38 protein-coding genes and 1 riboswitch (1 of these 39 only partly in view) are annotated in these 48,748 nt (G+C 60.8%); of the genes, 12 read left to right on the top strand and 26 right to left on the bottom strand.

Annotation, left to right across the window (positions count from 1 at the left end; all coding sequences use genetic code 11):
• Positions 1-137 precede the first annotated feature (137 nt).
• The 3 genes from cpdA to ACWNZ1_RS18800 form a co-directional block, all read right to left on the bottom strand.
• Complete coding sequence (gene cpdA, locus ACWNZ1_RS18810) at positions 138-953, bottom strand: 3',5'-cyclic-AMP phosphodiesterase (protein ID WP_135843399.1); 816 nt, start codon at positions 951-953, stop codon at positions 138-140.
• 123 nt (positions 954-1,076) lie between these two features.
• A complete protein-coding gene (locus ACWNZ1_RS18805) occupies positions 1,077-1,529 on the bottom strand; it encodes a DUF1249 domain-containing protein (protein ID WP_003186471.1) in 453 nt (150 codons plus the stop codon).
• Positions 1,520-2,137 carry an NUDIX domain-containing protein gene (locus ACWNZ1_RS18800; RefSeq protein WP_134922612.1) on the bottom strand — a complete coding sequence of 206 codons (618 nt, stop codon included), beginning with the start codon at positions 2,135-2,137 and terminating at the stop codon, positions 1,520-1,522. The genes ACWNZ1_RS18805 and ACWNZ1_RS18800 overlap by 10 nt, the downstream gene beginning before the upstream one ends.
• Before the next feature lie 215 nt (positions 2,138-2,352).
• Between ACWNZ1_RS18800 and ACWNZ1_RS18795 the strand changes: the two genes are divergently transcribed.
• A complete protein-coding gene (locus tag ACWNZ1_RS18795; RefSeq protein ID WP_135843398.1) occupies positions 2,353-3,099 on the top strand; it encodes a DUF3298 domain-containing protein in 747 nt (248 codons plus the stop codon).
• On the opposite strand, the gene cytX is transcribed toward ACWNZ1_RS18795, so the two are convergent.
• Positions 3,068-4,360: a putative hydroxymethylpyrimidine transporter CytX gene (gene cytX, locus ACWNZ1_RS18790; RefSeq protein ID WP_256454143.1), complete on the bottom strand. Its 1,293-nt coding sequence runs from the start codon at positions 4,358-4,360 to the stop codon at positions 3,068-3,070. The genes ACWNZ1_RS18795 and cytX overlap by 32 nt on opposite strands.
• A 171-nt stretch (positions 4,361-4,531) precedes the next feature.
• Positions 4,532-6,421 (bottom strand): phosphomethylpyrimidine synthase ThiC, encoded by a 1,890-nt coding sequence (gene thiC, locus ACWNZ1_RS18785; RefSeq protein ID WP_456027801.1) that lies wholly within the window; start codon positions 6,419-6,421, stop codon positions 4,532-4,534.
• Positions 6,422-6,596: 175 nt separating this feature from the next.
• Positions 6,597-6,702, bottom strand: a riboswitch (TPP riboswitch).
• Between the two features lie 154 nt (positions 6,703-6,856).
• On the opposite strand from thiC, the gene ACWNZ1_RS18780 reads away from it, so the two are divergent.
• A complete protein-coding gene (locus ACWNZ1_RS18780) occupies positions 6,857-8,296 on the top strand; it encodes a TolC family outer membrane protein (RefSeq protein WP_135843395.1) in 1,440 nt (479 codons plus the stop codon).
• A gap of 132 nt (positions 8,297-8,428) precedes the next feature.
• On the opposite strand, the gene waaA is transcribed toward ACWNZ1_RS18780, so the two are convergent.
• Together waaA and ACWNZ1_RS18770 are read right to left on the bottom strand one after the other, a co-directional pair.
• Positions 8,429-9,703: a lipid IV(A) 3-deoxy-D-manno-octulosonic acid transferase gene (gene waaA, locus ACWNZ1_RS18775; RefSeq protein WP_135843394.1), complete on the bottom strand. Its 1,275-nt coding sequence runs from the start codon at positions 9,701-9,703 to the stop codon at positions 8,429-8,431.
• A gap of 22 nt (positions 9,704-9,725) precedes the next feature.
• On the bottom strand, positions 9,726-10,616 hold the full coding sequence (locus ACWNZ1_RS18770; RefSeq protein ID WP_135843393.1) for a LysR family transcriptional regulator: 891 nt from the start codon (positions 10,614-10,616) through the stop codon (positions 9,726-9,728).
• A gap of 103 nt (positions 10,617-10,719) precedes the next feature.
• On the opposite strand from ACWNZ1_RS18770, the gene ACWNZ1_RS18765 reads away from it, so the two are divergent.
• From ACWNZ1_RS18765 to ACWNZ1_RS18750, 4 genes are all read left to right on the top strand, one after another.
• Positions 10,720-11,052: a DMT family transporter gene (locus ACWNZ1_RS18765; protein ID WP_046065574.1), complete on the top strand. Its 333-nt coding sequence runs from the start codon at positions 10,720-10,722 to the stop codon at positions 11,050-11,052.
• Between the two features lie 179 nt (positions 11,053-11,231).
• The gene (locus tag ACWNZ1_RS18760) at positions 11,232-12,407 is read left to right on the top strand and encodes an NAD(P)/FAD-dependent oxidoreductase (protein WP_135843392.1); all 1,176 of its coding nucleotides are present in this window, start codon (positions 11,232-11,234) and stop codon (positions 12,405-12,407) included.
• Entirely contained in the window at positions 12,404-13,216 is an 813-nt protein-coding gene (locus ACWNZ1_RS18755; protein WP_135843391.1) for an aldo/keto reductase, read from the top strand. Before ACWNZ1_RS18760 ends, ACWNZ1_RS18755 begins: the two co-directional genes overlap by 4 nt.
• Positions 13,217-13,249: 33 nt before the next feature.
• On the top strand, positions 13,250-14,215 hold the full coding sequence (locus ACWNZ1_RS18750) for a metal ABC transporter ATPase (protein ID WP_135843390.1): 966 nt from the start codon (positions 13,250-13,252) through the stop codon (positions 14,213-14,215).
• A gap of 87 nt (positions 14,216-14,302) precedes the next feature.
• On the opposite strand, the gene hldE is transcribed toward ACWNZ1_RS18750, so the two are convergent.
• From hldE to ACWNZ1_RS18715, 7 genes are all read right to left on the bottom strand, one after another.
• Positions 14,303-15,724, bottom strand: a complete 1,422-nt coding sequence (gene hldE / locus ACWNZ1_RS18745; protein ID WP_135843389.1) for a bifunctional D-glycero-beta-D-manno-heptose-7-phosphate kinase/D-glycero-beta-D-manno-heptose 1-phosphate adenylyltransferase HldE — start codon at positions 15,722-15,724, stop codon at positions 14,303-14,305.
• 99 nt (positions 15,725-15,823) lie between these two features.
• Positions 15,824-16,432 carry an adenylyl-sulfate kinase gene (gene cysC, locus ACWNZ1_RS18740; protein ID WP_135843388.1) on the bottom strand — a complete coding sequence of 203 codons (609 nt, stop codon included), beginning with the start codon at positions 16,430-16,432 and terminating at the stop codon, positions 15,824-15,826.
• A 136-nt stretch (positions 16,433-16,568) separates the two neighbouring features.
• Positions 16,569-17,987 carry a PIG-L deacetylase family protein gene (locus ACWNZ1_RS18735; protein ID WP_135843387.1) on the bottom strand — a complete coding sequence of 473 codons (1,419 nt, stop codon included), beginning with the start codon at positions 17,985-17,987 and terminating at the stop codon, positions 16,569-16,571.
• Positions 17,988-18,003: 16 nt separating this feature from the next.
• Positions 18,004-18,900: a GNAT family N-acetyltransferase gene (locus tag ACWNZ1_RS18730; RefSeq protein WP_135847937.1), complete on the bottom strand. Its 897-nt coding sequence runs from the start codon at positions 18,898-18,900 to the stop codon at positions 18,004-18,006.
• Positions 18,900-20,690, bottom strand: a complete 1,791-nt coding sequence (gene msbA, locus ACWNZ1_RS18725; RefSeq protein ID WP_135843386.1) for a lipid A export permease/ATP-binding protein MsbA — start codon at positions 20,688-20,690, stop codon at positions 18,900-18,902. The genes ACWNZ1_RS18730 and msbA overlap by 1 nt, the downstream gene beginning before the upstream one ends.
• Positions 20,691-20,823: 133 nt before the next feature.
• Positions 20,824-22,020 carry an O-antigen ligase family protein gene (locus ACWNZ1_RS18720; RefSeq protein WP_135843385.1) on the bottom strand — a complete coding sequence of 399 codons (1,197 nt, stop codon included), beginning with the start codon at positions 22,018-22,020 and terminating at the stop codon, positions 20,824-20,826.
• On the bottom strand, positions 22,014-23,126 hold the full coding sequence (locus tag ACWNZ1_RS18715) for a capsular polysaccharide export protein, LipB/KpsS family (RefSeq protein WP_135843384.1): 1,113 nt from the start codon (positions 23,124-23,126) through the stop codon (positions 22,014-22,016). The genes ACWNZ1_RS18720 and ACWNZ1_RS18715 overlap by 7 nt, the downstream gene beginning before the upstream one ends.
• 221 nt (positions 23,127-23,347) lie before the next feature.
• Between ACWNZ1_RS18715 and ACWNZ1_RS18710 the strand changes: the two genes are divergently transcribed.
• Entirely contained in the window at positions 23,348-23,980 is a 633-nt protein-coding gene (locus ACWNZ1_RS18710; protein WP_256454139.1) for a BUD32 family EKC/KEOPS complex subunit, read from the top strand.
• Between the two features lie 7 nt (positions 23,981-23,987).
• On the opposite strand, the gene ACWNZ1_RS18705 is transcribed toward ACWNZ1_RS18710, so the two are convergent.
• The 11 genes from ACWNZ1_RS18705 to glnE form a co-directional block, all read right to left on the bottom strand.
• On the bottom strand, positions 23,988-25,205 hold the full coding sequence (locus ACWNZ1_RS18705) for a glycosyltransferase family protein (protein WP_256454138.1): 1,218 nt from the start codon (positions 25,203-25,205) through the stop codon (positions 23,988-23,990).
• Between the two features lie 65 nt (positions 25,206-25,270).
• The gene (locus ACWNZ1_RS18700) at positions 25,271-26,173 is read right to left on the bottom strand and encodes a glycosyltransferase family 2 protein (protein WP_256454137.1); all 903 of its coding nucleotides are present in this window, start codon (positions 26,171-26,173) and stop codon (positions 25,271-25,273) included.
• On the bottom strand, positions 26,166-27,914 hold the full coding sequence (locus tag ACWNZ1_RS18695) for a carbamoyltransferase family protein (RefSeq protein ID WP_092222386.1): 1,749 nt from the start codon (positions 27,912-27,914) through the stop codon (positions 26,166-26,168). Before ACWNZ1_RS18695 ends, ACWNZ1_RS18700 begins: the two co-directional genes overlap by 8 nt.
• Before the next feature lie 241 nt (positions 27,915-28,155).
• Positions 28,156-29,613, bottom strand: a complete 1,458-nt coding sequence (locus ACWNZ1_RS18690; RefSeq protein WP_256454136.1) for a lipopolysaccharide kinase InaA family protein — start codon at positions 29,611-29,613, stop codon at positions 28,156-28,158.
• On the bottom strand, positions 29,613-30,365 hold the full coding sequence (locus ACWNZ1_RS18685; RefSeq protein ID WP_135843379.1) for a lipopolysaccharide kinase InaA family protein: 753 nt from the start codon (positions 30,363-30,365) through the stop codon (positions 29,613-29,615). Before ACWNZ1_RS18685 ends, ACWNZ1_RS18690 begins: the two co-directional genes overlap by 1 nt.
• On the bottom strand, positions 30,362-31,096 hold the full coding sequence (locus ACWNZ1_RS18680) for a lipopolysaccharide kinase InaA family protein (RefSeq protein WP_135843378.1): 735 nt from the start codon (positions 31,094-31,096) through the stop codon (positions 30,362-30,364). Before ACWNZ1_RS18680 ends, ACWNZ1_RS18685 begins: the two co-directional genes overlap by 4 nt.
• On the bottom strand, positions 31,096-31,902 hold the full coding sequence (rfaP, locus tag ACWNZ1_RS18675; protein WP_135843377.1) for a lipopolysaccharide core heptose(I) kinase RfaP: 807 nt from the start codon (positions 31,900-31,902) through the stop codon (positions 31,096-31,098). Before rfaP ends, ACWNZ1_RS18680 begins: the two co-directional genes overlap by 1 nt.
• Positions 31,899-33,023: a glycosyltransferase family 4 protein gene (locus ACWNZ1_RS18670; protein ID WP_135843376.1), complete on the bottom strand. Its 1,125-nt coding sequence runs from the start codon at positions 33,021-33,023 to the stop codon at positions 31,899-31,901. The genes rfaP and ACWNZ1_RS18670 overlap by 4 nt, the downstream gene beginning before the upstream one ends.
• Positions 33,023-34,081, bottom strand: coding sequence for a lipopolysaccharide heptosyltransferase I (gene waaC, locus ACWNZ1_RS18665; protein WP_135843375.1), 1,059 nt, complete (start codon positions 34,079-34,081; stop codon positions 33,023-33,025). Before waaC ends, ACWNZ1_RS18670 begins: the two co-directional genes overlap by 1 nt.
• Before the next feature lies 1 nt (position 34,082).
• Positions 34,083-35,117 carry a lipopolysaccharide heptosyltransferase II gene (waaF, locus tag ACWNZ1_RS18660; RefSeq protein WP_265072625.1) on the bottom strand — a complete coding sequence of 345 codons (1,035 nt, stop codon included), beginning with the start codon at positions 35,115-35,117 and terminating at the stop codon, positions 34,083-34,085.
• A gap of 192 nt (positions 35,118-35,309) precedes the next feature.
• A complete protein-coding gene (glnE, locus tag ACWNZ1_RS18655) occupies positions 35,310-38,249 on the bottom strand; it encodes a bifunctional [glutamate--ammonia ligase]-adenylyl-L-tyrosine phosphorylase/[glutamate--ammonia-ligase] adenylyltransferase (RefSeq protein ID WP_135843373.1) in 2,940 nt (979 codons plus the stop codon).
• A 383-nt stretch (positions 38,250-38,632) separates the two neighbouring features.
• Here glnE and aceE point away from each other — a divergent pair, with 383 nt between their 5' ends.
• The 5 genes from aceE to msrA all read left to right on the top strand — a co-directional run bounded on the left by aceE (position 38,633) and on the right by msrA (position 48,370).
• On the top strand, positions 38,633-41,278 hold the full coding sequence (aceE, locus tag ACWNZ1_RS18650) for a pyruvate dehydrogenase (acetyl-transferring), homodimeric type (RefSeq protein ID WP_135843372.1): 2,646 nt from the start codon (positions 38,633-38,635) through the stop codon (positions 41,276-41,278).
• Between the two features lie 11 nt (positions 41,279-41,289).
• Positions 41,290-42,933 (top strand): dihydrolipoyllysine-residue acetyltransferase, encoded by a 1,644-nt coding sequence (gene aceF, locus ACWNZ1_RS18645; RefSeq protein ID WP_135843371.1) that lies wholly within the window; start codon positions 41,290-41,292, stop codon positions 42,931-42,933.
• 426 nt (positions 42,934-43,359) lie between these two features.
• Entirely contained in the window at positions 43,360-44,751 is a 1,392-nt protein-coding gene (locus ACWNZ1_RS18640) for an alkaline phosphatase D family protein (protein ID WP_456027800.1), read from the top strand.
• A gap of 193 nt (positions 44,752-44,944) precedes the next feature.
• Entirely contained in the window at positions 44,945-47,638 is a 2,694-nt protein-coding gene (locus ACWNZ1_RS18635; RefSeq protein WP_135843369.1) for a putative bifunctional diguanylate cyclase/phosphodiesterase, read from the top strand.
• Positions 47,639-47,722: 84 nt separating this feature from the next.
• Positions 47,723-48,370: a peptide-methionine (S)-S-oxide reductase MsrA gene (msrA, locus tag ACWNZ1_RS18630; protein ID WP_135847936.1), complete on the top strand. Its 648-nt coding sequence runs from the start codon at positions 47,723-47,725 to the stop codon at positions 48,368-48,370.
• A 143-nt stretch (positions 48,371-48,513) separates the two neighbouring features.
• On the opposite strand, the gene ACWNZ1_RS18625 is transcribed toward msrA, so the two are convergent.
• Positions 48,514-48,748, bottom strand: the end of a protein-coding gene (locus ACWNZ1_RS18625; RefSeq protein ID WP_456027799.1) for a 23S rRNA (adenine(2030)-N(6))-methyltransferase RlmJ. The gene runs 605 nt beyond the window's last position; 235 of the gene's 840 nt are visible here — the last part of the coding sequence; its start codon lies beyond the right edge, outside the window; the stop codon is at positions 48,514-48,516.

Raw genomic sequence — 48,748 nt, 5'->3', positions numbered from 1 at the left:
CACTGCGGTGCATGCACATGTTTCAACGGACCGGGTAATCAAGGCCGCCAAAACGAAAAGACCTTGAAAGGGATGGCTGTAAGAGCGGAACCATAAGTGGCCGTTACCGCAGCAACGGATATGTACTCAATCAAAACTCAGTAACCGTTGGACTCATAGTCCGGGGTAAACGCAAACCCAACCACCCGCTCAACCCCCGTCTCCAACCGCCCATCCGGCCAAAGCCGCAACCACCGATACCCCGGCGCCTGCGAGCCCACCGCAAAATCCTCACTCCCAGGCTCAAACTGAATACAGGTCGAAGGCGAAGCCAACAAACGAACCCCCTCCCGCACCCGATCAACCTCCTGATGCACATGCCCCCACAGCACAGCACGCACCTGAGGAAACCGATCCAACACCGCAAACAGTGCCTCAGGATTACGCAACCCAATCGGCTCCATCCACGCACACCCAATCGAAACAGGATGATGATGCAGGCACACCAAATGATGCCGCTGCGGCGCCTCACTCAAGGCATTGGCCAACAGAATCAACTGCTCCTCGGCCAAAAAACCCGGCACCGATCCGGGCACGGCGGAGTCGAGCATCGTCACCCGCCAATTGCCAATGTCCACCACCGGATCGAGCAACGTACTCTTGACCGCAGCCTTGAGCATCACCTGCGGCTCGTCATGGTTACCCGGAATCCAGCGCGCCGGAGCATCGATTCGCCCACTCAACTGCCGAAACGCTTCATAGGATTCCAGCGTCCCGTCCTGGGACAAATCCCCAGTGGCAAGCATCAAGTCGATGTTGGGTTGCTGCTTGAGCACCAGGTCAATGACCGCCCCCAGGCTGTCACGGGTGTTCATACCCAACAACGAAGCGTCGGCCTCGGCGAACAGATGACTGTCGGACAGTTGGACCAGCAACGCCGCATCGGCGGTGGTCAAAGTGGATACGCTCGGCAAATCGCTCTCTCCCAGGCGCACTCGCGCCATTGGATGAAGCCGCAATTATGCTGGGGAAGATCGAAAGGGGAAACCCGCGAACCGGAACCGGTTCACAACCAGTGTCCAGTATTTGAAAGACAACTACCGAACGACTTCGAACTCGTGACCCAACGCCAGGCAATGACTCAGCCATTCACCCAAAAACAGATTCAACTGGGCCTTTTCGTCCGGCTGGTGCATTGACGCATTGGGATAAGGATAGATGCCGCGAAAGCGTCGTGCATGTTCGGCGCTCACGACTTCGGCCATGCGCGCATCGTGATAGACCTGGACCTCCAGTTGCGGCACCGGCAGCCAGGGCAGGCTGTGTTCCTGGCGCACTTGCAAGGTGGTGGTGTATGGGCAGGTTTGCAGCACCTCGAGGGCCAGCACGCCAAGCATCTGGTCGCCGTGGGTCACGGCGATGCGCCGTGGCGCCGGATCGTTGCGCATGTCCGGCAACAAGCGCATCAGGCGGGCGTAGTTGGCCTCGCAGGCGGCCTGCAACCCCACCAGATCGACGCGATAGCGATCGCGCAGCTTGTTCAGGACCATAGCCCCCTCACTTCCTCGCGGTTCAAGGCCAGCCATTGCAGGGCGATGATGCTCGGTGCATTGCAGATTTGTCCGTCGCGCACAGCTTGCAGGGCATCCTCGAAGGACCAGACCTTGACGCGGATATCCTCGGCTTCTTCCGCCAGGCCATGCAGCCCGCCCGCCCCCGTGCTGTCGCAACGCCCCAGGTACAAATGGACGAATTCATCACTGCCGCCCGGCGATGGAAAATACTTGGTCATCGGCCAGAGCGCGGCGAAGACAAGCCCAGCTTCCTCCTGCGCTTCGCGATGAGCAACTTCTTCCGGTTGCTCGTCCTTGTCGATCAGGCCGGCCACCAATTCCACCAGCCAAGGGTTGGTCGTCTTGCCTATGGCGCCCACGCGAAACTGCTCGATCAACACCACCTCATCACGCTGCGGGTCGTAGGGCAGCACGCACACCGCGTCATGACGTACGAACAGTTCACGACTGATCTCACGGCTCATGCCACCGGCAAATAATTCGTGGCGCAGGACGAGGCGGTCGAGTTTGTAGAACCCCTGGAAGCAGCTCTCGCGCTTGACGATGTCCACGGTGTTCGGCGTGGCGTTGGTGAAGTCGGTCATGACAATCCTCGTGTGCAGTAGATCAATACGAGGTTCCAACCTCGGCTTCGCGCCATCCTAACGCGCCCGTACCCTTTGATGCAGCCCCTTTCCACTCATCGGGATAGACGGCAGAAGGTGTAAAGAACTCTAATGAGCTTAGTGGCGAACTGATTGCCCTGCTGACAGTCGAAGCGGGTAACTTTTTGCCTTTCCCTGTTTCATGAAGGACGCCCATGTCGCTTTTCAAAACTGCCTCCGTGGCCGCCATTGCCCTGACCCTGGGCGCTTGCCAAAGCCTGTTCCAACCCAACTACCGCGCGCCGCTGGAAACCACCCGCGACGCCTCGGAGCAACTGCAGCCCGGCTGCGCCAGCGCCGACTGCCCATTGGTGAACATTGACACCCTGCGCTTCCCCGCCGAACCGAGCCTGGACGGCATTGTTGAAAAACGCCTGCTGGAGCTGACCCGCTCCACCCCGGGTGCCCCGGTGGCACCGACGCTGGCCGCCTACCGCGAGCAGTTTCTGCGCAGCGCCGCCCCGCGTAACAGCAGTTACTTGCAAGCCAAGGTACGTGAGCAGCATGACGGCTTGGTGATCATCGAGTTGTCCAGCTACCTGGACACCGGCGGTGCCCACGGTACGCCGGGGCGCGGTTTCATCAACTATTCGCGCCCACAACACAAGGTGTTGAGCTTGTCGGACATGCTGCTGCCGGGCCAGGAAGAAGCGTTCTGGAAAGCCGCCCAGGTCGCCCACAACAGCTGGCTGATCAGCACCAAGCTGGATCAGGAACCTGACTTCATGAAGCAGTGGGCGTTCCAGAAAACCCCGAACGTGGCGCTGACCTACGGCGGGGTGATCCTCAAGTACGAAGTGAGCACCATCGCGCCGTACGCCCTGGGCCACATCGAACTGAAGATCGCTTACCCGCGCCTCAATGGCATTCTCAGGCCCGAGCTGTTTCCCGGCCGTAGCTGAAGGCCCGGCCCAGCAACAGTTGCAGCAACCCTGCCAGGATCAACGACGGCAGGGTTGCGCCGATGTCCGGGTAGAAATTGGCCAGCAGATGATAAGTGCTCACCCCACCCAGCCAGGCCAACAGTGCCGGCCAGCGCAACGCGGCTGACAACACCTGGCTGCTGCGTTTGCGCAGGATGAAGTGGTCCACCAGCACCACGCCGAACAGCGGCGCGAACACCGAGCCGATCAGCAACAGGAAGTTCTGGTATTGCGCCAACGGCGCGAAGCAGGCGATCAACGTACAGATGACGCCAATTGCCAAGGCCAGGTGCTCGACTTTCAGCCCCGACAACAGGCCACTGGAGACCGCCGCAGAGTGAATGTCAGCGAAGGCGTTTTCCGACTCGTCCAGCAGAATCAGCAGCAGCGGAATTCCCAAGCCGGCGCCAGCCAGGGCCAGCAGCAGCGCATTGACTTCACCGCTTGGCGCAAACGCCAGGGTGTAGGCAACGCCCAGGCTCATCAACCAGAAATTACCGATGAAGAAGCCCAGCGCAGTACCGCCAAACACATTTTTGGCGCGCTTGCCGAAGCGTGAATAGTCGGCGATCAGCGGCAGCCAGGACAGCGGCATGGCAATGGCGATATCGAAACCCACTGCCAGCGGCATCGAGCCGTCACCCGCCTGGTCCCACAGCGCGGCCAGGTCGGCCTTGGCGAACAGGTTCCAGGTCAGCCAGATGCACGCCGCCAGCAACAGCCAGATGCCCCACTTACGCAGGACCTTGCGCACGAACGTCAGCGGCCCGCTCACTGCGAGCAGGGTCGCCAAGGCGCCGAAGAACAGCGTCCACAGCAGCGGGTTGGAGCCCAGGCTGCCTTCACTGAAGGCTCGGGCGCCGAGCAGGCTGGCGGCATCACGCATGACGATGATTTCGAACGAGCCCCAACCGATCAGTTGCAGCAGGTTCAACACCGCCGGCACGCTCGCGCCCTTGCCGCCGAGACTGAGCTTGAGGGCGGCCATGGCCGACAGGCCGGTGTCGCTGCCGATCACCCCGACGGCCGCCAACAGCAGGACGCCCACCAACGTGCCGAGGAAAATCGCCAGCAGCGAACCACTCAGGCCCAGGCCCGGCGCCAGCAAGGCGCCGACCTGCAAGACCATCAGGCCGATGCCGAGGGAGAACCACAGGGAAAACAGGTCGCGGGCGCCGAAGACGCGTTTGTCCAGGGGGACAGCGGTGTCGGGGGAATAGGTGCTGGGTTGGATGTTCAAGGGTTGTTATCTCAGAGGGATATTTGTTGTTTTTCTGGCCGCTATCGCGAGCAAGCTCGCTCCCACAGGGGACTTGCGGTGAGCACAAGATTTGTGAACGACCGAGATCCACTGTGGGAGCGAGCTTGCTCGCGATGACGGCGGTGAAAACACCGCCGCCTTCAGCTCACATCACACTTTCTTGTAAAGCTGACTACCTTCCTTCTTGAACCGCTCAGCCTGTTCCGCCAAGCCCTGGGCGACATCGACATCCACCGCTTCAATGCGCTGGTTGGCCGCGTACTCGCGCACTTCCTGGGTGATTTTCATCGAGCAGAACTTCGGCCCGCACATCGAGCAGAAATGCGCGACCTTGGCCGAATCCTTCGGCAGGGTTTCGTCGTGGTACGAGCGGGCGGTGTCCGGATCCAGGCCGAGGTTGAACTGGTCTTCCCAGCGGAACTCGAAACGCGCCTTGCTCAAGGCGTTGTCGCGGATCTGCGCGCCCGGGTGGCCCTTGGCAAGGTCGGCAGCGTGAGCGGCGATCTTGTAGGTGATGATCCCGGTCTTCACGTCATCCTTGTTCGGCAGCCCCAAGTGTTCTTTCGGAGTCACGTAGCAGAGCATCGCGCAACCGAACCAGCCGATCATCGCCGCACCGATACCGGAGGTGATGTGGTCGTAGCCCGGGGCGATGTCGGTGGTCAGTGGGCCGAGGGTGTAGAACGGCGCCTCGTCGCAGCACTCGAGCTGCTTGTCCATGTTCTCCTTGATCAACTGCATCGGCACATGGCCCGGGCCTTCGATCATGCACTGCACATCATGCTTCCAGGCGATCTTGGTCAGCTCGCCCAAGGTTTCCAGCTCACCGAACTGCGCTTCGTCGTTGGCGTCGGCAATCGAGCCCGGACGCAGACCATCGCCCAGCGAGAAGCTGACGTCGTAGGCCTTCATGATTTCGCAGATGTCTTCGAAGTGGGTGTAGAGGAAGTTCTCTTTGTGGTGCGCCAGGCACCACTTGGCCATGATCGAACCGCCACGGCTGACGATGCCGGTGACGCGCTTGGCGGTCATCGGTACGTAGCGCAACAACACACCGGCGTGGATGGTGAAGTAGTCGACGCCTTGCTCGGCCTGTTCGATCAACGTGTCGCGGAACAGCTCCCAGGTCAGGTCTTCGGCCACGCCACCGACTTTTTCCAGGGCCTGGTAGATCGGCACGGTGCCGATCGGCACCGGCGAGTTGCGGATGATCCACTCGCGGGTTTCATGGATGTGCTTGCCGGTGGACAGATCCATGACCGTGTCCGAACCCCAGCGAATGCCCCAGGTCAGTTTCGCCACTTCTTCTTCGATGGACGAACCCAGCGCGCTGTTGCCGATGTTGCCGTTGATCTTCACCAGGAAGTTACGGCCGATGATCATCGGTTCCAGTTCGGTGTGGTTGATGTTGGCCGGGATGATCGCGCGACCACGGGCGATTTCGTCGCGTACGAATTCCGGGGTGATGACTTTCGGCACGCTGGCGCCGAAGCTGTGGCCGGCGTGTTGCTGCTCCAGCAGGCCGGCGGCGCGGGCCACTTCCAGCTTCATGTTTTCGCGGATGGCGACGTATTCCATCTCGGCGGTGATGATGCCTTTGCGCGCGTAGTGCATCTGGCTGACGTTGGCGCCCGACTTGGCGCGACGTGGGTTGTTCACGTGGGCGAAGCGCAGTTTGGTCAGCTCGGGATCGGCCAGGCGTTCCTGACCGAAGTTGGAACTCAGGCCGGCCAGGCGCTCGGTGTCGCCACGGGCTTCGATCCACGAAGAGCGCACGTCGGCCAGGCCTTTGCGTACGTCGATAATCACGTTCGGGTCGGTGTAGGGGCCCGAAGTGTCATATACCACCACCGGCGCGTTGATTTCGCCGCCGAAGTCGGTGGGGGTCACGTCGAGGCTGATTTCGCGCATGGGCACGCGGATATCCGGGCGGCTGCCCTGGACATAGATTTTTTGCGAGCGGGTAAAGGGTTGAACCGATTGCTCATCGACCTGGGCCGAATCACTGAGGTTGATCGCGTTTTTTGATTTTGTCGTCATCACGGGCTCTCCAGACACACATCCAGGCAGTGGATTTTTGTCGGAGCGAACCTGTAACGAATGGACGCACCCCAGCACGACAGTGCGGATGCTGTGCTTGCTGCTCGAGCATGTTCGAAAATCGAAAGTCGATGGTCGAACAACATCCCGGACGAAGCACAAGAGGACTCGCCGGGTGACGAGAAATCTTGTTCCCTACGCAGGCGCTAACCTGATCAGGTTCAACGGGATCCGAAATTATTCGATCTCAGCCTCATAGCAAGGCACCCCGACAAGAACCCGGCCAGTCTAGACACAACTATCAGAGAACGCCATCGCCAGGGCAAAAGGCGTGATGAATGGCGCAAATACAGGATTGTTGCCGTGCGCCCGCGCAACTACACTCGCTACGCCGCGCCTCTTGTGCGCAATCATTTGAGAAGTAGGGAACGCCTCATGCTGCGCAAACTCTCACTGGCCCTTGCCGTGTCTTGTGCGTCCAATGGAATGGCCTGGGCTGCCGAAGCGCCCTTGACCACCAAAACCGATCTGGTGAGCGTGTATCAGGAAGCGGTGGACAACAACGCCGATCTGGCCGCGGCCCGTGCCCAGTACGGCGTCCAGAAGGAAGTGGTGCCCCAGGCGCGTGCCGGGTTGCTGCCGAACCTCTCGGCCGGTGCCGACCTGAACAACACCCGTACCGAGCTCGACCAGCCGGCGATGACCGCCACCCGCAGTTCCACGGTTTACCAGGCCACGCTGTCCCAGCCGATTTTCCGTGCCGATCGCTGGTTCCAGTTGCAGGCGGCAAAATCCGTTGACGAGCAAGCGTCGCTGCAACTGTCGGCCACTGAACAGAACATGATCCTGCAGAGCGCCGAGAGCTATTTCAACGTGCTGCGCAGCCAGGACAACCTGGCCTCGACCAAGGCCGAGGAAGCGGCGTTCAAGCGCCAACTCGACCAGTCCAACGAGCGCTTCGACGTGGGCCTGTCGGACAAGACCGACGTGCTGCAATCCCAGGCCAGCTACGACACCGCCCGGGCCAATCGAATCCTCGCCCAGCGCCAGGTCGACGACGCCTTTGAAGCCTTGATCACGTTGACCAACCGCCAGTACAACTCGCTCCAGGGTATCGTCCATACCTTGCCGATCCTGCCGCCGGCACCAAACGATGCCAAGGCCTGGGTGGATACGGCAGCCAAGCAGAACCTGAACTTACTGGCCAGCAACTACGCCGTGACCGCCGCCGAGGATACGCTGCGCCAGCGCAAGGCCGGCCATGCGCCGACCCTCGATGCAATCGCCCAATACAAAAAAGGTGATAACGATGGCCTCGGCTTCACCAACCCGAACCCTACCGGCCAACGCTACGGCGGTGATGCCGAGCAACGCACCATTGGCCTGCAACTGAGTATCCCGCTCTACAGCGGCGGGCTAACCAGTTCTCAGGTGCGCGAGTCCTACTCGCAGCTCACCCAGACCGAACAGCAACGCGAAGGCCTGCGTCGGCAGGTGGTGGAAAACACCCGCAACCTGCACCGCGCGGTGAACACCGACGTGGAACAGGTCCAGGCCCGGCGCCAGTCGATCATCTCCAACCAGAGCGCGGTGGAAGCCACGGAAATCGGCTATCAGGTCGGCACCCGCAACATCGTCGATGTGCTCGATGCCCAGCGTCAGCTGTACACCTCGGTGCGCAACTACAACAATGCCCGGTACGACTACATCCTCGACAACCTGCGTCTCAAGCAGGCCGCCGGCACCTTGAGCCCGGCGGACCTGCAGGATCTGTCACGCTATCTCAAGCCCGACTACAACCCGGACAGGGACTTCCTGCCGCCGGACTTGGCCCAGGCGGCAGCGGAGCAGTTGCGCTCGCGGCCGGCGCAGTAACCCCTCGGAGGGAAGCCCTGCCAGCAACATCCTGTGGGAGCAAGGCTTGCCCGCGATGAATACAACTCAGTCTCCCTGGAGCCGGGGCGTTTGCATCGCGAGCAAGCTTTGCTCCCACAGATATTCAGTCGCTCAATCAATCAACCGCCCCAACCCCTCCAGCAACCGCTGCAACGCGCCCTGATTGGTGCGCATCACCTTCAAACCGGCCTCGGCCATGCGCTGGGCATCGCGGGGCAGTTCGAACAGGCGCTGTACCGCCAGGGCCAGACTCTGGGCATCGTCCACTTCCACCAACGCCCCGGCGGCACGCAGTTGCGTGGCGATTTCGAGGAAGTTGAACAGGTGCGGCCCGCTGAGCACCGGTTTCGCCAGCGCCGCCGGCTCCAGCAGGTTGTGCCCGCCATTGGGCACCAGGCTGCCACCGACAAAAGCACTGTCGGCCAAGGCGTAGAGAAACAGCAGTTCGCCCATGGTGTCACCTAGCAACACCGACGCCTGGGCGGTGACGGGTTGTGCGCTGGAGCGCCGGACCGTGGCGAAACCCTCGCTTTGGCACAACTGGTACACCGAGTCGAAACGCTCGGGATGACGCGGCACCAGGATCAGCAACGCATCGGGATAACTGTCGAGCAGCCGACGGTGAGCGGCCAGCACCACTTCGTCTTCACCTTCATGGGTGCTGGCGGCGATCCACACCGGACGTTCCGTCGCCTGCCACTGGCGGCGCAAGGCGCTGGCATTCTCGAGCAGTTGCGGGTCAATGGTCAGGTCGTACTTGATTGAGCCGGTGACCTCGACGGTTTCAGCCCGGGCACCTAGCTGGCGAAAACGCTCGGCCTCAGCTTCGGTCTGGACAGCGAACAGACTCATCTGGGCAAGCATAGGCCGGGTGAGTTTTGGGAAGCGCGCGTAGCCGCGTGCCGAGCGTTCCGATAACCGAGCATTGGCCAGGGCGACAGGAATGCCGCGCTTGGCGCATTGGTGAATATGGTTGGGCCACAGCTCGGTCTCCATGATCACCGCCAGAGAGGGCCGAACCTGATCAAGGAAGCGTTTCGCGGCGCAGGGTAAGTCGTAAGGCAAATAGCAATGCTGGATCCGCGGTTCGTTGGCGAACAAGGCCTGGATCCGCTCCGAACCGGTGGGCGTCATGCAGGTGACGGTGATCGGCAGCTGTGGATAACGTTGCAGCAAGGCGCGGATCATCGGCGCGGCGGCAATGCTCTCGCCCACCGACACCGCATGGACCCAGATGCCTCCCGGCACCATCACCGGCAGGCTCCGGGAAAACCGCTCACCGATGCGCCGGGCATACGCCGGCGCCTTGCGCGCCCGCAGCCACAGCCGAATCGCTACCAGTGGCAGCCCCAGATAAAACAACGCGCTATAGAGAGTTCTGTTCATGGCGGCGGAGTTTATCGGTTTTTCAGCCAATCGCCTGCAACTGCACGGCAAAACGTTCCGCCAGCCAACGCGCGGCCGGGCCCAGGGGTTCGTCGCGGCGCCAGACCAGTTCCACCACCAGGGCCGGCGGGGTCCATTCGCTGTTGAGTTCGACCATGTCCCCCAGGTACGCCGGGTATTGCACCACATGCCGTGGCAACCAGGCCCAACCCAGGCCGCTCCTGAGCCATTCAGCCAAAACGTAGAAGCTGTCGGCGCGCCAGACTTGCGGGCTGGCCTGCTCACTGCCGGGGTAGACGCTGGACTGGGTCGCCATCAACAACTGCCGGTGTCGGGCCATCTCCAGGCAGGTCACATATTCATGGCTCGCCATTGGATGCCCCTTGCCGCAGACCGTGACCATCTCGACACTGCCCAAGACCCGGCGCTCCAACGCCTCGGGGATCTGGTCGTGATAGAACAACAGCCCCAGGTCGGCGCGGCGCTCCACCAGTTTGCGCGCCACATCACCCTGGGCGGCGCAAGCCAGTTGCACTTCGAGGGTCGGGAATTGCTCGGCCAGGGCCACCAGGCTGTCGATGACCGGCTGATACGGCATCGCCTCATCCTGGGCCAGGCGCAACAGTGCTTCCTGCCCTCGCATCAAGGCCAGGGCCCGACCATTGAGGCGCTCACACTGGCGCAGCACTTCCCGCGCTTCTTCCAGCAGCGCCTTGCCGGCTTCGGTGAGCTTGGGCTGACGGCCACTGCTGCGCTCAAACAGGTTCACCCCCAGGTCAGCCTCCAGCAACGCTATCGCACTGCTAATAGCCGATTGGGCCTTGCGCTGGTCCCGGGCCACGGCGGAAAACGAACGCTTCTCGGCGACGCCCACAAACAGCCGCAACTGTTCCAGATTCCACTGCACGTTCATGGTTCAACCTATCTCATATACAGATAGGTAATGACTTTACCGCATCTGAGCCATCTCTAAAATGGCGCCATCGAAAGACGCGACATTCAAAGAGGAATCGCCCATGAACGCTTACTACTACTTGGCTATCGCCATCTGCGCCGAAGTGATCGCCACCGTTTCGATGAAAGCGATCAAAGGCTTGAGCACACCTTTGCCCCTGTTGCTGGTCATCGTCGGTTACGCCACTGCGTTCTGGATGCTCACCCTGGTGGTGCGCACTGTCCCGGTGGGCGTGGCGTATGCAGTCTGGGCCGGGTTGGGGATCGTCATGGTCAGCGTGGCGGCCCTGTTCATCTACGGGCAGAAGCTGGACGTGCCGGCGATGCTGGGGATGGCGTTGATTGTGTTGGGGGTGGTGGTGATCCAGCTGTTTTCCAAGACTGCCGGGCACTGAAAACACACTGATCATTTGAGCTGGAACACCTCTGTGGCGAGGGAGCTTGCTCCCGCTTGGGTGCGAAGCGCCCTCGCCACAAAAGCTTTCCTTGCAAGTTGCCGATGTTGATCGTCAACAAATTCCCTCTGCACCGAGTCTGTATACTGCGCCCTCGTCTTGAACACTGAGGTCGCTGCATGCCATCCGTTATTTCCACCGACGTTCTGATTGTCGGCGCCGGAGTCGCCGGCCTCTGGCTGAATGCGCGCCTGCGCCGCCAGGGCTTTTCGACCGTGCTGGTGGAAAGCGCCAGCCTCGGCGGCGGGCAGAGCGTCAAATCCCAGGGCATTATTCATGGTGGCGCCAAGTACGCCTTGCACGGCGCCTTGACCGGCGCCTCGGAAGCCATCGCCGACATGCCGCGGCGCTGGCGCGAAGCCTTGAAGGGTGAGGGCGAGTTGGACCTGTCCGGCGTGCGCCTGCTGTCCGACGCCCATTACCTCTGGTCACCCGGCACCCTGGCCGGCAACCTCACCAGTTTCTTCGCCAGCAAGGCCGTGCGCGGGCGGGTCGATCAGGTCAAGGGCGAGCAACTGCCGCCAGCCCTGCAAGACAAGCGCTTCAAGGGCAAGGTCTATCGCCTGGCCGAGCTGGTGGTGGATGTGCCCAGCCTGATCGCTCGCCTGGCGGAACTGGCCGGCGACGGCTTGCTGGCCGGGCAACACATCGAACCGCTGCGCGAAGGTGACGCACTGGTGGGACTGAAGGTGGATGGCCGCGAGATCCGCGCCCAGCGCATTGTCCTCAGCGCCGGGGCCGGCACCGCCGACCTGCTCAGTGCCCTGGGTCTGGACCAACCGGCCATGCAACGCCGGCCGCTGCACATGGTCCTGGTCAAGGGCCCGAGCCTCAAGCCGCTCTACGCCCATTGCCTGGGCGGCGGACCAAAGCCACGCGTCACCGTGACCACCCATCCGGCCGCCGACGGCCAATGGGTCTGGTACCTGGGCGGCGACCTCGCCGAAGGCGAGGGCGTGGCCCGCGAGCCCGCCGCGCAGATTACAGCCGCCCAGAAAGAGCTCGGTCAGTTGCTGCCCTGGGTCGATCTCAGCAACGCGCAATGGGCCACGCTGCGAGTGGACCGCGCCGAACCTCTGCAATCGGGCCTGACCCGCCCGGACAACGCCTTCCTCGCCGAGCAGAATCGTTTGCTGGTGGGCTGGCCGACCAAACTGGCCCTGGCGCCGGATTTCGCTGATCGGGTGATCAGTGCCCTGCAACGTGACGGCATTCAACCCAGTCACCCGGCGCCACTGCCGGACCTGCCGAAACCGCCCATGGGCGTACCAGCCTGGGAGCAACTGCTGCCATGAGCCAACCGACCCTGCACGACTTCTATCGTCCGCTGGGCCATAACGGCCCCAGGGTCTCCCCCCTGGGTCTGGGCACCGTCAAGCTCGGCCGCGACCAGGGCGTCAAGTACCCCAACGGCTTTCGCATCCCCGATGATGACGAAGCACGCATGCTGCTCAAACTGGCCCGCGAACTGGGCATCAACCTGATCGACACCGCGCCGGCCTATGGCCGCAGCGAAGAGCGCCTCGGCCCGCTGTTGCGCGGCCAGCGCCACGACTGGGTGATTGTCAGCAAGGTCGGTGAAGAGTTTAGCGACGGCCAGTCGCGCCACGACTTCAGTGCCGCCCATACCCGCTTCTCGGTGGAGCGCAGCCTCCAGCGCCTGGAAACGGACTATATCGACCTGGTGCTGGTGCACTCCGACGGCAATGACCTGGCGATCCTCAACGACAGCGAGGTCTACCCGACCCTGGCGGCGCTCAAGCGCGAGGGCAAGATCGGTGGCTTCGGTTTTTCCGGCAAAACCGTCGACGGCGGTTTGAAAGCTCTGGAGCAAGGCGATTGCGCAATGGTCACCTACAATTTGAACGAACGAAACGAGAAGGCTGTCATTGACTACGCGGCCGAGCACGGCAAAGCGATCCTGGTGAAGAAAGCCCTGGCCAGCGGTCACGTCTGCCTGAGCCCCGGAACAGACCCTGTCCGTGCCAGCTTCGAACTGTTGTTTGAGCATCCCGGAGTCGCCAGTGCTATTGTCGGCACCATCAATCCGCTGCACCTCGCCCATAACGTCGCGACCGTAGCCAAGGTCCTACGTAAAAATTGACGCCGCCCTGCGCGGCATTAAGCAGGAGCCGACATGCCGCGTACGCTTATCAGAAAGAACCCAAGCAACTTCAAGACCCTGCCCCTGTTCGTCGAAGCGACACCCGAAGGCCTGACTTACCAGAGTGTCGGGATGCCGTTGAACTTCTCCCAGACCCTGCAGCGCCGCCGTCCCGTCACCGTGGCCGACGCCGAACGCTTTTCCCTGGAGCTGGCAAACCTCGGCGTCTCGGTACGCCTGACCCTGCATTGGCAGAACCGCGACTACTGGGTGCTGGTACGCCAGCGGCGGCAGGATCGTGGCGATGTGGTGCTCAAGCTGATTTCCGGCTACGTCCCGGCCCATGAGCTGAATCTGCCACTGCTCACCGCCATCAGTGAAATTGCCGAAGAGTGCCTGCTGGAAACCCCTGAGGGCTGGCTCGGCGGACGGTTCAACGACACCTGGCTACCCGCCCCCTATGCCACCGCCCTGCACTACCGCGAAGCCCTGCCGTTTCGCCTGACCCCGCTGTCGGGCTCGGCCCGCCCGGTGCGCAGCGCCAACCTGCAGTTGATCGAGCGGCCGCGGGCTTACGTGCATCTGCCGACGGCGTCTTTGCAACTGATTTACGATTTGCGCCTGGATGTGCCCAAGGAAGCCAAGTCCCTGAGCCTGTTTCACGTCGATGAGCGACTTGAGGGCGATCAACTGGTGGCGCGCCTGGATCGCAAACGACCGGATTTGTACCTGATGCCGCTGCAGGACGGCCAACCCATGCCCGAGCTGTATACCTTGAAAAAGGATCAGCTGTACCCGGCCAGCACCCGCGGGCTGTACCTGGCGGAGAGCTTCGCCCGGCAGGACGGTTGGCTGGTGCGAGACGAGCGGATTCGCTGGAAGGACTGGCTGCGCCAGCAGGGGCTGACGCCACCGGGCAAGGAGTCGGGCCTGGCCCGACTGAAGGGCAAGGCCCGGCAATTGCTCAAGAAGATCGTGCCGCGCAAGGCGGCTCGTTGAGCCTGATGCTCATCATCTAGCTGGACGATGAGCCCTTGTGGGAGCGAGCTTGCTCGCTCCCACAAGTTCTGCGCTTTGCCTGACACGTCAGTTATTGCGGATCTTTTCCACAATAGCCGTCGTCGAGCTATTTTCCACCAGTCCCAACACCTTCACGGTGCCGCCGTAGGCCGCGACGATGTCTGCCCCCACGACCTGATCGATCCCATAGTCGCCGCCCTTGACCAGCACATCCGGCTTGACCTGGCGCAGCAGGTTTTCCGGCGTGCCTTCGCTGAAACTGATCACCCAGTCCACCGCGCCAAGACCGGCGAGGACCGCCATGCGCCGGTCGACACTGTTGATCGGGCGCCCAGGCCCTTTAAGACGGCTCACGGACGCATCGTCATTGACCGCAACGATCAGACGATCGCCCTGGGCCCTGGCCTGCTCGAGGTACGTCACATGACCGGCATGCAGAATGTCGAAGCAACCGTTGGTAAAGACGATTCTCTCGTTGTGCGCACGGGCATCGTCAACAGCCAGCAGCAATTGCTCCAGGCCCAGGACACCGCGCTCGGAACCCTCTTCACGCTGGATGGCGCGCCGCAGTTCCGGGGCGCTGATAGCGGCCGTACCGAGCTTGCCGACGACGATGCCTGCCGCCAGGTTCGCCAGGGCCACCGCATGGGGCAATTCCTCGCCAGCGGCGAGCGCGGCGGCCAGGGTGGAAATCACGGTGTCGCCAGCCCCCGTCACGTCGAACACTTCACGGGCACGAGCCGGCAAGTGCAACGCGGGGTGATCGGGACGCAGCAGGGTCATGCCATGCTCGCCACGGGTCACCAGCAAGGCGCCGAGGTCGAGGTCCTGCATCAACTGCGCGCCTTTGCTCACCAAGTCGTGCTCATCGACACAACCACCGACGATGGTTTCGAACTCGCTGAGGTTCGGCGTGATCAGGCTCGCGCCACGGTAGATGGAAAAATCCTTGCCCTTGGGGTCGGCCACTACCGGGATACCCCGGGCACGAGCGGCCTGGATCAGCACCTGATGGTTTTTCAACGCACCTTTGCCATAGTCCGACAATACCAGCACCTTGATGCCTTCGAGCAGGCGATCGACTTCGGCACCGAGGGCCAGGGGGTCGGTGGCGAACGGTTCTTCGAAATCGATCCGCAGCAGTTGCTGGTGACGGCTCATGACCCGTAGCTTGACGATGGTCGGCTGGTGCGCGATGCGCTGGAATATTGCCCGAACCCCGGCGCCCTTGAGACTGTTGGTCAGGCTGTCGGCGGCTTCGTCGTCACCGGTCACACCCACCAGGGAGGCCGGCGCGCCGAGAGCAGCGATGTTCAGGGCAACGTTGGCGGCACCACCGGGGCGATCCTCGATGTGCTCGACCTTGACCACCGGTACCGGCGCCTCAGGGGAAATCCGTGAGGTTCCGCCATGCCAATAGCGGTCGAGCATGACATCGCCGACCACCAATACAGGGGCTTGATCGAATCGCGGCATGGACAACTTCATGGAGCATCCCACATACAAAATGAACAAGGGCGGGATATTAGCACAGGGTTGGCGCAAGGCTTGTTCATGGCTTTGACCGGATGCGCTCACGTCTTTTGCTCAGCGGTGCAACAGCGCCCACAGCCGGTCGCAGGCCTGGCTCAACTCCAGTTCACCCGTGTCGATCTCGCAATCGGCTGCCAGCGGCGCCTCGTACGGGCTGTCGAGCCCGGTGAAGTTCTTGATCCTTCCAGCGAGCGCTTCCCGATAAAGCCCCTTGGGGTCCCGCTGGACGCAAACGTCGAAAGGCGTGCTCATATAGACTTCGAGAAAAGTATTCTGGGGAAACAATTGCCGTGCGGCCTCACGGTCAGCTCGAAACGGGGAAATAGCCGCGACAATGACAATCAGCCCAGCATCGACCATCAACCGCGCCACCTCGCCGATTCGTCGGATATTCTCCTTGCGCGCCTCCGGACTCATGCCCAGATCACCGCATAGCCCCTGACGCAGGTTGTCCCCGTCAAGCAGACAGGTGTGGAAACCTTGTTCGTGCAGGCGAACTTCCAACGCATTGGCCAAGGTTGATTTTCCCGCCCCGGACAGCCCGGTCAGCCAGATACATCGCGGGCGCTGGGATTTGATCGCCGCCCGCGCCTGCGGGGATACCGTCAGCGCCTGGGGCCGAATCGCCGGCCGTTGTGTCGATACCTTTGTCGTCCTGTCCATAACCGAGCCTCTCCCGGATATCGAATTGCATTAGGGTTTACCGGCCTGTGCGCGGCATGGGCGCGTATTCCCGACTTATTGCCCAAAGCAAAGCATAGGCCGAACACCACATTGTGCCGGCTCGCCAACAAATACTTCAGTGATCATCCTGCTGCGGGGCAGCCAGCGGACGCACCCAGAAAAGCTCATGTCGACGCACCGCCTTGCGGAAAAACTCATCCTCCCCGGTGCGAGGCCAGCGACGTCCGGCCAACAACCGTTGAATCATTCGGCGCAATTGCCTTTTGAAGGGGGGGCGGCCTTGTAAGTCGTGCTGCATGCCCAACGCCATGGCCTTGTCCATGCGGGTCGGCGCATCCAGCAGCGGACTCCATAGGCCATCGACCGGCAACGGCTCGATGGCTGGAGGCAAGGCGATACCATAGCCTGCCGGGCCCATTGGCCAACGGTCGTTGTCGTGCAGGTGGTTGGCATACAGCAGCAGGGTACGCGGGCGCCAGGTACTGAGTTCAATGGCCTCCATCAAGGCGCGAGTACTGGCAACATGGTCGCTGTGAGGATCCAGTTCGGGATGAGGTGTCACTACCGCGTCGGGCCGGTGATGCTCAAGCATCCGTACCAGATCAGCCACCAGGTTGCGCCAATTCGGCTGGCCGTCGACGTCACCCGGCAGACTCAGGGCGTTGAACCGGCGCACGTCCCGAATATCACTATCGCCCGATTCCAGAGAGCCAAAGCTTCGCTCCGGTTGTTGCGCCATAGCCCCCAACTGCAGGCAGTAGTAGCCCAATTGCACACATTGCTGCTGCGCCACCCCACCCCACAACGGCACCGCCAGACTGTCCCAGCTACGCAGGCGACCCTTGAGGCGAGCAGCCTGAGCGGCGTCCAGGCCCATATCGCGATAGTGCTCGGCTTCGATTTCCCCTTGGGTCAGCGTGACGATAGCCACATCGCTGGCCCGGCTATAGAGACCAAAAGCCGCAAGCTCGGCATCGTCGGCATGAGGAGCGATGACGAGCAAACGTTGCTGGCCAAAATCCGGAGTGCTCAGCACATGAAGAGTCGCCTGTGACGCCAGGCTGCAAAAACGGCCGTGCACTCTCAGGAGCCCGCTCGTCAGCGCCGAATCCTGCCCGGACAGATTGAGGAAACGCTCACCCGCGACACCGCGCTCCAGATCCTGGCGGTCGTCACCGATCCATACCTGAGGATCGAAAAAACGTCCCAACCAGTGGCTTTTGACCCGCACCTGCAGAATCAGCGTCTGCCCCGCACTGAACGCGCCCGCCACCTGCAACAGGCCATCGTTCAAAATGGCGGGAAACTGCGGCGTGCCTGGCGGGAAGTCATAACGATAATCGTCGTTCGGAGCATAGAACAGATGATCGCAAAACCAGGCCTCGTGGGCGATCCAGCCCAGCAACAGGAAAAGCGGCAACGACCACCACGACACAAAAAAGCCCAGTGCGGACGCCACCAGCAACATGCCAATCAGGATCAGACGTTTGCGTTGACGATGGCGTTTAAGCAATTGCTGCTTGCGTCCGCTCATGGCTGTTTACCCTCGCTCAAACCTGATAGACCGGAACCCGGTGACACCAGCGATCCTTGTATTCGCGGTCGGCACGGCCGAACGAATAACGCAGCGGCTTGCCCAGGGCGCGAGCCTGCTCCCAAGCGGTTTGGGTATTGACGAAACTGAGCACGCTGCCAGGACTGAACTCGCGACTCTGCGGGTCGACGCCGCCGTTGATGTATTCAAGGCTGGTCCACTTGGGGGCCTCGACCCGGTACAGGATCTGAATCGCCACCGGCTCATCGTTCAGGTAGATCAAGGACCCGGTCATGAACTCACGCATCAGGCCGAACACCTCAGCCAGATGCTTTTTGCCTGGAGCTTCGAAGTTCCAGCGGCGTTGGAACAGGTCGGCATAGATGACCGCCTGCTCGCCGGCGCTGAGCTCCAGCATAGGCCGGATGCTGCCGCCCGCATCCTCCAGCAAACGCTGCTCGCGACGCTGGTTGTACCGAAATTTCTTACTGTAATCCTCGGGCTCACGGGCCAGCGCCAAGCCTTCAGGCTGCTCAGCAAGGCCCGTTATGCTTTGGGCATTGAGTGCAGACACATAGCGCATGCGATGCCGTACGCGAATCCGAGTGTCTTCGGCAACCGGCAGGATGACCTCGGCATTGCCGAGATCGAGCATGCCGCGCTTGCCTTCACGCTTGAGCACATCCTTGGATAAGGCCACATGACGGCCCCAGGTCGGGATCGCAGCACACAATTGACCGTCGACGAACCAGCCCAGATAACGTACAGGAATGCCTACAAATCCGGCCAGCCGCTCGACCACATCAGGGTGAGTCGCCACACTGCCGCCAAACTGTTGCCAGGCAAGAGCGTAAGCCGCAGCATCAATAGGGGTCCAACCGCTTTCTCGCCAGGCCCGCCAGTAACTCAAAATCAAACGAAGGACTCCTTCGCTGCCTCTTCGGCACCTTCGACGAAGTCTTTCTCGTGCAACCGAGCGTAGAAACCATTGAGTGCCAGCAACTCGGCATGAGTGCCGCGCTCGACAATACGCCCTTTGTCCATCAACAAGATCAGGTCAGCCTTCTCGATGGTCGACAGTCGATGAGCAATCACCAGCGTGGTGCGGCCTTTCATCACTTGGTCCAGGGCCGCCTGGATGTGACGCTCGGACTCAGTGTCGAGAGCCGAGGTCGCCTCATCCAGAATCAACAGTGGTGCATTCTTGAGCAGGGCTCGGGCGATCGCCAGGCGCTGGCGCTGACCGCCGGAAAGCAGGACACCGTTTTCGCCCACCAGGGTGTCGTACCCCTGAGGCATCTGCTCAATGAACTCGGCGGCGTACGCATCTTCGGCAGCCCTGCGCACGTCCTCGAAGGGCGCGTCAGCGAGGTCGCCGTAGGCGATGTTGTTGGTAACGCTGTCGTTGAACAACGTGACCTGCTGGGTCACCAAGGCAATGTGGCGCCGCAGGTTGGTGAGCTTGTATTCCTCGACGTCCACGCCGTCGAGCAGAATCTGTCCCTTGTCATGATGATAGAAACGCGGAATCAGGTTGGCCAAGGTCGACTTGCCGCTGCCCGAGCGTCCTACCAGGGCGATCATCTGCCCCTCTTCGGCGGTAAAGGAAATATCGTCGAGCACGACTTTCTCGGTATCTGGATACTGGAAACTCAGGTTGCGCACTTCCAGGCGACCACCGACACGCGCCATCTCCTTGGTTCCCTTGTCCACTTCCGGTTCTTCGTCCAGTTGCTCGAAGATGCTGTCCGCAGCGGCCAGGCCCTTCTGGATCGTGGCGCTGACCTCCGACAATTGACGGATGGGCTTGGGCAACAAACCGGCGGCAGTGATATAGGCAACCAGCTCGCCGGCGGAAGCATCACCGCGAAGGTAAAGCACCAGGTACATCAACACGGCCATGCCGATGTAGATCACCAACTGCAGCATAGGCGTATAGATCGACTGGGTCCGGGTCATGCCCAGGCTGCGGTTCATGTTGTCGGCACTGGCCTTGTGAAACCGTTCGATTTCGTAGTTTTCACCGCCAAAACTGCGAACCACACGGTAGCCCTGGATCGTCTCCGAAGCCACATGGGTCACATCCCCCATCGCCACCTGGATTTTCTTGCTCTGCTTGCGAAATTTCTTGCTGGCGCTACTCACCAGAACGGCAATAACCGGCAGGATCGCCAGCAATACCAGCGTCATTTTCCAGTTGCTGTACAGCAAATATCCGAACAGGAACACCACCGTCAGCCCTTCACGAATGACCACTTTGATCGCATCAGTGGCGGCACCGGTGACCATGGTCACGTTATAGGTAATACGGGAAATCAGGTGGCCGGAGTTATGGTTGTCAAAGTAGCGGTTAGGCAGGGTCAGCAGGTTATCGAACAGGGCGCAGCGCAGGTCGTGGACAACACCACGAGCAACTTTGGCGAGGTAGTAGTTACCCAGGAATGAGCCTATACCTTGGTAGACCGCAATGAGCACGATCAGCAACGGCACGCCGAGCACCAGCGAAACGCCCATGAACTGAGTGTCATTGGGCTTCTGCAAAGCGTCGAGAAAATGCTTGAGCATGTCTGCCAGCATCGGCTGGCTGGATGCGAACAGTACGAAACCGATAATACTGATGGCGAAGGCGCCCCAGTACGGGAGCACGTATTTCAGCAACCGCAGGTAAATCGTCATGCTCGATTGCTGGTCGGAATTGGCCATTCGGTGCGCCTCGGACGTTTGAAAAAAGAGACAAGATGTAGATTGTAACAGCGAACGAATTACAGCACCGGCTCAGCCAGGACTGAACGACCGGACAGCGCAGAGGTAGCCATTCGCCTTCGCGTCACCAACATCAAGCAGCAGAAACGCTCTGGGTGGAGTTTCTGGTTTCAGCGTCCCCCCGAGCGGCCAACACAATACTCAAAGCAATCGGCAGCCAGGTGATCAACCAGTCGGCGTTCGGTTTGAGCCAGAGACCGATGCCATCGGTGAGCAACGACGTCCCGGAAAAAACCCAGAGTGCCAGCAACACTTGACCCAGCGGCTGAGCTCGCGAAATCCAGCCGCGCCAGCCAGCCGCCAGCCACAGCCAGCCGAACAACAGCAGGCCGGGCACCCCGAGACGCACACCGGTATCCAGAAAGAGGTTATGGGGATGTTTGAATGACTGTCCTAGCTCAGGGACCGGAATCAGGTACTCTTTGAATCCCAACCCCGTCGCCCAGTGGTCCAGAATCAACTGAACACCACCTCGCCATAGCTCGGGCCGGAAAGAAACGCCACGCTGCAATAAAACTTCCGATTTGAACACAGCAATGGACGCCACTCCCAGAACCCCCAGAAGAATCAGTCCACTTCCCAGGCGTGACGGTCGCGCTATCCCCATTACGAATAGACAGACTACCAAGCCGATCCAAACACCGCGCGTTTGGCTGAAGCCCAGAAACAGCGCGTATCCGATCGCAGGGATCAGCAGCAACGCCATCACAGCAGGAGTGAAGCGCCTGGTTCGCAGCGTGAACACGCCAATAACCGCCAAGGCGCCCACCGCGTGCGCGGCCATGATCGGGGTGTCCCACAAGCCGATGGCAATCAACCGACTTTGCAAAGGCCGAGCGGACAGACCATAAAAATATGCCCAGGAAGCGGCCGCAAAAACACCGCCAATAATCGATGCGTACAACAACATGGACTCTACCCGCCACTGGCGGTTCTGTGCCGCCAGCAACACGCCTGCCAAGGTCAGGGCTACATAGAATGTCACCTTGACCTTGCCGAAGACGTTATCCCCCCCCTCAACCGCCAATACCAGAAACGTCCAGGCCACGAACAAGACGAGAAGAATGCACTCAGGCTGCTTGAGTAACAGGCGAAAATCCCGATGAAACAGTGCCAGCAAGGCGGGGAGCCATAGCAGGAAAATCAACATCTGGTGATACAGTTTGTTGTTCGGTAGTACCCACGCCCCACACAATAAAACGAGGAAACCGATGGATGCCCACACCGCCAGGACATCCTTGTTGATCATTTTTTTCATTTCTGTCAGCACTCAACTTTCCCCAGCATTCGATCAGCAACTCGTTGTAACTGAGCTTTATCGGCCGTCTTCCAGCTACCCTTAATGCAGTAGTGCTCGCAAAGGTAGTGCAGGAAGTTACGCCTTAATTGCTCGTTGAGCGGCCATCGCGGGAATGCACGCGCCAATTCCACCACCTGCCCAGCAGTGTCGGCATGCATCACCAACCCCTCGATGTTGAAGAAGGCCTGGCCCAAGGTGAGCACGGGCTTGCCCAGGAGCAGGCTTTCCAGGCCAACCGTCGAATTGATCGTGACCACAAACAGACTGGACTCGATCAATTGCTGGGTAGAATTACCGTTGGCGAACAGCACGCGCTCATGAGTACGTTCATGCAGCTCCGGGTACGTCTCGCGACTGGACGGGTGCTCCTTGAACACCACAGTCAGCCCCGTTTCTTTAGCCAGGCGTTCGCCTAAGGCAAACATCTCGCGCATGTTGCTGATCCAGGGAGAAAACAGCCGAACCTGGCTATCTCGGTCATCCTGAAACGGAACGAAGACAAACTGCTGCGGCAGCGTAATGGGTGCCGGGCCCGTGGTACGAGGCGGACGGGGGATCAGCACTGGCGCCGCCTGGTTTTCAGGCACGAAGTAAGGATAGTTGAGGTAAAAATCGGCCTCACGCGGAACCGCATTCAGGTAGTTCACGCCCTTGGGGTCCACAGTCGTAGTATCGGGCAACAGGCCATTCTCGAAAAAGAACGTCTTGCAACTCGACGGGGCCAGCGCCGTCAGCAATCGGCAATAGCGATGGGAACCATTCCAGAATACCAATGCATCAGGACGCTCACGGTTAAGCAAAGCCTGGGCCCGCAGTGCCATCCCAAAGAGTTCAAGACGCAACAACAGGCGGTACAGCCAGCCATTGTTCTTGTTCTTGACGCGACGTTCCTCGCATTTCTCTTCGATCAGGCTTGACCAGTCGACGCGAGAAAGAATCCTGGATATCTGCAGTGACCCAAGCCAAGGCATCTGTGAAGGGGTAACGACCTTGCCTTGCAGTTCCGTCTCGTTGAGCAACCGATTGAAATAAAGGCCCTGATGAGCGGCCAAAGAAATGAACAGCATTGTCGTCATGGAGTGTCCAAAAGATAAGCGGCATCTACACGCCAGCCGACGCATGGCGAATAGCAACATAGATCAGAAACAACACTCTGTGACAGAGTCCAGGCGACCCCATGGACAGGGCCGGGGTCCCTTGAAAATTGGCGCGACTATATCACAGCTGTTTTTTGCAGCATGCACACTGCGGTAACATAGCCGGCGGCCCATCCATCGGGCCAAATCCTGGAGCACAGATGCAAACGCTCGACCATGCTTTTTATCTCAGCCTGCGCGAAGGTGCCGACGTTCTCGAAGCCGATGGTAAAGGGGATAAAGTCCTGCTCCTGACTGATGGCTCGATACTCAAGCTGTTTCGTCGTAAACGCCTGCTGACCTCCGCACTCTGGGCACCTTACGCAAAGCGCTTCGCCGACAACTGCCGAATGCTCTGTGAACGTGGCATCGAGTGCCCGCAAATTCGTCAGATTTATCGCATCCCCAGCATTGAACGCGATGCCGTCCATTACGACCCACTCCCCGGCCAAACCCTGCGTCAACTGCTGAACGTGGACGGCAATGGAGAGCTTCGGGCACGTTTGGGTGAGTTCATTGCGCAACTGCATCAGAAGGGTATCTACTTTCGCTCTGCGCACCTGGGCAACGTCGTACTGACGCCTGAAAACAAGCTGGGACTGATCGATATCGCCGATCTGCGCACCTATCGCAAGCCGCTGCGCAAGAGTCTGCGCCTGCGCAACTTCAAACATATCCTGCGTTATCGACAGGATCGCCAGTGGCTGCTTGAGGACAATCAGTTTCTTGAGTATTACCTCAACCAGCAAAGCGTGTGCAACGAACGTGAACTGAGCCTGGCCCTAGGCGCCTGAGCCTCCTTCAACCGACGGCAGGCAACCTGATGGTCTCGAAGTCGCGCCTTGGGTCCTCACCGCGAAGCAGGTTTTCGACCAGTTGAGTGGTCTTCGCCAACCCCTGGGAACCGTGCACCAGGTGATAGTCAGCAAACCGTCGGGCCTGAGCCACCTGCCCTTGATAATCTTGCTCAAGCATTTGCAGCTGACGGGAAAGCGCCTGCTCATTGCGAACTTGAGGCCCGAAAAACAACGAGTGAGAGAAAACATCCACGTCGCTGCCCGCGTTCACATGAATCACCGGCCGCCCCGCCAGCCCCGCCTCGATACCGGCATTGGACATGATGTTGACGACAACACTGGACTGCGCGAGCGCCTGAGCCAATGAGCACTTGATGTCCAGCAACTCAATGTTGGTGAACTGAAGGGCCGCATCGCTCCAGAACTGCGCCTTGCTGCGCGGATGACGCTTAAACAGAACGCGATAGTGCGGATGTTGCCCGGCCCAGTTGCACAGCATCTGATAAGTGCGCTGGTAACCCGGCTCTTTCTCCCGGTCAGGGCCAACCCCCAGAATCAACAACGTCTGGAGAGCCGGATCGGCGGGGGGTAAATCATAGGTTTCATCGGCAAGGTAGGAACCGACCAGCACCACCGTCGACTCTCCGAACCGCAACGTTCGTTCCTGCAAGGCCACCAGTGAACTGCGCCCAAAGACGCCGTAGTAATCAAAGTCGTTCATCGCCAGTCGTCGAGAAGACTCCAGCGTCGCGGCATGGGCCAGATGCAGCAGCCGAGCGCCACGCGCAGCCAATGCCAGACGCAGAAACGGCGCATGGAGACTACCGTTGCGCTCGTTGATCAGCACCTTGGGCTGGTACGTCATCACCAGCCACTGTGCATGGGCGGCATATACCAGATATCGCAGCGGTACAGACTGCGGCGGCGCCAAAAGCATACGCAGGGCACAGGCGTCCGAGGGGGAGCGTAACGCCGCTTCAGCCAGATGGTGTCCGCGCTTGCGCAGGGAGTCGATCAGAATATTTTTGCGCTGCAACGCCATGGACTTGGGTGCCGAATGAAGCAACAGCACTTCACAGGGCGTGGTGACTACCGAGCCACTCAAGCACGCCTTGGTGCGTATTCCGACCACGACGTCCACCAGCACATCGCGAACCAGGCGCAATAAACTGCCACAGCGACCATGACGCTCGCGCAGCAGTTTCCAGCGATAGCGATCCAACTCACGCGCTTTTTGCGCCCAGCATCCAACCGCCTGGACCCCACTGTCGTCAGGCGATAGCGCACTCATTTGAACAATAACCGAATGGCCTTGCGAGTGTAGGTCCAACGCGTGAGCGAACGAATATCGGTGCGCACAGCTTGTGCATAAAAAGCCCTGGCGTTGACATAGTCGCCAGCGGTGTAGCAATCCCGGAACAACGACAGGCAGCGCTGAGCCATGAAAGCCTGGCGCAAGTCCTGCAGCTCAGGCAAGCGCGCAGGGGAAAACACCTCGTCAACCACCCCCACGCCCGCCGCCAGGCTTTGCTTGAGGTCGTGCCGCATGCTGTCGTCATGCTTATAGATCAGCGCCAGCGGCTGATCGAGAACGCTGCACGGGAAACGCGCCAACACCTGGGCAAACACCGGGATATCTTCGACGTTACGCAAGTGCTCGGGGTAATTGCCCGGCGCAAACACATCGCGATGCATCACACAGGCACCGTTGGACAGCGTCACCGTCTTGTCCAGCAAGTAGCCACGCACACGTTCACGCGGTGTGGCAGGCAAGGGTTTTACGCGGTGCTGGACCCGACGCCCATCGGAAAACACCGACCAGTGCCCACCAATGATAAAACGGCTCTCGGGATGACTGGCGATATGTTGGGCCACCGCAGCCAGCGCGCCTGGAGCCATCTCATCATCGGCATCCAGGAAGATCAGGTATTGCCCCCGAGCCTCCTCGATCCCGCGATTTCGTACCGAAGACAGACCACCATTGGACTTGCGCAGGACTCGAAAGCAACCGGCATGTTCAACCAGCAACTGCTCCAAAACCTGTGGCGTCGCATCAGTGGAACCGTCGTCTATCACCAGCAGTTCAGCCTGGGCATCTCTCAACTGCGCCACCACCGAGTTCACCGCGCGGGGCAACGTCTTGGCATAGTTGTAGGCAGGAATGACGACGCTGATCAACACTTCAGTCATAAGCATCCACGCCGTCTTTGACCACCAGGATATCTTCCATGATCAAGTACTGCAGGTCGGAACCAAAAAACATGTTCAATGCATCGGTCGGCGAGCAGATCATCGGTTCGCCACGACGGTTGAGCGAGGTGTTCAGGGAGACGCCGTTGCCGGTCAGGACTTCCAGCGCCTTCATCATGTCGTAGTAGCGCGGGTTGTACTCGCGCTTGAGCACCTGGGCCCGGGACGTGCCGTCTTCATGGACGACTTCCGGTACGCGGGTCTTCCACTCCTCAGCCACTTCGAAGGTGAAGGTCATGAACGGCGCCGGGTGATCGACCTTGATCATCTGTGGCGCCACGGTGTCGAGCATCGACGGGCAGAAAGGCCTCCAGCGCTCGCGGAACTTGATCTGCTCGTTGATGCGATCGGCCACGCCGCTGGCGCTTGGGCAACCGATGATCGAGCGACCGCCCAAGGCACGCGGGCCAAACTCCATGCGCCCCTGGAACCAGGCCACCGGGTTGCCGTCGACCATGATCTTGGCGATGCGCTCAGGGGTGTTGTCGATCTTGCGCCACGCGGGCTTGCTCGGATGGCGGGCACAGGCGGCGATCACGTCTTCGTTGCTGTAGGCCGGGCCGAGATAGACATGCTCCATCTTCTCCACCGGCACGCCACGGGCGTGGGACACATAAGCTGCCGCCCCCACCGCGGTACCGGCGTCACCGGAGGCCGGTTGCACGAACAGCTCCTTGACGTCATCACGGGCGATGATTTTCTGGTTCAGCTTGACGTTCAACGCACAGCCACCGGCGAAAGCCAGCTTGCCGGTTTCCTTGAGCACGTCGCCCAGGTAATGATCGATCATTTGCAGCGCAAGCTTCTCGAACAGCGCCTGCATGCTGGCCGCGTAGTGAATGTACGGCTCGTCGGCGATGTCGCCTTCGCGTTTCGGACCGAGCCATTCGATCAGCTTCGGCGAGAAGTAGAAGCCTTTGCCCTTCTCTTTATAGCGTCGCAGGCCGATCACGTTGGCGTAGTCGGTGTTGATCACCAACTCGCCGTTTTCGAACGAAGCCAGGCGCGAGAAGTCGTACTTGCTGGCATCGCCGTAGGGCGCCATGCCCATGACCTTGAACTCACCGTCGAGCATTTCAAAGCCCAGGAACTCGGTGATCGCGCCGTACAGGCCGCCGAGGGAGTCCGGGTCGAAGAACTCCTTGATCTTGTGGATCTTGCCGTTTTCGCCATAGCCAAAGAAGGTCGTGGCGTATTCGCCCTTGCCGTCGATGCCCAGGATCGCGGTTTTCTCCTGGAAGCCCGAACAGTGGTAGGCACTGGAGGCGTGGGCCAGGTGATGCTCGACCGGCTCGATCTTGATTTTTTTCGGATCGAAGCCCAATTGCTCCAGGCACCAGACAATCTTGCGGCGATAGCGCTTGTAGCGGCGGTTGCCCATCAGGATCGCATCGAGCGCGCGGTCCGGGGCGTACCAGTAACGCTTGGCGTAGTGCCAGCGAGCTTCACCGAACAGGCTGATCGGGGCGAACGGGATCGCCACCACGTCGACGTCGGACGGCTTGATGCCGGCCTGTTCCAGGCAGAACTTCGCCGATTCGTAGGGCATGCGGTTCTTTGCATGTTTATCGCGTACGAAGCGCTCTTCCTCGGCCGCCGCGATCAGCTTGCCATCTATGTACAGCGCCGCGGAAGGATCATGGCTAAGGGCGCCGGACAGGCCAAGAATCGTCAATGCCACAGGGGTCTAGCCTCTTAATGTCTGCATACGGGCGACAAGCGCCGCGAAAAATTGATGTGCCGCTCGCCGGGGCGCGGGGCATAAAGGGCGGGATTATAGCTTAAAAGCGGCATTAAGCCTCTAGGGGCAAGCGGCAAGCTAGTGGTGAAGGGTTATCGAGGGACTGGTGCAACCGCAGCTATGGCGAGGGAGCTTGCTCCCTCGTCACCGGTTCAGCGACTACCTTAAGTGAACAGCAGCATCAGGTAGATAAGACGCCATCGACTGTTTTAGGCAGCCGCTGATCAATCACCCGATACAACGCACTGTCCTGCGGCCAATTGCGCATGAACCGCGCGCGATCCCGGGTGTAGGCCGAGGCGAAGCTGGCGTGGGTGCGGTGTTGGCACATGGAATCCAGGTCGATCAATGCCCATCTATCCCCCTGCCAGAACAGGTTGTGGCCCTTGAAGTCACCGTGGCTGATGCGCTCGCGTATCAGGTCGGCAAACAGCCGGTCCAGTGCCAGCAATTCGGATTCCGGGGCTTCGCCGCTTTCCACGTAGGGAGCGAAACGCTCGATGATGTCGGGGCCCGACAGGTGCTCAGTCACCAGGTAGGCGCCACGGCGCATCCACAGGAAACGCTTTTCCAGCAAGGCCAGCGGCTTGGGCGTGGCGATGCCGAGGAAAGCCAGGCGATGGCCTTCGCGCCAGGCATGCCAGGCGCGGCTCGGGCGCCAGAAGCGCTTGAGCCAGTGGGCGAAGTTCTTGATGTTGTAGCGCTTGATCACCAGGGGACGACCGTTGACATCGACTTTGCCGACGCTCGCCGCGCCACCGGTCTTGTACAGATGGCTCTGGTCGAGCAAGGCATCAGCCTGCTCCAGCACCGGTATCATGGCCGCTTCTTCATCGCGCCGGATCGCCCGCAGGCCGAACGGCCCGCGCCGCACGCTGAACAGGCTGCACTCGCGCCCAACCTTTTCCAGAAAGTCCTTCAGCCGCCAGGCATGGACCTTGTCGATCTGTTTTTGCAGGGCTTCCATCGGCAGCGCGTGCTCGGCGTTGCCCAGCAAGTAGTGCACCAACAATTCTTCATTGAACGGTTCGAGGGACTTGGGCAATTGGGCGAAAAACACCCCCAGATTCTCCAGCACCTTCTGCCGCGACAACGGTTGGCCTGGGGTTTCGACGCGAATGCCCGCACCGTCGATCAAATAGAGCTTGCCGTCGTGACGTAGCAAATTGTCCAGGTGCAAATCTTCTTGCCACAAGCCTTTGCCGTGCAGTTGCGCAATGGCGCCCAGGGCTTCGGCCAATACCGCCGTTTGCTCGTCAGCCAGCAATGGCAAGTGCTCGACCTGTTTCCAGGCATCCCCCAGGCTCTCGGCGCCTTCGAGCAGTTCGAACAACAACCAGCCGCCTTCACCCTCTTTCAGGCCATCGGCGAGCAACAGCGGCGTCGTCAGCCCTTGCTCCGCCAGCAGGCGCACGCCTTGCAGTTCCCGTTGAAAATGCCGGGCGGCCTTGCTGCCCACCAACAACTTGGCCAGCACCGGCCGGCCGCGCCAGACGCCCGCACCGACGTAACGCTGCCCCGGCAACACCCGCAACAGCGAAAGCAGCTGCAACTTCGCCGGACCGGCGGCATCGGCCAGCTCCAGGCTCAGGGGCAGGCTGGGACTGCGGCCAGCGCTCTTCAATTCGGACAAGTGCATCAACGGGCTTCCTTGTGGCTGCGCCGGATGGTCAGGCGGGTCATCCAGCTGTCGACCAGCGCACTGTCGAGCGGCTGGTCCAGATAGACAGATAGCAATTGGCGCACATCATCGTGACTCCAGATCGAGGCGCGACGCAGCAATGGCTCCAGATCCTTGATCCGATCCCGCTGGCCGAACAGCAGTGGCCGGGTCTTTTCCAGATCGATCAATTGCGCCTGGTAACCGCTGTCGCTGGCTTGCAGAAAGATGTGTTTTGGATAGAAGCAACCGTGCACCTGATGCATGCCGTGCAGGCGCCGCGCCAACTGGCCGCAGGCTTTCAAAATGGTGGTGCGTTGCGCCGCCGTCAGGGTCGGCCAGCGCTGCAGCAGTGAATCCAGGTCATCCCAGCCGTCCAGGGCACGAGTCAGCAAGACCGCTCGCACCTCGCCGTTCACCTTGCGCTGGCCATAGAACACCGCTTGCAGGGCCGGAATCCCCAACTGGCGATAACGGCTGATGTTGCGAAACTCCCGGGAAAAACTCGGCTCGCCAAACGGGTGGGACAAGGTCCGGGTCAGGTAATTGCTCTGGCGCTTGAGGTAATAGCCCTGCCCCTCCAGCTCCAGCCGGAACACGCTGCTCCAGCCACCGCCCGAGGTATTGGGTTCATCCACCGCGTCCAGTTGCCGTGCCCACAAGGCCTCAAAGCTGTCCAGGCCGTGACGTTGCAGCAACGCCCGGTCTTCAGCGGCCAGGAAATCAGTCATTCACGCCCCTCGAAAAATCTCACCACGTGACGGATGCGTTTCTTGTCACACGCATCGAGTCGGTCGTGCTGACGGTATTGCAGGTAAAAGCGCAGGCGTTGAGTGGCCGACAAGTGGTATTTGGCCACTTTATCCAGGCACGCCAGGTCCTTGGTGATGCGGTACTTGAGCCAGAAGCCGCGCCAGAAATCACCGTTCGGGCAATCAATCAGAAACAGCTTCGACTGGTCATCGATCAGCAGGTTGCGCCACTTCAGATCGTTATGGGTGAAGCGATGGTCGTGCATGGTCCGCGTATAACCGGCCAATTGCTGGCTGACCCGGTCGACCCAGGCGCGATCTGTCAGCCTCGAATCGTGACGCTCGGCCAGGGCAGAGAGGTCTTCGGTATGCGGCAGTTCGCGGGTGATCATCGCGCCACGGGCATAGGCCGCGCCGTTTCGCTCCAGGCCCCAGGCGACGATTTCGGCGGTAGGGATGCCCCACTTGGCGAAGCGCTTGAGGTTCTGCCATTCGGACTTGACTCGCGGCCTGCCCAGGTAACGGCGCAAGCCCTTGCCCGCCCCGACGTAGCGCTTGATGTAATAATTCACGCCGTTGCGCTGCACCCGGATCACCTCTGAGAGCGGGTCGCGGGTCAAACGCTCCCCTTGCAGGGCAAACACCGCTTCGAGACTGCCAAAATCCTCTGTCAGCTCGGCATAGGCCGGCTCCAGCGTCCAACCCGACATCAGAGCGCGTCCCCGTACCGTTGTTTACGGGCATAAAGCTTGTTGGCCTTGCCTTCGAGCCAGGCCAGCAGCGAAGCCTCTTCAGCCAGGATCCGGCGCAGCGGCTGCTGGAAGTAGCCCTTGAGGAAACGCAGCTTGTCGCGACGGGTCAGACCGATGTCCAACGCCGAAAAATACAGCGCCGCGAGGTCTTTGTTGCGCCAGCGAGTGGTGATGGCCGGACGGGTCTGGGCGCGGTGCAGGTCAATCACCGAGAGTTTGAAATCCCCAGGCGTCACCGGTTTGTCGGTGTGCAGCAGAAAGTGACAGATGTAGCAGTCGCGATGGTTGACCCCGGCGCGGTGCATCATGCCAGTCATGCGCGCGACTTCGGCGATCAGTGCACGCTTGAGCGTCGGCTGCGGTGGCTGCTTGGCCCAGTCGATGCTGAAATCTTCGAGGCTGACGGTCGGCGCCAGCTCTTCGGTGACGATAAAGGAGTGCTGATCCGCCGGGTTGCTGCCCTTCTCGCCATACGCAACGGCGGTCATGGTCGGCACACCGACTTCCTGCAAACGCTGGATGGCTTTCCACTCCTGCCCTGCGCCGAGTACCGGTAGCTTGGCGGTGAGCAGGTTCTTGAAGATTTCGCCCCAGCCAATGCCCCGGTGGATCTTCACGAAAAAGCCGCGACCATCCACCTCCGTGCGCAAGGTGCGCCGGGCTTCCAGTTCGCGATAGACCTCGCCCTTGAGCGCCTCGACTTCGGCGAACGCATCGCGCCCGGCCCAAAGGCTCTTGAACGGTTCGGCCAGCATCAATTTCATTGCGCGTGCTCCGCCAATATCACATCGGCCGCGTGCTGCGGCATGCTGTAGAGGTCGGCCGTCTCGGCGAAGGCCAGCCCGTTGCGGCTCCAGGCCGTCCGTGCGTCAGCGTCGCTCAACATACGCCCCAGGTATTCGGTGAGCTGGGCCTGTTCGAATGGCTCGTCGAGCACCAGGCCGCTGTCGGCCTCGGCGATGTAATGGGCGTACCCACACACCGCGCTGACCAACACCGGCAACCCGGCCACCAGCGCCTCGAGCAATACGGTGCCGGTGTTCTCGTTGTACGCCGGATGGATCAACAGGTCGGCACCCAACAGGAAACGCGGAATATCGCTGCGCCCCTTGAGGAAACGCACGTTCTCACCAAGCCCTAGCGCGGCGCTCTGGAGTTGGAATACTTTGGGGTCGTCCTGGCCAATTACAAATAGCCGGGTGCGTTTTCTCAACTCGGTGGGCAACGCGGCCAGGGCCTTGAGGCTGCGATCCACGCCCTTGGTCTTGAACCCGGAACCGATTTGCACCAGCAGCAGGTCATCGTCGGCCAGCTCGAATTCGGCACGGAATGCAGCACGGACTTCGTCGGCATCGGCGGGCCGACGCCGGTCCAGGGCGATGCCCGGCGGCAGCAGGTGAAAGCGTTCCAGCGGCGTGCCGTAGTGCTTGATGAACAGCGGCTGCTGGACTTCGGAGATCATCAGCACGTCGGTTTTGGCATCCTTGGCGAACACCGCCCGCTCATACTCGGCGAAGTGCCGGTAGCGGCCCCAACGCCGGTACAGCGAGTTACGCAGGTTCTGCGCCTTGTCTTCGAAACAGCCGTCGGCGGCGTAATACACGTCCAGGCCGGGCATCTTGTTGAAGCCGATCAAACGATCCACCGGGCGCTTGGCCAGGTCGGCTTCCATCCACGCGCTGAGTTTCTCGTTGCGGCGGTGGTTGAACAGCGCCTTGACCGGCGCCACCAGCACTTCGAAGCCCGGTGGGACGTCACCTTCCCAGATCAGCGTATAGACGCGGATCTGGTGACCGCGTTGCTGGCATTCCAGGGCGATGCGCATGAAATCACGCTGCAAGCCTCCGAAGGGGAAGTACTTGTAAAGGACAAAAGCCAATTGCATCAGCGCGGCTCCTCAGCCAATAACGTGCTCAGGTGGCTGGCAACACGCTCGGGGTTCAGACGCGTGAAGCACAGGGGCTGCTCGCGTTTCAGGTCAAATCGCCGGGCATCTTCGGCGGTCGGCGGGTAAGTGCATTGTTTCTGCATGCAGGGCGCGCAAGGGAAATCGCTGGCCAGGTGAATCTGACTCTTGCCATAGGCGCCGGTCAGCTGCGGATTGGTCGGGCCCAGCAGCGAAATGGTCGGCACGTCCAGGGCTGCGGCCAGATGCCCGAGACCGGTATCCACTGCCACGCAGGCCTGGGCCCCGGCGAGCACCTTGCCGACGCCGCCCAGGTTCAGTTTCGGCAGCACCTCGACATTGCGCAGGCCCTTGGCGATCCGCTCGGCCCGGGCTTTCTCCAGCGGGTTGCCCCACGGCAGCTTCACCACCACGCCGAGCTGGCCCATGCGTTCGGTGAGTTGACGCCAGTAGAGCTCCGGCCAATGCTTGGATTCCCACGTCGTGCCGTGCAGGAACACCACATAGGGATATTTGCGCGGCAATTCGACCAGGCGATCGACGTTCAGGCCATAGCTGCCCTGGGTCTTGGGCAGGTCATACCCCAGCGCCAGGGCAAACAACTGCCGCACGCGCTCAACCGCGTGCTGACTACGGGCCACCGCCAGGCGGCGCGAATAGAAACGCGCGGCCAAGGGTTCGCGTGCCGAGTGCTTATCCAGGCCAGCGACCGGGGCCTTGACGTAACGGGTTAGCCAGGCGCTTTTCAGCAGGCCTTGGGCGTCGATGACCAGGTCGTACTTTTCGCCGCGCATGCTCTGCTTGAAACGTCGCCACTCGCCGCTCTTGATGGTTTGCCAGAGGTTCTTGCGCCAGCGACGAATCGCCACTGGGATGACCTTGCCCACGGCCGGGTGCCAGGTTGGGATTTCAGCGAAACCTTCTTCCACCACCCAATCGAATTTAATGCCGGGAATCGCCCGCGCCGCGTCAGTCAGCGCCGGCAGCGCGTGAATCACATCCCCGAGCGAAGAGGTCTTGATCAGCAATACCCGCAAGTTACTTAACCTCCACGGGTGTGCCTTGCAAACGCTCCAAGGCTTCGTTCACCGACAGCGGCATGAGCTGGCGCAGGCAGTTGTAATGACCGAAGCGGCAGGTGCGGTCGAAGCACGGGCTGCACTCGATGCCCAGGCGCACGACTTCGACCTTGTCGGCCAGCGGTGGCGTGAAGCCTGGCGAGGTGGAACCGTAGACCGCCACCAACGGGCGGTTCAGGGCCGCAGCCACGTGCATCAGGCCGGAGTCGTTGGACACCACGGAATCGGCGCAGGACAGCAAGTCGATCGCCTCCGCCAGGGACGTATCGCCGCTGAGGTTCACCGACTCCTCGCGCAGGCCCGGGATCAGCCGCGAGCGGATGTCCTCGCCTACCGGGTGATCTTTTTTCGAGCCGAACAGCCAGACTTGCCAGCCGTCGCGAATCTTCGCCTCGGCGACCAGGGCGTAATGCTCCGCCGGCCAGCGCTTGGACTCACCAAATTCGGCCCCCGGACACAGAGCCAGCACCGGGCGGTCCAGGCTCAAGCCGAACTTGGCCAGCGCCGCCTCACGGCTGACCGGATCGATCGCAAGGCTGGGGCGCGGATACGGTTGGGGCAACTGGGCACCCGGCTCGCAGGCCAGGGCCATGAAGCGCTCGATCATCAGCGGGTAGCGGTCTTTGTCCAGCGTGCGTACGTCATTGAGCAGACCGTAACGGAACTCGCCGCGCCAGCCGGTACGCTTGGGGATCCCGGCGAAGAACGGCACCAGCGCCGACTTCAGGGAATTGGGCAGCAGGATCGCCTGGTCGTACTGACCGGCCAGGGATTTACCGATGCGTCGACGGGTCGCCAATTCCAGCACGCCGTGGCCGAGCGGGAAGCTCAAGGCCTTGCGCACTTGGGGCATACGCTCAAGAATCGGCCGACTCCACTCGGGAGCCAGGACGTCGATTTCGCACTGTGGATGACGCTGTTTCAGGCACTGGAACAGTGTCTGCGCCATCACCATGTCACCGACCCAGCTGGGCCCAACGATCAGAATATTCATGTGGTTTCCAAAAACGATGCGGGGAGGTCTACGCCTCCCCGCCTCGAGAATCACTGTGGCTTAGGTCGTTGCCCGTTGCCTTCAATCTACAACTGTGGGAGCGAGCTTGCTCGCGATGAGGCCGTCACATCCAATATCAACGCTACCTGACCCAGCGCTTTCGCGAGCAAGCCCGCTCCCACATTTAAATCTTCAGCTCAGCCCCAGCTCACGCCAGATCCGCAGCACCTGCTGGCGCTCATCCACGAACTGGTCGCCGGTAATCACCCCGGCATCTTTCTGCAAGGCCTGGCGGTGAGCGGCGGAGCGGTAGGCTTTATAGGCCTCGCGCAACAGGGTGGCGTCTTCTACCGGCATCAAGCCAACCTCCTGCAACCCTTCCAGGATGCGGATGTTATCGGTGTAGCGCAGCAGCGACGGGTGTTCCTCGGACCACGCCAGGGCCGCGTATTGCACCATAAATTCAATATCGACGATACCTCCGGCGTCCTGCTTGAGGTCGAAGGGTGCCGTGGCCTCGAAGGCATTCGGCGCGGTCCCGGCGGCGGTGGCCTTGCTGCCGAGGTTATCGCGCATCTTGGCGCGCATCTCGCTGACCTCCTGGCGCAGCGTCGGCAAGTCACGCTTGCGTCCCAGCACCTGGGCGCGGACCTTCTCGAACGCCTGGCCCACGTCCTGGCTGCCCACCAGAACACGGGCCCGCACCAACGCCTGATGTTCCCAGGTCCAGGCTTCGTTCTCCTGGTAACGGGCAAACGCCCCCAGGGAACTGACCAGCAACCCCGACGCTCCGGAAGGTCGCAGGCGCATGTCCACTTCGTACAGCTGTCCGGAGTTGGTCTGGGCCGTCAGCAAGTGAATGATCCGCTGGCCGAGCCGGGTGAAGAACTGCGCGCCATCGATAGGTTTCGGCCCATCGGTTTCCGCCTGGGGATCGCCATCGTGGATGAACACCAGGTCCAGGTCGGAACCATGCCCCAATTCCAGGCCGCCGACTTTCCCATAACCGACAATAATGAAGCCCGGATCGCACAGGCTGCCGTCGGTGCGCAGTGGCACGCCGTGTTTGGCCGCCGTCTGGCGCCAGGCCAGGGCCAGTACTTGCTCGAGGATCGCCTCGGCCAGCCAGGTCAGGTAGTCGCTGACTTTCATCAATGGCAGGCTGCCGGCGATTTCCGAGGCTGCCACCCGCAGACGGTGCGCCAGCTTGAAATGCCGCAGCGCCTCCATCTGCTGCTCCAGGTCATCCTCGGGGATCCGCGTCAGACGCTCACGCAACTCCGCTGCCAGCTCCGGCGCCAGGGGCGGCTTGAACAAACGCCCCTCGTTGAGCAGTTCATCGAGCAACAGTGGGAAACGCGTGATCTGCTCGGCGATCCACGGGCTCGCCGCACACAGCGTCAGCAAGCGCCGCAGGGCCCCGGGGTTTTCCGTCAGTAGCACCAGGTAGGCCGAACGACGGGCCACCGCTTCCACCAGCGGCAGCACCCGCTCAAGCACCAGGTCCGGGTTGGCATGTTCAACGGCCTGGGCCAACAGGCGTGGAATGAACGCATCCAGGCGCTCGCGCCCCAGGCGCTGCATCGCGCGCAATTGCGGGCTGCCGCGCAGAGCGGCCAGGGCCTTGAGGGCTTTGGGCGCATCGACAAAACCGCCCGCCTCCAACTGGCGACACGCCGCCTCTTCATCCTGGCTGTCTTCCCACAACGGCAACCATTCGCCGCCGACCACCACTTCGCTTTCGCTGCCCTCGTCTTCATCCGGATCAGCGATAACCTGGCCGAAATGCCAGGCCACACGCCCGCGCCAGTGCATCAATTGCGCATGGAAGGCCGTCCAGTCGGCAAAACCCAACATGAACGCAATGCGCGCCTGGTCCTGCGGGCTGTCCGGCAGCATCTGGGTCTGACGGTCGGCAATGGCCTGGATCGCGTGTTCGGTATAACGCAGGAATTCATAGCCCTGGCGCAACTCGTCGATCACCTTGGCCGGCAGATAGCCCTGGCCTTCCAAGGTGCCCAACACTTTGAGCAACGGCCGTTGCTGCAAGCTCAAGTCGCGTCCGCCGTGGATCAGTTGAAACGCCTGGGCAATGAACTCCACCTCGCGAATGCCGCCCGAGCCCAGCTTGATGTTGTCGGCCATGCCCTTGCGCCGCACCTCCTGCTGAATCAGTTGCTTCATGGTGCGCAGCGCTTCGATGGCGGAAAAATCCAGGTAACGCCGATAAACGAACGGGCGCAACATGTCGAGCAACTGCGCACCCGCCACCTGGTCGCCTGCCACCACCCGCGCCTTGATCATGGCGTAGCGTTCCCAGTCGCGGCCCTGATCCTGGTAATACTGCTCCAGCGCGTTGAAGCTCAGCACCAACGCACCGGCCGAACCATAGGGGCGCAGACGCATGTCGACGCGGAACACGAAGCCATCGACAGTCATCGGGTCCAGGGCCTTGATCAGGCGCTGGCCAACGCGGATGAAAAACTCCTGGTTATCCAGCGGTCGTTTCACGCCGACGGTTTCGCCGCCCTCGGGGTAGGCAAAAATCAGGTCGATGTCCGACGAAAGGTTCAGCTCCACCGCACCGAGCTTGCCCATGCCCAGGATGACCATCTGCTGCGGCTCGCCGCTACGCCGCCCGGTGGGTACGCCAAATTGTTGGCTGAGGCGCTGATATAGCCATTGGTAAGCCTGGTCGATGCAGGTGTCGGCCATGTCCGAAAGGTCGCGGCAGGTCTGGACCAGATCGGCCTGGCGGGTCAGGTCACGCCAGATGATCCGCACCTGCTGGCGGGTGCGCTGGCGGCGCAGGACGCGGCCCAGTTCATCTTCGGTCTCGGCGGCTTGCACCGCGGCACCGATCTGCGCGCACATTTCACCAGGGGCCAGGCTGCGGTCCAGTTCGCCGCTGCGCACCAGTTCCAAGAGCATCACGGGGTCACGTAGACTCTGCTCGCTGACAAAGTCGCTGGCAGCGGCAACGCGCTTGAACGCGTCCCAGCGCTCGGGGGTCCAGGCCGACAGGCCGTGGTCGTCACCCAGCAACGCGACCACCGCGCGGAACGACTGCTCGGCACGGCTGACCAATGACTGGAGAATGGCCGGAATTTCGGCAAGCGAGGGCAGGCTCATGGTCTATCCTTGATCGGCGCGGGAAAGGCTGGATGTAGTGTTTTTTCAAAAGACACTACCTGATCGACTGTCGAACAAAGATGATAAATAGCTGAAAATCTGATTTTATTGGCAGCCGGCATCAAGTTTTTACCTGTTCGTGTTGGCTAAAGACCAACAGTAACGATTATTCTCACAACAAAACGAGAGGCCACGAGCCGCTCATGTGTAGTTTTACTACTCGTCTATACATTCGAAAGGCTGAAACGGCCGACGATTTGTAGTAAAACTACACGCCGCCGAGCCAACCTTCGGCAATCCAAGAATTTATAATCGTCTGCCCACAAGGCCAGTCGCAAACTCAGGCAACCGATTCTGGTAGCCTTTCCGCCCTGGAGCAAGCCATGCAAGACCTCGATCCCGTCGAAACCCAGGAATGGCTGGACGCCCTGGAATCGGTTCTCGACAAAGAAGGCGAAGACCGTGCTCACTATCTGATGACCCGTATGGGCGAACTCGCAACCCGCAGCGGTTCGCAATTGCCTTACGCCATCACCACGCCGTACCGCAACACAATTCCCGTCACCCACGAAGCACGCATGCCTGGCGACCTGTTCATGGAACGCCGCATTCGCTCGTTGGTACGCTGGAACGCAATGGCCATGGTGATGCGTACGAACCTGAAAGATTCTGACCTGGGCGGTCACATCTCCAGCTTCGCCTCCAGCGCAACCTTGTACGACATCGGCTTCAACTACTTCTTCCAGGCCCCGACCGACGAACACGGCGGCGACCTGATCTACTTCCAGGGTCACACCTCGCCAGGCGTCTACGCCCGTGCGTTCATGGAAGGCCGCATCACCGAAGAACAGATGAACAACTTCCGCCAGGAAGTGGACGGTCAGGGCCTGTCGTCCTACCCGCACCCTTGGCTGATGCCTGATTTCTGGCAGTTCCCGACTGTATCCATGGGCCTGGGCCCGATCCAGGCGATCTACCAGGCACGCTTCATGAAGTACCTGGAAGCCCGTGGCTTCATCCCGGAAGGCAAACAGAAAGTCTGGTGCTTCCTGGGCGACGGCGAGTGCGACGAGCCAGAATCCCTCGGCGCGATCTCCCTGGCCGGCCGCGAGAAGCTCGACAACCTGATCTTCGTCATCAACTGCAACCTGCAGCGCCTCGACGGCCCGGTTCGCGGCAACGGCAAGATCATCCAGGAACTCGAAGGCGTGTTCCGCGGTGCCCAGTGGAACGTGACCAAAGTCATCTGGGGCCGTTTCTGGGACCCACTGCTGGCCAAGGACGTCGACGGCATCCTGCAACGTCGCATGGACGAAGTCATCGACGGCGAGTACCAGAACTACAAGGCCAAGGACGGTGCGTTCGTCCGTGAGCACTTCTTCAACACGCCTGAACTCAAGGCGATGGTTGCAGACCTGTCCGACGACGAGATCTGGAAACTCAACCGTGGCGGCCACGACCCGTACAAGGTCTACGCGGCGTACCACGAAGCGGTCAACCACAAAGAACAACCGACCGTCATCCTGGCCAAGACCATCAAGGGTTATGGCACCGGTGCCGGCGAAGCGAAGAACACTGCGCACAACACCAAGAAAGTCGATGTCGACAGCCTGAAGTTGTTCCGCGACCGCTTCGACATCCCGGTCAAGGACGAAGAGCTGGAGAACCTGCCGTTCTTCAAGCCGGAGCCGAACAGCGCCGAAGCCCGTTACCTGAGCGAACGCCGCACCGCACTGGGAGGCTTCGTGCCACAGCGCCGCGCGCAGAGCTTCAGCGTTCCGACGCCGTCGCTCGATACCCTCAAGGCCATTCTCGATGGTTCGGGCGACCGTGAGATTTCCACCACCATGGCCTTCGTGCGGATCCTCGCGCAACTGGTCAAGGACAAGGAAATCGGCCCGCGCATCGTTCCAATCATTCCGGACGAAGCCCGTACCTTCGGTATGGAAGGCATGTTCCGTCAGTTGGGCATCTACTCCTCCGTCGGCCAGCTCTATGAGCCAGTCGATAAAGACCAGGTGATGTTCTACAAGGAAGACAAGAAGGGCCAGATCCTCGAAGAAGGCATCAACGAAGCGGGCGCCATGAGCTCCTTCATCGCTGCCGGTACTTCGTACTCCAGCCACAACCAGCCGATGCTGCCGTTCTACATCTTCTACTCGATGTTCGGCTTCCAGCGTATCGGCGACCTGGCCTGGGCCGCTGGCGACAGCCGCACCCGTGGCTTCCTGATCGGCGGTACCGCTGGCCGGACCACGCTGAACGGCGAAGGCCTGCAACACGAAGACGGTCACAGCCACATCCTGGCTGCCACCATCCCGAACTGCCGCACCTTTGATCCAACCTACGGCTACGAGCTGGCGGTGATCATCCAGGACGGCATGAAGAAGATGACCGAAGAGCAGCAGGACGTCTTCTACTACATCACCGTGATGAACGAGTCCTACCAGCAGCCAGCCATGCCGGCCGGTGTAGAGGAAGGCATCATCAAGGGCATGTACCTGCTCGAAGAAGACACCCGCGAAGCGGCGCACCACGTCCAACTGATGGGCTCCGGCACCATCCTGCGCGAAGTGCGTGAAGCAGCGAAGATCCTGCGTGAAGAGTTCAACGTCGGCGCTGACGTGTGGAGCGTTACCAGCTTCAACGAATTGCGTCGCGACGGCCTGGCCGTAGAGCGCAGCAACCGTCTGCACCCTGGCCAGAAGCCCAAGCTGAGCTATGTCGAAGAATGCCTGAACGGCCGCAAAGGTCCGGTCATCGCCTCTACCGACTACATGAAGCTGTTCGCCGAGCAGATCCGTCAGTGGGTTCCTTCCAAGGAATTCAAAGTGCTGGGCACCGACGGTTTCGGCCGTAGCGACAGCCGCAAGAAGCTGCGTCACTTCTTCGAAGTCGACCGTAAGTTCGTTGTGTTGGCAGCCCTGGAAGCCCTGGCTGACCGTGGCGATATCGAACCTAAGGTGGTGGCCGAGGCCATCGTCAAGTTCGGCATCGATCCAGAAAAACGCAACCCACTGGACTGCTGAGGAGAATTTTCGTGAGCGAACTCATTCGCGTACCTGACATCGGCAGCGGTGAAGGTGAAGTAATTGAACTGTTTGTGAAGGTCGGCGACCGTATCGAAGCCGACCAGAGCATCCTGACCCTTGAATCGGACAAGGCCAGCATGGAAGTGCCTGCGCCGAAGGCCGGTATCATCAAGAGCCTGAAAGTGAAGCTGGGCGACCGCCTGAAAGAAGGCGACGAACTGCTGGAGCTGGAAGTCGAGGGCGCCGCTGCGGCGCCTGAAGCGGCTGCTCCTGCTGCGGCCCCGGCGGCTGAAAAGCCTGCCGCTGCTGCACCGGCTGCCGCGGCAGCTCCCGCCCCGGCCGCTGCGCCTGCCGCCGCCACGGTCCAGGACATTCATGTTCCGGACATCGGCTCGTCGGGCAAGGCCAAGATCATCGAAGTGCTGGTCAAGGTCGGCGATACCGTCGAAGCCGACCAGTCGCTGATCACCCTGGAATCCGACAAGGCCAGCATGGAAATCCCATCGCCAGCCGCCGGTGTGGTGGAAAGCGTCGAGATCAAGCTGGAAGACGAAGTGGGCACCGGCGACCTGATCCTGAAGCTGAAAGTGGCCGGTGCTGCGGCACCTGCCGCGCCAGCCCAGGCCGCAGCACCCGCTGCCAAGACCGAAGCTGCTCCGGTGCCGGCCGCCGCCGCGCCTGCCGCCAAGGCCGAGGCGGCTCCAGCCCCTGTCGCCGCGGCTGCGCCAAGCGGTGCCAAGGTGCACGCCGGTCCTGCGGTGCGTCAGCTGGCCCGTGAATTCGGTGTCGAGCTGTCTGCCGTCAGCCCGAGCGGCCCACACGGCCGCGTGCTGAAGGAAGACGTGCAGGCTTACGTCAAGGCCATGATGCAGAAGGCCAAGAACGCACCGGCCGAAGGCGGCGCCACGGGCGGCGCAGGCATCCCGCCGATCCCGGCGGTAGACTTCAGCCGTTTCGGCGAAACCGAAGAAGTGGCCATGACTCGCCTGATGCAGATCGGCGCGTCGAGCCTGCATCGCAGCTGGCTGAACATTCCGCACGTGACTCAGTTCGACCAGGCCGACATCACCGAGCTGGAAGCTTTCCGCGTCGCGCAGAAAGCCGTGGCGGAAAAGGCCGGCGTGAAGCTGACCGTGCTGCCGCTGTTGCTCAAGGCCTGTGCGCACCTGCTCAAGGAGCTGCCAGACTTCAATGCCTCCCTGGCTCCAAGCGGCAAGGCTGTAATCCGCAAGAAGTACGTGCACATCGGCTTTGCCGTCGACACCCCGGAAGGCCTGCTGGTACCGGTCATCCGCAACGTCGACCAGAAGAGCCTGCTGCAATTGGCTGCCGAAGCGGCTGCCCTGGCCGAAAAGGCCCGGAACAAGAAGCTCACCGCCGACGACATGCAGGGCGCCTGCTTCACCATCTCCAGCCTCGGCCACATTGGCGGCACCGGCTTCACGCCGATCGTCAACGCGCCGGAAGTGGCGATCCTGGGTGTTTCCAAGGCCACCATCCAGCCAGTCTGGGACGGTAAAGCCTTCCAGCCGAAGCTGATGCTGCCACTGTCGCTGTCCTACGATCACCGTGTGATCAACGGCGCCGCCGCTGCACGCTTCACCAAGCGCCTGAGCGACCTGCTGGGCGACATCCGCACCATCTTGCTGTAACACCGGGCGGCCCTCCCTTGCGGAGGGCCATTCGGAACACTGTTTTCCGAGCGCCACGCTCGTACCTCAACCCCGCCCGTTTGGCGGGGCTTTTTTTTGCCTGAAATTTAAGTCGAACATCATGGAGGTGTGGGCATGCCGGCCTCATCGCGAGCAAGCTCGCTCCCACAAGGGCCTCATTTATTGCAAGTACGATGCAGCACCGCAAATCCATTGTGGGAGCGAGCTTGCTCGCGATGGCGGAATGTCAGGCAACACGGCAATTTTCCTACCACACAAGTTTTAAATGACTACGCCTTCTATTAGTCATTACCCACAACTTGCGCCCCCTTCCCTACCAATATTTATGGCTCGCCGGGCTTTAGCATCAAACCGCCAAAGCAACTTGATACTTGTACCCAATAAAAACTTCGAATGGATTCGAATATGTTCAAACCTACCGTCGGCCCTATTGTCGGCCACACAACAACGGATCACGCACGGATATTCCTGCGTGGCGACCGCGATAACAACCTGGTATTCGCCGGTATTCGCCATAGGCGCCAAGGCGATAAAACCTGGTCGAAAGGGCATTTTGTCCAACTGAAGGCCTACCGTGACATGTCCGATGTCATCGTCTTGCAAGGCCTTCAACCCGACACCACCTATGAATACCAGGCAGGTTGGCTCAGCCCCTTAAGCCCGACCCATACCGTGGAAACGGTTCAGGAACTGCCGTTGCAATGGCCCAGGGAAACTTACTGTTTACGCACCCCAACCAGTAAAACCAGCACACCACGCGCTTATATCGTGGGCTCTTGCCGTTACCTGCGGATCACGCGTGGCATCCCGTTGCTGCCCGGGCTGGGGGACCGCACTTTTGCCGGCATCAATCGCATCGTGGAGCAGGCCAACCCGCCGATCAGCGCCGTCTTGATGACCGGTGACCAGGTTTACCTCGATGACTTGAATGTGCTTGCCCCGGACCGAAACTATAAAAACATTCTCTTTAAATACCGCACCGCCTTTGCCCAGCCACAGATCAGAAAGTTAATGTCTGCAGTGCCCACTTACATGACCCTCGACGACCATGAAATCGAAGACAACTGGCCGGCCAATAAAACCGGTAACGACGAAGTCTTATACGCCAACGCCATGAACGCTTATGCGCTTTACCAGGCCAGCCACAGCCCAACCCATGAACTTTCAAGTGATGGAACATTAAATAAATCGTTGAAACGCTACTGGTACCGATTTGCCCACGGCGATATCGAATGGTTCGTCACCGACAGCCGGACCCAACGCAACCTGTCGGCCGACGATCGGCGCATCCTGGACGAGGAACAGGAACAGTCGTTGCTCAAATGGCTTATCCACAGCCCTGCCCGGGTCAAATTCGTCGTGACCAGTGTCATGTTCTTCCCTGACAGCAAACGCAATGACGGGGACGCCTGGCAGGCCTTCCCACAACAACGCCTGCGCCTGCTGGAAACCATTCGCAGCCATGGGATCAAAAACGTGATTTTCGTATCCGGTGATGTCCACGGCTCCATGACCAGCCGCCTGCTTCATAGCCAGGATCCTGATTTTGAAGTCAACACCCTCGTCTCCTCGCCGTTTTACAACAGCAAACTGCTGCCTTTTGCAAAATCCTCGGACTTTATTTTCGACCACCCCCTGGCCCGGACTGAAAACGGTGAATATCAATATGAACTGACCAGCAAAGTGGTCAGCCAGAACAATTTCGCCCGGCTGTATGTCACGGCGCAGAGCGTTCAGGTCACTTTTCACGACCGCGACGGCAGCCCACTGCAAACGCTCGATATCCCGTTGCGCTGACGGGTGGTATAACCACCCAGGCCCTCTGATCGACTGGCAACTGTAGAAATCCCCTTGCCGGCCGATAAAGGTTTATAGCACTTGGCCTTCATCTCTCTTGTCAGCCAGTGCCGCAATGATGCAACCTTGCCGCAGTCCGTAATAACAAGGGCGTCAGCCCGGCGCGATCAGCATTTTCGAAGCGAGTTTTCTCATGAAAAGCCAACCCGATGCCGCCAGCCGTATGGCGGCCGAGGTAGTGACGCAGTTACCGGTGCCCTCGCGGCTCGGCATGCTGCGTTTCGAACGGCTGAATGAAGCGAGCTGGGCGCTATTGTTCCTTGACCCCAATTGCGAACGTTACTTCGGCCTGCCGGCAGTAGAGCTCTGCTCGCTGGTCAGCGCACCCTATGCCAGCCTGATGGAACCTGAAGCGCGTTATCAACTGCACGACGCAATCCAGCAACAACTGGCCCAGTCCTCGCATTACCAGATCCGCTATACGCTCCATACCACCAAGGGCCCCATGAGCCTTCTGGAAACGGGTGAAGCCTACAAGCAGCACAATCGCCATCTGTTGCGCGGTTACCTGCTGGTGGTGGACAGCTTGCCGCAAAGCGAACCATCGATACCGGCCCTGGACCTGGAAACCCAGAACTCGCGCCTGCAGATCGCCCTGGAATTGAACCAGCGAGCCCAGCAGGAGCAGCTCCAGCACCTGGACCGGGTGCGTGCCCAACAGGACCTGATCCTGCTGCTGACCCGTCAGCGCTACAGCGCCAACAACTCGCTGCACGAAGCCGCCGAACTCATCACCCGCAGCGCCTGCGATATCTACCAGATCGACTGCGCCAGCATCTGGGACTTGGTGGATAGCAAGCTGGTGCCAATTTCGGCCTTCAGCCGCGGCGCCCAGGACTACTTCCTGCCCGACGTGATCGACGTCACCCAGTATCCCGATTACATGGAAGCGTTGCAGACCTGCCGCGCCATCGACGCCCACAATGCGATGCGCGACCCGCGTACCCGGGAGCTGGCAGAGAGCCTGCGCGCCCGCGACGTCAACGCCATCCTCGACGCCAGCATCCGTATCGACGGCCAGGTGGTCGGCGTACTGTGCCTGGAGCAGGTGGGCGTCACCCGCGCCTGGCAATCGGACGAAATCGCCTTTGCCGGTGAGCTGGCCGACCAGTTCGCCCAGGTCATCAACAACCACAATCGACGAACCGCGACCAGCGCCCTGCACTTGTTCCAACGCGCCGTGGAGCAGAGCGCCAACGCGTTCCTGCTGGTCAATTGCGACGGCGTGGTGGAGTACGTCAACCCGAGCTTCACCGCCATCACCCAATACTCAACCGAAGAAGTCCACGGCCAACGTCTGTCCGAGCTGCCGGCCCTGGAGAACCTCAGCGAACTGCTGTTCGACGCGCCATCGGCCTTGGCCCAGAGCAACAGCTGGCAGGGCGAATTCAAAAGCCGACGCAAGAACCTGGAACCCTACTGGGGCCAACTGTCGATTTCCAAGGTCTACGGCGACAACCGCGAACTGACCCATTACATCGGCATCTACGAAGACATCACCCAGACCAAACTGGCCCAGCAGCGCATCGAGCGCCTGGCCTACACCGACAACCTGACCAACCTGGGCAACCGTCCGGCCTTCATCCGCAACCTAGATGAACGCTTCGCCCGGGACAGTAATTCACCCATCAGCCTGCTGCTGGTGGACATCGACAACTTCAAGCGCATCAACGACAGCCTCGGCCACCAGACCGGCGACAAGCTGCTGATCAGCCTGGCCCGGCGCTTGCGCAACAGCCTGAGCCCCAGCGGCAGCCTCGCGCGGTTCGCCAGTAATGAATTCGCCGTGCTGCTGGACGACACCGATCTGGAAGCCGGGCAGCAGGTCGCCAGCCAATTGCTGATGACCCTCGACAAGCCAATGTTCGTCGACAACCAATTGATCAGCGTGACCGGCTCCGTAGGCCTGGCCTGCGCGCCGCTGCACGGCCGCGACCCGCAGACCCTGATGCGCAACGCCGGGCTTGCCTTGCACAAGGCCAAGGCCAACGGCAAACACCAGGTCCAGGTCTTCACCGAGGCGCTGAACGCCGAGGCCAGCTACAAGCTGTTCGTGGAAAACAACCTGCGTCGTGCCCTGACCCAGAACGAACTGGACGTGTTTTACCAGCCCAAGCTGTGCCTGCGCAGCGGCCGCCTGCTGGGCATGGAGGCGCTGTTGCGCTGGAACCATCCGGAAAAGGGCATGATCCGCCCGGACCAGTTCATCAGCGTGGCCGAAGAAACCGGCCTGATCATCCCCATCGGCAAATGGATCGCCCGCCAGGCCTGCCGCATGAGCAAGCAGTTGACCGCCGCCGGCCTGGGCAACCTGCAAGTGGCGATCAACCTGTCGCCCAAGCAGTTCTCCGACCCGGATCTGGTTGCCTCCATCGCCAGCATCCTCAAGGAAGAACAACTGCCTGCCTGCCTGCTGGAACTGGAGCTGACCGAAGGCCTGCTGCTGGAAGCCACCGAAGACACCCACCTGCAGCTCGATCAGCTCAAGCGCCTGGGCCTGACCCTGGCCATGGACGACTTCGGCACTGGGTATTCATCCCTGAGTTACCTGAAAAAATTCCCGATCGACATCATCAAGATCGATCGCAGCTTTATCCATGAGATCCCGGACAACCAGGACGACATGGAAATCACCTCCGCGGTGATCGCCATGGCCCATAACCTGAAACTCAAAGTCGTGGCCGAAGGCATTGAAACGTCCCAGCAGTTGGCTTTCCTGCGCCGTCATCGCTGCGATGTCGGCCAAGGCTACCTGTTCGACCGACCGATCCCCGGCGCAGAGCTGGTCGAGAAGCTCAGGCGTTACCCGCGCGGGCCGCTCATCTGACGGCAACTTATAGCTCGAACCGGCTTTTCTAAGGCACACTGACGGTCTTATTCACTCAACTCAATCTGACTGAGAGGACTGATGATGGTCTTGCGCTCGGAAATTCTGGTGAACAAAAACGTGCTCCCTACTCAAGAACAAGCTTTGCCTGGCCGCGAAACCCCAATGACCGTGCCGGAAAAACACTTCGTCCACGATGCGCCGCTGCTGGGCCCGTTTGCCATGGACGTGGATTTCGCGATCTTCGGCCTGGGCTGTTTCTGGGGTGCGGAGCGCAAGTTCTGGCAGCGCGAAGGCGTGGTCAGTACGGCGGTGGGTTACGCCGGGGGTTTTACGCCGAACCCGACGTATGAGGAGGTCTGCTCCGGCCTTACCGGCCACAGCGAAGTGGTACTGGTGGTCTACGAACCGGCAAAGGTCAGCTATGAGGAGCTTCTGAAGATGTTCTGGGAACTGCACAACCCGACCCAGGGTATGCGCCAGGGCAATGACATTGGCACCCAATACCGTTCGGTCATCTATGCCACCAACCCGGCACAACTGGCCGCGGCCAAGCACAGCGAGCAAGTATTCCAGGCGGAGTTGACCAAGGCTGGCAAAGGCACCATCACCACCGAAATCGACGAAGCGCCGACGTTCTACTTCGCCGAGGCCTATCACCAGCAATACCTGGCGAAGAACCCTGAAGGCTATTGCGGGATTGGCGGTACGGGCGTGACTTGCCCGATCTGACTCTTTGCCGCTGAAAAGCTTCGCGAGCAAGCCCGCTCCCACATTAGATCTATGTTGACCATAAGAGCGTGGTCAGACACAGAACCATGTGGGAGCGGGCTTGCTCGCGAAGGCGCCCCGTCAGACGGTATCAATGCATCTGATCAGCTTTCAGCAATCAACCAATCCATCTGCCAGCCACCCTGGGTCTGCCCGAGCTTTTTCGACAACCACGGCAGCAGCTCACGCAACTCTTCCTCCAGCCCCCACGGCGGATTGGCAATCGCCAGGCCGGAGCCGTTCAAACTATTGGGTGTGGCCAACGGGTGCACCAGCAACTCCACCCGCAACAGCTTCGGCGCCCCAGTGCCGGCCAGGTCCTGGTAGAAACGGCGCAAC

The sequence above is a fragment of the Pseudomonas sp. CFBP 5748 genome, from assembly GCF_053850495.1.
Note: the sequence above shows the minus strand (reverse complement) of the source record. Positions and strands in the feature narration are given on the sequence as shown.

Excerpts from the sequence above, each read along its gene's own strand:
- ACWNZ1_RS18690 (WP_256454136.1), bottom strand. The coding sequence starts at position 29,613 with ATGCACTTGTCCGAATTGAAGAGCGCTGGCCGCAGTCCCAGCCTGCCC.
- ACWNZ1_RS18780 (WP_135843395.1), top strand. The coding sequence starts at position 6,857 with ATGCTGCGCAAACTCTCACTGGCCCTTGCCGTGTCTTGTGCGTCCAAT.
- hldE (WP_135843389.1), bottom strand. The coding sequence starts at position 15,724 with ATGAAGTTGTCCATGCCGCGATTCGATCAAGCCCCTGTATTGGTGGTC.
- ACWNZ1_RS18805 (WP_003186471.1), bottom strand. The coding sequence starts at position 1,529 with ATGGTCCTGAACAAGCTGCGCGATCGCTATCGCGTCGATCTGGTGGGG.
- ACWNZ1_RS18770 (WP_135843393.1), bottom strand. The coding sequence starts at position 10,616 with ATGAACGTGCAGTGGAATCTGGAACAGTTGCGGCTGTTTGTGGGCGTC.
- ACWNZ1_RS18715 (WP_135843384.1), bottom strand. The coding sequence starts at position 23,126 with ATGACGACAATGCTGTTCATTTCTTTGGCCGCTCATCAGGGCCTTTAT.
- msbA (WP_135843386.1), bottom strand. The coding sequence starts at position 20,690 with ATGGCCAATTCCGACCAGCAATCGAGCATGACGATTTACCTGCGGTTG.
- ACWNZ1_RS18760 (WP_135843392.1), top strand. The coding sequence starts at position 11,232 with ATGCCATCCGTTATTTCCACCGACGTTCTGATTGTCGGCGCCGGAGTC.
- ACWNZ1_RS18680 (WP_135843378.1), bottom strand. The coding sequence starts at position 31,096 with ATGTCGGGTTGGACGCTGGAGCCGGCCTATGCCGAGCTGACAGAGGAT.
- waaF (WP_265072625.1), bottom strand. The coding sequence starts at position 35,117 with ATGAATATTCTGATCGTTGGGCCCAGCTGGGTCGGTGACATGGTGATG.
- ACWNZ1_RS18710 (WP_256454139.1), top strand. The coding sequence starts at position 23,348 with ATGCAAACGCTCGACCATGCTTTTTATCTCAGCCTGCGCGAAGGTGCC.
- thiC (WP_456027801.1), bottom strand. The coding sequence starts at position 6,421 with ATGACGACAAAATCAAAAAACGCGATCAACCTCAGTGATTCGGCCCAG.
- ACWNZ1_RS18635 (WP_135843369.1), top strand. The coding sequence starts at position 44,945 with ATGAAAAGCCAACCCGATGCCGCCAGCCGTATGGCGGCCGAGGTAGTG.
- ACWNZ1_RS18670 (WP_135843376.1), bottom strand. The coding sequence starts at position 33,023 with ATGCAATTGGCTTTTGTCCTTTACAAGTACTTCCCCTTCGGAGGCTTG.
- ACWNZ1_RS18795 (WP_135843398.1), top strand. The coding sequence starts at position 2,353 with ATGTCGCTTTTCAAAACTGCCTCCGTGGCCGCCATTGCCCTGACCCTG.
- glnE (WP_135843373.1), bottom strand. The coding sequence starts at position 38,249 with ATGAGCCTGCCCTCGCTTGCCGAAATTCCGGCCATTCTCCAGTCATTG.
- ACWNZ1_RS18735 (WP_135843387.1), bottom strand. The coding sequence starts at position 17,987 with ATGAGCGGACGCAAGCAGCAATTGCTTAAACGCCATCGTCAACGCAAA.
- ACWNZ1_RS18685 (WP_135843379.1), bottom strand. The coding sequence starts at position 30,365 with ATGACTGATTTCCTGGCCGCTGAAGACCGGGCGTTGCTGCAACGTCAC.
- waaA (WP_135843394.1), bottom strand. The coding sequence starts at position 9,703 with ATGAACAGAACTCTCTATAGCGCGTTGTTTTATCTGGGGCTGCCACTG.
- rfaP (WP_135843377.1), bottom strand. The coding sequence starts at position 31,902 with ATGAAATTGATGCTGGCCGAACCGTTCAAGAGCCTTTGGGCCGGGCGC.
- aceE (WP_135843372.1), top strand. The coding sequence starts at position 38,633 with ATGCAAGACCTCGATCCCGTCGAAACCCAGGAATGGCTGGACGCCCTG.
- msrA (WP_135847936.1), top strand. The coding sequence starts at position 47,723 with ATGGTCTTGCGCTCGGAAATTCTGGTGAACAAAAACGTGCTCCCTACT.
- ACWNZ1_RS18750 (WP_135843390.1), top strand. The coding sequence starts at position 13,250 with ATGCCGCGTACGCTTATCAGAAAGAACCCAAGCAACTTCAAGACCCTG.
- ACWNZ1_RS18700 (WP_256454137.1), bottom strand. The coding sequence starts at position 26,173 with ATGACTGAAGTGTTGATCAGCGTCGTCATTCCTGCCTACAACTATGCC.
- cysC (WP_135843388.1), bottom strand. The coding sequence starts at position 16,432 with ATGGACAGGACGACAAAGGTATCGACACAACGGCCGGCGATTCGGCCC.
- ACWNZ1_RS18755 (WP_135843391.1), top strand. The coding sequence starts at position 12,404 with ATGAGCCAACCGACCCTGCACGACTTCTATCGTCCGCTGGGCCATAAC.
- ACWNZ1_RS18640 (WP_456027800.1), top strand. The coding sequence starts at position 43,360 with ATGTTCAAACCTACCGTCGGCCCTATTGTCGGCCACACAACAACGGAT.
- ACWNZ1_RS18765 (WP_046065574.1), top strand. The coding sequence starts at position 10,720 with ATGAACGCTTACTACTACTTGGCTATCGCCATCTGCGCCGAAGTGATC.
- ACWNZ1_RS18800 (WP_134922612.1), bottom strand. The coding sequence starts at position 2,137 with ATGACCGACTTCACCAACGCCACGCCGAACACCGTGGACATCGTCAAG.